Here is a 53,903-nt window from a genome sequence, read left to right on the forward strand (position 1 = left end):
CCTGTCACCCGAGGAGTACGAGGAGGCGTACTACCGCACACTCCAAGATCAACCCGACACGGCTACCACCCAACCCGACCCCGTCCGAGCCAGGTAACCGGAGTTCCGGGAAAACGGGGGAACCTCAGTACAGGGAGTGCTCCGGCTTCTGGTGCGCTTGGCGGACGTTCCGGTACCGGGCCAGGAGTACAGGGCGCCGGACCAGGCCGGGCCGGCGGCATGGCACCCATGATGCCGATGGGGAGCGGCGCTGGTAGGAGCGACCAGGAAAGGGAGCGCACGACCTGGCTCAATGAAGACGAGGATATCTGGGGTGACGACGGAGATACGGTCCCGCCGGTGATCGGCTGAGTCGGTGGATGCGACCACGGCGAAAGGCGGGGAACGATGAGGCGGCTCTTTCGTTGGGCCAGTGCCACGCTGGCGGGCGCCGCTCTCCTGGCGACGACCGGAACGCCGGCGTTAGCCCTACCATCACCACGAGAGGAACAGTGGTGGTTTGGCGCCTGGCAAATCCATACGAAGGTGTGGAAGATCAGTCAGGGGCAGGGCGTCACCGTTGCGCTGATCGACACAGGCATTCAGGCCAGGGTGCCTGATCTGCGCGGTGTGGTGCTAAAGGGCATCCACTTCGGCCCTCAGGGCGGTGACGGCCGTACTGACGGCGACCCTGACGGGGACGGGCACGGCACGGGCATGGCGGCCCTGATCGCGGCGCAGGGACGGGGCACTGGGATGCTGGGGGTGGCACCCAAGGTTCGACTGCTTCCCGTGGGGGCGACGGGAACTGATCTCGAAAGATCTCTCAAGTACGCGGCTGACCACGGTGCGGATGTCATCAATATTTCCGCAGGGTGGGATGGCATAGAGTGCCCTGAAGAAACCCAGCAGATGGTCGCATACGCTATCCGGCGTGGTGCTGTGATCGTTGCATCGGCGAGTAATAAAAGCGATTGGGGAGAATCGACTATATACCCTGCGAGCTGTGCCGGAGTGCTTGCTGTAGGAGCGCTCCGCCACGACCTGCAGATCTGGGAGTTATCGACGCCGGGTTGGTATGTGTCGGCGGCAGCTCCCGGTATGGGAGTCGCTTCGATCGGTCTAGCAGGAACTTTCGGTGGTAAAGGCAATGGCACCAGCCAGGCTGCTGCGCTGACATCCGGTGCCGCCGCTCTGGTGCGGGCCAGATACCCGGAGCTGTCCAACCGCCAGGTAGTGCAACGCCTTCTCTACACCACGCGAGATGTGGGCCCGAAGGGCTGGGACAAGTACACCGGCTACGGCGCCATCATCCCCTACCGCGCCCTGACCGAGAAGGTGCCGGCCAACGCACCTAACCCCACCTTCGCCCGCCTCGACCAGTGGGAGGCCAAGCAGAAGCGACAGACAGGTTCCAGTTCGCCGAAGGCTGCGTCCGGTGGGAAGAATCCAGCAGGTAATGCTAAAGGTTCGTCGAACAGCGTGCTCAAGCTAGCATCCTTGGTCGCTGGGATATCGATAATAATTGTGTTCTTTGGTCTTCTTCGTCGCCGTTTCAATATATACATCAGGTACGAGAATCGAGGGCGTGGGTAGCAAATTATTTCTTTTTCTGGCTGGTTTGATCGACTGCCTGAGATGAGGTTCCGCATGGGAGATAATCGGGTCTGGGTGAGAGATATCGAGCTTCTTCGAAAGCTTGGTAGGCACGGGTTCGGTGACCTAGCAAATGATTTGAGTGGGTCGAAGGCGAAAATTAGCGTACTTGATCTGAACCCGGCGGCCTTCGGCGAGAACCCCATACGTGTTGAGATGGAGAAGGCATACGAAAATGCTCGTGCGCAATTTGGTAAGCAGTTGAGTTTTGCCTTTGAGGGGCTGAAGGATTCTGGGGAGGCCATTGTCAAGGCGGCCGATCACTATCGCGCGATTGAAGACAAGCTGTCCAGTTGACTCTCTCGTTCGCTACGTGGAGTATTCATGGGTATTGACCAGTTCGAAAAATTGCTCAGCCTCAGCGGCCTTGAACTGCTGGATGCGGGAGCGCGCTTGGTAGGAAAGCCAGAACCGTCACGGGTCGCAAAACCATTGACTTCGGTAAATCCAAATCTTATCAAGCCGACTCAGGATGAATGGTGGCGCGCTGCAGACCAGTTGATCGCTCATCTAGAGGGGTTCCGCACTCAGCGAGCGGTTGTGATGGCTAACTGGGATGTTCCTAAAGGCTTCCCCGAATACATGGATGATATGGCCACCAAACTAGAGGAACTCCAACGAGCTATGCATGGCGTCAGCTGGCAGCTCGACGGAATCAGTAAAACGCTGTCCGATGCCAAAGAAGGAGCCGAGCTGCGTATCAAGGACGCTGGGTTCGCCGTGGCCATGGGTATCGTCGCTACTTTGATCGGAGCGGCCGCCGGTGGCGCCGGTGGTGCGGTGGCGGCCGGTATCGTTACGGCGATCATCGTGGCTCTCATCACCTGGCTCTATCAGCGTAGTAACTCATTGGATAAGAAGCTGAGAGATCAGAACGGTCAACTGGAGGCGCTCAAGGCACTGGTAAGTCAGACGAACCTCAAGAAAGTAACTTTGCCCAGCCCGCCTGATCTGAGTAACGTGAAGGGATTTTCATCCATTCACGAGCCTCGTGGAGTTTGACCTTTACTCGAAGGAGTTGGTATGGAAGATTCGACTGTAGCGCAAGGACTTGATCAACTCTACCGCCTGAAAGAGGCAATTAAGGATATTGCTAAAAATCCCTACGTTGCGACGTCAAGTGATGGTCTGATAAAGGTCAGTGCGGTTGCCTCGGGGCAGGTCGTGGATATAAATATCAATCCACGAGTTTACCGTAACCCAGACAGTGTTGGGCTTGCTTCGACTATCCTCCAAACACTCAATCAGGCCATTGCGGGTGCTACCGCAATGCAGCTAGAAAGCCTCGAACGAGCCTCTGGTGGTTTGGCGGGTTCGTTTCAGGAGCTCCTCCAAAGCGCCGCTGCGGTGGCCGAAGAGCTCATGGACGAGGCCGATGACATGTGGCGCCAGGAATAACTTTATTTTCACTGGATCGTTGAGTTGTAGCTGAGTATGGGCGTACGAGGTTGTTAGGGATGTCTGAGTGAAGCATTTGGGTGGAGTTATGAAACTGTCCACTGCTCCGGGACGGCTGGGTTGGTTTTTCTGGGGCTTCAATCTACTGACTGCTATCGCTGTCCTGATATTCGCCTTAGTGGCGAACGAGGCACTGCGAGAGGGCGGGGATGATTTGTTTGCCACCATGTTGCTCTTGCTTGCCATTTCTTTCTTTATCGTAATTGCGACTTATGTGTTGGCCGCCTATCGTCGTTATTTTTGGTTGGAGGGTACCGTGGCGTGGCGGCGCGGTATATTGAGCAACCAGAATTACGACCTTGCTGTGGCAGAAATAAGCGTGGGGAGCGGACGGATCGGGCTTGCCGTGCCGCCAATACCCCGGCTAGTCATCCGGCAGGACGGGCGCCGGCCAGCCAGGCTTTGGTTGCGTAACCGTGATCGTGGCTTGGCCTGGCTCCCTGCTGGCGAACTGGAGGCACTGGCCACCGCTATCTCCTACGGCCGAGAGAATGATCCACAGGTCATAACAGTGGTGGATGCTCTACGGCGTGCAGCAACTGACCCTTTTCTGCACCGCCTGAGCTAGGGCTATGCGGCGGATAGGGCGCGGGGAGTTCTGAGGGCGGTTTGTTTGCCACAACGGAGCAGGCTTGGTAGCGAGGTGGTGTAACAACTCCTCGGGCGCACGGCAGTTGACTTCTGTGACAGTGGTGGTGCCTTCTCAACGGGTTTGGCACGAGAGCCCCGGATGAGCGGGACGGAGGACACCGCTCATCCGGGGAGTTCCACTTTCGCCGACTCTGCTCGATCACGGCTTCTCCTCACTGGCCGGTTCGCTGTGTAGCAGGCGTTCCACTTCCGGGCGGGGGTAGCGGCGGTGGCCGCCGAGGGTGAGGACGAAGCTCAGCCGTCCCTCGGTGGCCCACCGAGCCACGGTCTTGGGGTCGACGCGGAACATGTGGGCGACTTCGGCGGGGGTGAGCAGATCAGGAGGTGGGTGCATCGGTTCTCGTGCCTTGGGGAGGGTGCGGGGTCCACTGGTGGTGGATCTGGGCCCAGGTGACCTTGCCGGTGGCCTTCGCGCCCGGCGGGATCTGTCCGGGGGTGACGTCGGGGCGGGGCTCGGGCCACTGCATTCCGTCGGTGAGCGGGCGTGCGGGCCAGTACCAGCCCCACCGGGTCGTCACCGCTTCCACCAGCAGTAATCCCCGGCCGTGTTCCTCGCCCGCACCAGGCGATCGCCGTATCGGTGGGGAGGGGACCTGGTCCCACGTCTCCACCGTCACCAGCGAGCCGTCCGGGGCGGGGGCGGCGGTGAGGCGGAGCCGCACCACCGGTGTCTGCGGGCTCATCTCCTGAGCAACCTTCTCCAGCGCATTCACGCTGTTGGTGACCAGCTCGCTGACCACCAGCCGCATCGTGTCGCACGCACAGGTCAGCCCCCAACCGGTCAGCGTCTCCACCACCAGCCGCCGGGCCCATCCCGGGGCGCTCGGAGTGGCGGCCAGAGACCTGTACTCCACTAGCCGTGTGTCGTTCACTGTCATGGCCCCTCCCAGCGCGGCACGCATGTCACGCCTCTGGCTCGTTTGGGCACCGTCCGTGGCTGCGAGCTGACATGCTCTTTGCTTGCAGGTGTCCTGTATAACAGAAAAATGCAGGGCTGCACATGGCGGACCTGTAAATCGTTAGGCTGTGTAGCTGGAGAGGCAGGTCAGTATGGCCGCTGGAGAGAGCCCCACCGTTCGCAGGCGGCAGCTCATCAACGAGCTCAAGCGACTGCGCGAGAGCGCGGGCCTGACTCAGGACCAGGTCGCAGAGCAGATGGACTGGCACCCGACCAAGGTCTTCCGTATCGAGACCGGTCGCACCGGACCGCACCCCAACGACGTTCGCGGCCTGCTCGACATCTACGGAGTGACCGGCACCACCCAGCGTGCGGCTCTGATCCAGTTGGCCAAAGACGCCCGCAAACGCGGGTGGTGGTACTCCTACCGGGACGTCCTCCCCAGCCGTTACGAGTTCTACATCGGCATGGAGTCCGAAGCGTCATCCGTCCGCACCTTCGAACTGGCCGTGATCCCCGGCCTGCTCCAGACCGAGGACTACGCCCGCGCCCTGGTGAGCGGCGGCCCCATGGAACTCGACACCGACGAGATCCAGCGGCGCGTCGAAGTCCGCATGGCCCGCCAACAGGTACTCGACCGCACCGACCGACCTCAGCTATGGGCGATCATCGACGAAGCCGCCATCCGCCGCCCCATCGGTGGACCGAAGGTCATGGCCGCCCAGCTACGTCATCTCATCGAGGCGTCCGAACAGGGCAAGACGACCGTGCAGGTCATCCCCTACCGCGTCGGCGCCCATTCGGGCACTGGGGGCCCGTTCATCATCTTGGGCTTCCCCACCGCCACAGATGTGGACGTGGTTTACATGGAGACCATCGGCGGCAACCTGTGGGTCGACCAATACGAGGAAGTACAGCTCTACAGCACGGCCTTCGATCACCTCCGAGCCGTCGCCCTCAGTCCCGACGACACGCGCGCTATGCTCGATAAAGCCCGACAAGAGGTCCAATGACTGTAAGAGGAGGCACGGGAATGCTCACCCAGAACCTGTCCGGTGCAGGGTGGCGCAAGAGCACTCGCAGCCAGCAGAACGGCGCCTGCGTCGAGCTCGCCACCCCTTCCTCGCACCGCGTCTTGGTCCGAGACAGCACTGATCCCCATGGCTCCACGCTGTCCTTCGACCAAGCCACTTGGCGGATCTTTAGCCAGGCCGTGAAAACCGGAACCTACGACCTCTAGTCTCGTCCGCTCTTGTGCTCCTTGCCGAGCCGCCCAACCGCTCTCGTTATGGGTGCTCCTGCCCGATCGTTTCGGGCTTGGCGAGGGCTCAGTCCGGGGAGCGGAGGTGCTGGAGGAGGCGCTGGTAGCGCTGCCAGGAGTCGGTGGCGGGGCCCAGTTCGAACCAGGTGAGGTCGCCGGCCCGCTGGGACGGGACGTCCGCGGGGCCCGTGCGGGCGCCGGGCATCGCCAGGCCGAGCGGGCTGGGCGCGCCCGTCCAGCGGGGTTCGAAGGTGAGGTCGGCGCGGCCAGGGTTGATCATCGCGAGCAGGGAGGTCAGGGGGGATGCGGCCGCCGCGGCGGCGGCCAGTTCCGGTAGGGCGGCCGGTTGCGGCGGGTCCTCGGGCGGGAAGCCCGCCACCAGCGAGGTGGATTCGACGGGGCCCGGCCCGAACTCCATGACCGCGACGCAGGCGCGCCGCCCTCCGCCGACCGCCAGCACCCGGGACGGGCGCTCTGCGACGGCGGCGGCCAGGTCCTCGCGCCGCCACGGGTTCTCGATCGGCTCGACCGGCCCCCAGCCGGCGGGGGCGTACCCGGTCAGAAGGGCGAACAGCCGCTCGACCGCCGCGCCGGGGGCGGAGCCGGGCGCGGTGCGGAAGGTCAGCGCGAGGTGGGTGCCGGACGGCGGGCCGGACCCGTTGACGTAGGCCGGCGCGTACCCGTCGCCGGCGTGGACGAAGGCGGCGCCGTCCCAGCGCAGCGGGCGCCCGGTCAGGCCCTCGTAGTAGGAGCCGTCGTCGGCGCGGACCACCCAGCGGGACGGTGGCCGGCCGAACACCGTCCGCAGCGCCAGGGAGAGCCGGGAGGTGGGCGGCGTGACGACCTGGAGGGCCCGGCCGTCGGCCAACCGCTGCGCGTCGTTCAGCCAGGGGCCGGCCGACACCAGCGGACGGTCCTGGAGGACGACTACGGCCTGCGCGGTGAGCGCGTCGACGCCGCTCATGCGGCCGGCCAGACGGAGCCGCCGTACCGCCGGACCAGCAGGTCCGCCAGCCCGCGAGCCTGGTGCCGGGCGTCGGGCAGGTCGCCCGCGGCGCGCAGTTCCACCCACCAGACGGGGACGTTGACGGGCACACCCAGCAGGCGCTCGGCCTCGCCCGGCACCCGGACATAGCGGGGGGCCGCCGCCGCGACCAGCAGGCGGCCCGACGCGTCGAGTACCTGGACGGCACCGTCCAGGGTGGCGGCGGGCAGCCGGAGTTCGGCGACGGCCGCCACGACGTCGGGGCGCCGGGGGGTCAGCGTGACGAGGTCGCGGCTCATGCGGTCTCCAGGGATCGGCTGAACGCCTCCACCGCGATCCGGGCGGCGGCGGTCCGGGTGGTGCCGGCGGTCCGCCCCTCCTCGATGGCCGCGCCGACGGCCAGGTGCCGGTCGTAGGGCAGGTGCTGGACGGGCAGCCCGCCCTCGGCCAGCAACCGCCGGGCCCCGTCGAGGTCGGCGTCGATGTGCGGGGTGTGGGTGACGAGCACGACGACGGTGCGCCCCAGCAGCGGGCCGAGCCCGTTGCGGCCGAACCAGTCGAGCGCGCCGCGCGCGCTGAGGGCGCCGTCGACCGTGCCCGGCGTCACCAGGATCTGGGCGTGCGCGTCGGCCAGGATGCCGCGCTGCAACCGGGCGTTGACCCCGGCCGCGCAGTCGATCATGGCGATCGAGGCGTAGCGGCTCAGCAGCCCGGCGGCGGTCTGGAAGGTGCCGAGGTCCAGTTCGTCGCCGAGCCGCCCGCCGGCGCCGGCGGCCAGCACCCAGGGGCCGTTCGGCGACCGGGCGAGGTACCCGGCGGCCTCCTCCCAGGCGCGGGGTTGCGCACCGGCCAGGTCGTGGACGGACCGCTCGGCGGCCACCCCCAGCCGCAGCGGCAGCGACCCGAGCCCCGAGTCGGCGTCCAGGCCGAGGACGCGGTCGTCGCGATGCCCGGCGAGCACCGACGCGACGAGCGCCGTCACGGTCGACTTGCCCGCCCCGCCGCGGATGCTCGTCACCGCGATGCGCCGGCACGACGGGACGGCCCGCCGCAGCCGCTCGGCGACCTCACCGAGTTCGCGCACGTCCGCAGCACCGGAGGTGCCGACCGCCCGCTTCACGCTCCGGCCGACCCGCCGCATCAGCGGGTCGCCGTAGGGGGTCCGGGCGGCGGGTTCCCCGCCCGGCGCCGGGGGCTGCACGGGCGCCGGGAGCGGGCCGGGCCCGGCCTGTGCGCCGGGATGCGGCGGGCCGGGCGCCGCCGGCGCCTGCCCGGCCTGCGGGTAGAACTGCGCGGCCGGCGCCCGCTCGGTCGGGTCGACGACCGTCTGCTCGGCGGGCGGAGGCTGCTCGGCCGGGCCGGGGGGCGAGTCCTGGACGGGGGTGTGACCGGCGTGCCAGTCCGTCAGAGGATGAACGGCCGGCTCGGCGGGCGCGTACCAGGAGGTCGCATGGTCATGCGGGCCGGCCGGGGCCTGCGCGGCCGTCCCGGGGGAGGTCGGCCGGGGCGGGAGCGGGAGGTCGAGCCGGGTCTGGGCGGCGGGGTCGGCCATGCGGGGGAGGGTGGGGCCGGTCAGCCCCTGCTCGGGTACGCCGAGTTCGCGCAGTACGTCGTACTGCCAGTCCCCCTGAGGCACCGCTCCCCTTCCAACGGTGGACGGACCCGCCGAATCCTGGACGAGTTTAGCGACGTCCGGTGACCGCCCGGCGGCTGAGCGGATCTTCCCGGCGGTCATGGGCCGGTGGTGGAATCCCCGCTGTGCTGCGGAAACGCTCGTCGTTTCGCCGGTAACGAAGGGTTTCGGCGTCACCGAAACGGGTCGAAGCCGGCCACTCTACGCTTGCGGTCAACATACCGGTGCAGGCCGTGGCTCTCCCCGGCCGGCCACAGCGCACTTGCTCCCAGTCTGGACTACTAGTGAGATGGATGACCGAATTGCCGGACTAAGGAGTGAAAGGGGTCAGTGTTCCGTTGAACCGTACGCGAATTCACGGCAACCTTCTTAGTCTGTACGAGTATTACCGACGACCGGTGCAATCCGCCCCCGCCGAACCCCCAGGGGTCTGACGTGACCGACGTGACGAGCGGGTCCGCGACGACGCGGCTGATCCAGCCGGGCCGCGTCTACGTGGGCTGGCGTTACGCGCACGCGCATCCGGAGCCGGGGGACCCGCCGCGCCGCCCGCAGCCGCCCGAGGCCGAGCAACTCGACCCCGCCTGGCTGGTCGCCAAGCGCCGCGAGAAGAACACCTTCGACCTGCCGATGAAGATCGCCGCCGGTGGTGCGGCGGTGGTCGCCCTGATCTTCCTCCTGGCGGCCGTGGCCGGCGTGCTGCCCTGGGCGTTTGCCGGGGTCGGCCTGCTGGCCTGCGCGATCGTGCTGGGCATCGCCGGCGGCTCGATCTGGGCGGGCGAGCGCCGGCTGCGCGCCCGGATCGACCGGGAGCGCGCCCGGCTGGCCGAGTCGCACGAGGTCCGCCGGCGGGCGCTGAACGCCGCGCACGAGGAGCACGCCGCCGCCTACCGCGAGTGGGAGCGCCGCCGCCGCGCCTACGAGACCCAGCGCGAGTGGTACCCGGTGGCCGTCCCGCCGGGGGTGGACCGGGTGGACGTGGTCGGCGGTACCCTCGCCGGCTGGTCGGCCACGGTGACGATGATGGGCGCGGCCCGGCTGGCCGTGGGCGCCCAGGTGACCGTGGTGGACCTGTCCGAGGGCGCGGTGGCGCAGGAACTCGTCCGGCTGGCCGCCGACCGCAGCGACGACCCGCTGGTGTGGGTGCTCCCGGCCGACCTGCCCCGGCTCGACCTCACGCAGGGGCTGGACCGGGAGGCGCTGGCGGACGTGCTGTCCCTGGTGGTCAGCGCCAGCGAGCAGCAGAGCACCACCCGCGACCTGTCCTTCGACAACGCCATCCTGGAACGCATCATCGCGGTGTTCGGCGGCACCGCCACGATCCCGCAGATCACCGCCGCGCTGCGCGCCCTGGCCCAGGTCGGCGACCCGCGCGACGACCTGCGGCGCGGGCTGATCACCGATGAGCAGCTGATGCGGGTGACCACGCTGTTCGGCCGGGACGCCACCGACCGCATCGTGATCCGGCGGGCCTGGGCGCTGGAGACCCAGCTGCGCAAGCTGGAGGAACTCGGCGCGGACCCCGTCCGGCTGCCGCCGTCCCGGCTGCACGTGGTGTCGATGGACCGGCGGGCCGGGGTGCTCACCAACCGGGTGCTCGGCACCTACGTCGCCACCGCGCTGACCCACCGGATCCGCGCGGCGATGGCGCAGCGGCCCTGGGACCACACGCTGTTCCTGTGCGGGGCGGAGAAGCTGCGCGGCGACGTCCTCGACCGACTGATCGACGCCTGCGAGGCCACCGGCACCGGGCTGGTGCTGATGTACCGGTCGATCCCGCAGCACGTGCGCGCCCGGCTCGGCCGCCGCGGGCACGCCGCGGTCGGCTTCATGCGCCTGGGCAACTCCGAGGACGCCCGGGTGGCCGCCGAGCACATCGGCTCGGCCCGGCCGTTGCAGGTCGCCGAGTTCACCGACTCCGGCGCGGCCGACGTCGGCGACCTGAAGGGCGAGACGTACGCGAGCACGGTCGCCTACGCGCGGATCCGCGGCGAGGAGCCGCTGACCGACCCGGTGTGGTCCCCGCTGCCCGGCCCGGCCGACGACGAGGCGTTCGCGGCGGGCATCACCTCGTCCACAGCCTGGGGACGCAGCGCCGCCGCCGACCGGCGGACCGGCCCGCAGCGGTCCCGCGAGCTGCTGGTCGAGCCGCACCAGCTCCAGGAACTGCCGCCCACCGCAATGATCTTCACGCATGCCACGCCCGCCGGGCGGCGCGTCCTGCTGGTGGACGCCAACCCCGGCATCATCGGCCTGCCCGCCACGCACTCGCTGGAGTACGAGGAGTTCCTGCGCGAACAGCAGGTCGAGGAGAAGCCGCCGCCCAACCTGGGACCCCCGCCCGAGCGCCTCGACTTCCGCAGGGAGAAGTGACGCGCCCCGGCGAGCCGAACGCGCGCCGGCCCGGCCTCGGGGGCCCCGAGCCACCTGGGCGCGTGCCGGCCCGGCTCCCGGGGGAACGGTGCCGCGCCCCCAGACCATGTGACTTACGACATACCGCACCGGCCTGGGCGTGCTGGATCCCCAGGACGGGTGGCCGTGGACGAGCGGGGTTGATAGGGATGCTGCCGTGAGCGCCTACCCCGGCCCGCCCCCCGATCCGCGCCCCCGGCCCGGCGTCGAGCCAGGCCCCCCGCCGCCCGGCTTCGCCCGGCCCGGGCCCGAGCCCGCCCGGCGGCCGTCGCTGCCCGGACCCTGGTACCGCATCCAGGCGATCCCCACCCCCGAACGGGCCTCCTCCGCCGAGTGGGACTTCGTCACCGTGCTCCCGGCGGTGCTGTCGGCCGCCCAGCAGCGCCGGCCCTTCGTGGTGGCCTGGCTGTCGCGCGGGCACGGCGCGCCACTGGAGCTGATCACCAACGCCGGGCCGCCCGACCCGGCCGGCGGTGACGTCCAGGGCCTGCTGTTCCCCAACGGCGCCCGGGGCGTCGCCGTGGACGACGGCTGGCTGCGCCAGGCCGAGCGGATGGCGTGGACCCGCTGCCCCGGCCGGCTCGCCCCGCAGGTGCCCCGGTCGCAGCCGCCCACCGGGCCGAGCCTGTTCGAGTCCACGCTGGTCACCCTGATGGAACGGCCGTTCGGCTGGCTGGTGATCGCCGAACCGGGTGAGGAGCGGCTGGTCGACCAGGAGATCGTCGAGATCCACCACGAGCTGCGAATGCTGCGCCGGGGCGAGGACGAGCAGGCCCGGCTGTCGGTGGCCCGCGCCGACCAGCGGCTGGCCGAGCTGGACGCGTTCCGCGAGGCCGGGCTGTGGCGGGTCCGGGTGCTGGCCGGGGCCGCCACCCCCCAGGACCTCGGGCAGATCGCCCCGGTGCTGGTCGGCTCGATGGAGATGAGCCACCACCCCTACCGGCTGCGCTCGGGCCAGGGCGCCGGGAAGTTCGCCGAGATGCTGGAGAACACCGTCCCGCAGACCCGGCAGACCGTGCTGGCCCGGCCGCTGCCCGACGCCGGGGAGCTGCGGTACCCGTTCGTCGCGACGGCCGGCACGCTCGCCGCGCTCGCCGGCCTCCCCCGCCGGGAGGTGCCCGGCCTGCGGGTGCTCGACTCCGGCTACTTCGACGTCACCTCCGAGACCGACGACCTGGCCGCCGCGCCCGGGAACCCGCACGTCGAGCTCGGCCACATCCTCGACGGGCAGGACCGGCGGGTCGGCACGTTCACCGTCCCCCGCGAGACCCTCAACCGGCACGTCTTCGTCACCGGGGCCACCGGCGCGGGCAAGTCGCAGACCGTGCGCCACCTGCTCGAACAGCTCACCCGGGGCGGCATCCCGTGGCTGGCGATCGAGCCCGCCAAGTCCGAGTACGCGGCGATGGCCGGGCGGCTCGGCGACGCCGTCACGGTGATCAACCCCTCCGACCCGGAGGCCGTCCCGGTCTCGGTCAATCCGCTGGCGCCCGAGCCGGGCTACCCCGTCCAGGCGCACATCGACATGGTGCGGGCGCTGTTCGCGGCCTCCTTCGACGCCGAGGAGCCATTCCCGCAGATCATGGCGCAGGCCCTGCAACGGGTCTACGAGGTCAACGGCTGGGACGTCGTCACCGGCGCCGCGGTGCCCGGCTCGCTGGTCGCGCCCGCCGTCCCCACCCTCGAACAGCTCCAGCGGGCCGCGCTGGACGTGATCGGCGAGGTGGGCTACGGCCGGGAGCTGATGGCCGACGTCAAGGGCTTCGTGGACGTCCGGCTGCGCTCGCTGCGGATCGGGTCGGCGGGCCGGTTCTTCGAGGGCGGGCACCCGGCCGACATCGGCGGGCTGCTCCGCGACAACGTGGTACTGGCGATCGAGGACGTCGCCAACGACGAGGACAAGGCGTTCCTGATGGGCACGCTGATCATCCGGATCGTCGAGCACCTGCGGATGCGCGCCCGGCAGGCCGGGGACGACGGCCGGTCCGGGCTGCGCCACGTGATCGTGATCGAGGAGGCGCACCGGCTGCTGCGCAACCGCGGCTCGGAGCGGGCCAGCGCGCACGCCGTCGAGCTGTTCGCCGGGCTGCTGGCCGAAATCCGCGCCTACGGTGAGGGCATCATCGTCGCCGAGCAGATCCCCACCAAGCTCGTCCCGGACGTCATCAAGAACACCGCGCTCAAGGTGGTGCACCGGCTGCCCGCCCACGACGACCGGCACCAGGTCGGCGCCGCCATGAACCTGGACGAGGACCAGTCGCGCGAGGTCGTCTCGCTGCAGCCCGGGGTCGCCGCGGTCTTCGCCGACGGCATGGACCGGCCACTGCGGGTGCGGATCCCCTACGGCGAGGGGCGGGAGCGGACCCGGACCGGACCGCCGCCGCCGCTGGACGGCCGCCGGTCGGCCGCCTGCGGCTGCGAGTGCCGTTCCGGCCGGGCCTGCACGCTGTTCGAACTACGCGAGGCCGACCTGAACGCCGGCCGCGAGGACTGGGCGTGGCTGCGGCTGTGGGGCGAGTGCCTGGTGCTCGCCCACGTGGTCAACCGGCCGCTGCCCGGGGTGCCGTCCCCGCTGGGCCGGATGTGGTCGCGGCTGGCGCCCCGGCTGCGCGAGTGCATGCTCGCCACCGTGATCGAGCGCGCGGTGGGGCGGCGGGCCGCGGCGCTCCGCTCGGCGTACGCACCGGACGAGCTCACCGCGGAGGTCGCCGGCGTGGCCCAGCGGCTGCTCGGCGGCTCCGGGACCTCCGGCGAGCCGCCCGGGACGACCTGGGTGATCCCGCAGCTGCGCTGGCTGCACGAGATGGACCGGCTGCTCCCCGGCGAGGGGCCGCCGTTCGACAAGCACGCGCCCGCCCCGCCGCTGGACTACCCGCTGCACGGCCTCCGGCAGACCCCCGACACCCTGCTGGGGCACCGGATGCGCGGCCTGCGCCGGCACCCGCTCTCGATGGAGCTGGCGCACAACCGTTCGGTCGCGCTGACCGCCCTCACCGGTGCGGACGGGCACGCCGGGTTCGAGGACGACCTCGCCATCACCGCGGTCGGGGTCGATCCGGACGACCGGCTGGAGTACGCGGCCGAGGCGATGCGCGTGGAGCACTGGCTGGAACCGGTGCTGAGCTGGCCGGAGCGGTTCATCCACAGCTTCGAGGAGGAAGCTCTGCAGGAGGAGGCGTCCTTCCCCGAGCCCTGACGGTCAGATCTGGTCCTCGTTCCGGGGCGGCTGGCCCTGCTCCCGGGCGATCGGCGCCCACAGCTCCAGGAACTCCCGCTTGGCCGGAGTGGCCTCGCCGGTGGAGAGCCGGCCGCCGCGCGCCAGATGGGCGTTGGCCGGGGTGGCGCCCGTGCAGCCCCGCTCGGCCTCGGCCCACCGGACGTACGCCCGGTCGGCGTCCAGGGAGGCGCGCAGCGAGCGGGTCAGCGCGGACTTGAGCCGCTCGCCCTCGGCCAGCGCGCCGACCGCCAGGCCCTCGGCCTCGCCGAGCTGGCGCTCACGATCCTCCACCACCTTCTGCAGGGTCGGGATCGCGCCCTCCAACCCGGAGCACCGCTGCGCGTCGGTCATCGCACGGGCCAGCTCCGAGCGGCTGCCGGCCATGTCGTCCAGCAGGGTGTTGATCGCCTCGGCCTGGGTCCTGGAGTCGTCGGCGGCACTGGCCCCGGCGGACGGCGCGACGCCCGTCGCCGGGTCGGTGGCGGGCGGGGTCTCCGAGCCACTCGGCCACAGCACGATGGCCGCGGCGATCGCGAACAGCAGGACGACGCCCACCGCTCCGGCGATGGCGTAACCGTTGCCGCCGCCTCGCCGGCCGCGGTGGCGGTGCCGGGTGGGCGGGGGCGGCCGCCACATCTCCGGCTCGGGCTGCTCCCACGGGCTGGGGGACAGCGCGGTGGTCCGCTCGGCGGGAGGTTCCATCCCGCCCGGCCCCCATGGGCCGGGGGACAGCGCGGTGGTCCGTTCCGCGGGAGGTTCCATCCCGCCCGGCCCCCATGGGCCGGGCGGCGGTGCGGCGGCCCGCTCGGCGGGGGGTTCCGCTCCGCCCGGCTCCCACGGGGCGGGCGGCGCCGCGGCGGCCCGCTCGGGAGGAGGCTCTGCCCTATCTGGTTCCCACGGGGCGGGCGGCTCCCTCCTCGGCTCCCACGGGCTGGGCGGCTGGGCGGTCCGCTCGGGAGGAGGCTCTGCCCTGCCTGGCTCCCATGGGCCGGGTGGCGGTGCGGCGGCCCGCTCGGCGGGAGGTTCCGCTCCGCCCGGTTCCCACGGGGCGGGCGGCACCGCTCTGCCCGGCTCCCACTGGCCGGGTGGCGGTGCGGCGGGGGGTCCCTCCCGGGGAGCGGTCGGCCCGGGTGGCTCCTGCCGGCCGGGAGCGGACGGACCGGCGCGCCCTCCGGGCGGTTCCCACGAGGTGGGGGACGGCGGGACGGCGCGTTCTCGGGGGTTTCGTTCCCATGGCCCGCCGGGGTGTTCGTCCGGTCCGGCGGTGGGGCGAGGAGTGGGGGGCAGGCGGTCGCCGAGCGGGTCCTCGGCGGGAGAGGGCGGGTCGGGCTGCCAGGGGGCGGGCGGCCACTGCTCGTCGATCGGGCCTTCGGAAGGCGAGGGTTCGGGCCGCCATGGAGCGGGCGGCCACTGCTCGCTGATCGGGCCTTCGGAGGGTGGGGGTTCGGGCCGCCAGGGGGCGGGCGGCCACTGCTCGCTGATCGGGCCTTCGGAGGGTGGGGGTTCGGGTTGCCAGGGGGCGGGGGGCCACTGCTCGCCGAGTGGGTCCTCGGGGTCCCGGCGGGTGGTGTCGCCGGTGCCGGGTTCCGGCGGGCCGGGCGGCGGGGGCCGCCACGGGTCCTCGGGGTCCGGGCGGGTGCCGTCGGTGGGCGGTGGGGTGAACGGGCCCGGCCCGCCGAGCGGTGCCGACCACGGCTGTTGTTCGGGCAGGGTGCCGTCGGGGGACTCCGGGAGGCCGTCCAGCGGCGCGTTGCACCGCTCGCATCGCGGCAGCGCCGGAGACGTATCGCTCTGACATACCGGACACCGCATGAGAGTCCTCTGTGGTCGGGGCGCTGCGTCCCCAACATACTGTGCCGGCGCCCGCCGCTCCGGGCTCTGCGGGAACCCGGAGCGGGATCAGAAGTGGTTCGCGGTCCGGACGGGGAACCCGGTCTTCGAGGCGACCGGGTTCCACAGCGTGACGAACTGGTTCTTGGCGACGGTGGTCTGGGCGGAAACCTGCTGGCCGCGCCGGTAGTTGGCGTCGGGTTTCGGCTGCTTGCGGCAGCGCCGGTTCCGCTCCGCCCACTTGAGGAAGTGCAGGTCCGTCTGCAGGGACAGCTCGAAGGAGCGGGCGAGGGAGGAACGCAGCCGGGTGCCGTTGGCCAGGGCGCTCACCTCGAGCGTCCGGGCCTTGTTCATCTGCTGCCGCCGCTGCTGGGCGACGCGCTGGAAGCCGGCCAGCGCGGCGGGCATGGTCTTGCACTTGCGCGCCGTGGCCAGTGCCCGGCCGAGTTCGGCACGGCTGGCCCCGCCGGCCCGCAGCAGCGCGTCGAACGCCGCGGCCTGGCGCCGGGCGGCGCTGTTGTTGGCCGCGGGTTCGGGTGTCGCCGTCGCCTGGTTGGCCGCGGGCGAGGTCGAGTCGGCCTTGGCCGAGCCTTCGCCGTCCGGCCACAGCACGATGATGACGGAGAGCATGGCCACCGCGACGAGCGCGGCCACGGCGATGACGAGCGGTTTGCTGGCCCGCCCCTGGGGTCCGGGGGCGGGGTACGGCGGGGGAGCGCCCATAGGCGGGCCCATGGGCGGGCCGAATCCGGGGTCCATGCCGGGCGGGCCGGCGTTCAGCACCGCCGTGCGGTTCTGCGGGAGGCCGTCCTGCGGGGGCTGCGGCGCCCAGGGCTGCCCGGGGTCGCGGTCCGCCCAGGGCTGCCCGGGGTTCCCGGGATCGCGGTCCGGCCAGGGCTGCTGGGGAGCCGGCTGGGGGGTCCACTGCTGGGTGCTCGCGGCCCCCGGGTCCCGGGGCTCGGCGAACCAGGAGTCGGGCACGATCGACTCGCCCGGCGGCCGGGGGGCGGGGGCCGGTTCCGGCGGCAGCGGGAGGGGTTTCGGCGGGGTGGGCTGGAGTTCCTGCTCCATCGACCATGTCTGGGTCGACTCGGAGTCGTTCTCCCATGCCTGCGGTCCCGGCGCGTCCGCGGGGGGCAGCTCAGGCCGGGCCGGGGAGTCCTGGGCCCAGGCGGGGGCGGCCGGAGCCGCCGGCGCGGGGGGAGCGCCCAGCGGCTCGCGGGGCGGCGGGGCGGACCACCTCTCACCGGCCGCCCAGCCGGGGGACGGGGCGGGGGGTGCGGAGTCGGCGGGGGAACCGCCGCCCGGCGACCAGGAACTGGACGGGGACCAGGTCAGGGTGGCTTCGGCCGCGTCTTCGGCGGCGGCCGGGCGGTCGGGGGCGTCCTGTGGCGGCGCGGGGGCGTACGACTCGGGAGCCGGGGCTCCCAGGGGGCCGGGGGAGTCGTACAGTCCGGCGGCCGGCTCCGGGGACGGCGGTACGGCACCTTCTCCAATGGGCGCGTCGCAGCGCACGCATCGGTTCAGCGTCCCAGGCGTGTTTTTGCCGCACGTCGGACACTGCATACTCTCAGCCCTCGCTTGTCGCTGGTTTCCGGACAAAGTTACTGGGTGATGGGGCGGAGAGGATGCCGATCCCGTCAGTGAAATCAGTCGGTTATGTCACCATGAGTGACATTTGGCCGGTAGAACGCCCTGTGGACCGCCCCGGAAATGTCCGAGCCGAGTGTCACCCTGCCGGATGTGAAAGCCGTCGTACCGCTGGTCATCGCCCTCTCCGCCCTGATCTGGTCCCTCTGCCACACCCGTGCCGGGCCCGCGCCGCCGGGGGCGGGCACGCCCCCCGCCCGGGCGGCGCCGCCGCCCGGGGCCGTTCCGGTCCGGGTGGTGCGGGTGGTCGACGGCGACACGCTCGTCGTGCGCTGGCCGGGCGGCCGGGCCGGGCCGGTGCGCCTGATCGGAGTGGACGCCCCCGAACCCGTCCCCGCGGGCGGTGCGGCCCGCCGGGCGCTGGCCGCGCTCGCCCCGCCCGGCGCAGGTCTCGTGCTGGCCGCGGACCGGGAGCCCCGTGACGCCTACGGCCGGGACCTGCGGTACGCCTGGACCGCCGGAGGGCGGTTCGTCAACGCCGAACTGGTCCGTGCCGGGCACGCCCGGGCCATGGTCGTCCCGCCCAACGAGCGCCATGCCGCGCTTCTCCGGCATGCCGAAGCCACGGCGTCCAGCCGTTTCATGGGCAATGGCGGGGAGATGACGGAGAGGTGAAACATCCCTGATCGCGATGATTAACGCGAAGGCGGGCAGGGAGCGACTAGGCTCGCCCTGAACACCGTCCCAGCGTTGTTCTCGGCAGTCCCCAGCCGGTCCGGACGAGCCAGTCCGCGAGACCGACACAGAACACGGAGACCAGTGTGCACAACCGTTCCGCGATTCCGCCCCGCCGTGCGGGGCGGGGTTCCCACGCTGTAGGTGTTCGGTGAGCGAGCTTCCGCTGCGGTCACAACTGGCGGTCGCGCTCGGCCGTACCGCCGCGAGGATGTCCAGGCTCGCCGGCCGCGGCGACGGTTCGGTGATCGGCGGCAAGATCGGCCTGAAGCTCGACCCCGAGCTGCTCACCCGGCTGGCGCGTGACCGCAAGCTCGTCCTCGTCAGCGCCACCAACGGCAAGACGACGACCACCCGGCTGATCACCTCGGCGATGACGCCGCTCGGCGAGGTCGCCACCAACGCCTTCGGCGCCAACATGCCCACCGGGCACGTCTCCGCGCTGGCCGCGGCGCGGGAGGCCCGGTACGGCGTGCTGGAGTGCGACGAGAAGTACGTGCCGATGGTGCTCAAGGAGACCGGCGCCAACGTGGTCGCGCTGATGAACCTGAGCCGCGACCAGATGGACCGCGCCGCGGAGATCTGGCTGCTGGCGGGCAAGTGGCGCAAGGCGCTGGAGGCCGCCGACACGCATGTCATCGCCAACTGCGACGACCCGCTGGTCACCTGGGGTGCGTCCACCGCCAAGAGCGTGACCTGGGTGGCGGCCGGCCAGCACTGGCGTGAGGACTCCTGGTGCTGCCCCGAGTGCGGCGGCCCGCTCGACCGCGAGGGCGCCAACTGGGCGTGCCGGGAGTGCTCCTTCGCCCGGCCCAAGCCCGACTGGATCCTGCACGGCCAGCGGGTGACCGCGCCCGGCGGGCGCACGTTCGAGCTGTCCGAGCTCCAACTCCCCGGCCGGGCCAACCGGTCCAACGCGGTGATCGCGCTGGCCGTGGTCGCCCAGTTCGGGGTGCAGCCCGAGGTGGGGCTGCCGCTGCTCGGCGAGGTCAAGTCGGTGGCCGGCCGTTACACCACGGTGGAGTTCCAGGGCCGGCAGATCCGGCTGCTGCTGTCGAAGAACCCGGCCGGCTGGCTGGAGGCCTTCGACGTGCTGGAGCCCGCCCCCGGCCCGGTCGCGCTGTCGATCAACGCCCAGGGCCCGGACGGCCGCGACACCTCCTGGCTGTGGGACGTCGACTACCGGATCCTGCGGGGCCGCCCGGTCTGGGCCACCGGCGAGCGCCGGCTGGACCTCGCCGCCCGGCTGGAGGCCGCCGACGTCGACTTCACCGTGGTCGACGACATCGAGCAGGCGGTGCTGGCCGTGCCGCCGGGCAAGCTCGACGTGATCGCCAACTACACCGCCTTCCAGAACATCCGGACGAGGTACGGCCGTGTCGTTTGAATCTTCCGCCAGCGACCGAATGGGGTGCCGCCGTGTCCGTTAGCAGCGACAGCATCAAGATCGTTTGGATCTACCCCGACCTGCTCAGCACCTACGGTGACCAGGGCAACTGCATCGTGCTGGAGCGGCGGGCCGCCCGGCGCGGCATCTCGACCCGCACCGTGCACGTGCGCTCGGACGAGTCGGTCCCCGTCGACGGTGACATCTACCTGCTCGGTGGCGGCGAGGACCGGCCGCAGATCCTGGCCGCCCAGCGGCTGCGCGCCGACGGCGGCCTGCACAAGGCCGCCGAGTTCGGCGCGGCGATCTTCGCGGTCTGCGCGGGCTACCAGTTGCTGGGCAGCGAGTTCGGCGGCGAGGAGGGCCAGCCCGTGCCGGGCATCGGGCTGCTCGACATCCGCAGCGGCCGGGGCGAGAAGCGGGCCGTGGGAGAAATCGTCGGCGACGTCGCCCCGGAACTGAACGTCCCCCGCATCACCGGGTTCGAGAACCACCAGGGCGTGACCCACCTGGGCCCGGGGGTCAAGCCGCTGGCCAAAACGGTGGTCGGCGTCGGCAACGGCGACGGGTTCGAGGGCGCCTACCGCGACCACATCCTCGGGACGTACATGCACGGCCCGGCGCTGGTCCGCAACCCCGGGCTCGCCGACCTGCTGCTGCGCTGGGCCGTCGGCCACGAGATCCAGCCGATCGACGACTCCTGGGCCGGCCGGCTCCGGGAGGAACGCCTCAAGGCCGTGGCCTCCTGAGCGTTGCCGGCGCGGTCTGTACCGGATCCCAGAGGTCACGGCGCCCTGCGGCCGTGACCCCCTGAGTTCCGCCGCGGCCCCGCCGGTACGGTGGGTGCCGCGGCCGCTCCACGGCGGGGTGGCGTCCCCCGCGTGATCGGAGCAGCCACATGATCGACTCAGCGGCCCTGCTGGGCCTCGCCGCGGTGGCGCTCGGCCTGGTGCTGACACCCGGCCCCAACATGATCTACCTGGTGTCGAGGTCGGTGACCCAGGGCCGCCGGGCCGGCCTGATCTCGCTGGCCGGGGTCGCGGTCGGTTTCCTGGTGTACCTGGCGGCTGCGGTCGCGGGCCTCGCCGCAGTGTTCACTCTGGTGCCCGCGCTCTACACCGCCGTCAAGCTGGCCGGGGCCGCGTACCTGCTGTGGCTGGCCTGGCAGGCGGTCCGGCCCGGCGGTGCGGCGGTCTTCGCGCCCCGGGCGCTGCCCGAGGACCCGCCCCGGCGGCTCTTCACCATGGGACTGGTCACCAACCTGCTCAACCCCAAGATCGCGATCCTCTACGTGTCGCTGCTGCCGCAGTTCGTCGACCCCGGACGCGGCCATGTCGCGGCGCAGAGCCTCGTGCTGGGGCTCGTCCAGATCACCATCGCACTGGCGGTCAACGCGCTGATCGTGCTGACCGCCGGGTCCGTCGCCGCCTTCCTGGGCGGCCGCCCGGCCTGGCTGCGGGTGCAGCGCTACGTGATGGGCACCGCGCTCGCCGGGCTGGCGATCAAGATCGCCGGGGATCGTTCGCGGGTGGCCGCGGCCGCTCCCTGACCGGCGGGTTCGACCGAACGAAACACGATCAGGTCGCGAATAGGGCTGTGGTCGATAATCGAGTGCACGGCTGTAGGGCTTTCGCTAGAGTTTGCCGACTTTATTGCGACTAGTCCCAAGAGGTGCATCGATGAATATCGATTTCGGTGCTGACTCCACGTTCTCGTGGTACGTCGTGCTGCTCATGCTCAGCGGCGTCGTCATGCTGGCCCTCGCGGCCATCGGCGGTGGTCAGAGCGCCGTCGAGCGGTTGCTCAACGCCGCTTTCGGCGTGGGCTTCCTCGGTTACGGCGTTTACCTCGGATTCATTTTCGAGGGCGGCGAGTACATGATGTTCTTCTACGCGTTCATCCTGCCGGTCTTGATGCTCGTCAAGTTCGTGCAGAGCGCGTTCGGTAAGCGCCAGGCCGCCTGAGAACCGGCCGTATCACCGGGATCACCGGGTTCGTGCGCGCCGCCGCGAAATGCGGCGGCGCGCACGCATGTCCGGGGCCGGTTCAGTGCGTGGTCGAGGGAGCCTCGTCCTCGTCCGCCTGGGGCTGCCGGCGGCGCAGGGAGACCCGGCCCGCCTTGGCCTTGTCCTCCGGGTGCTTGCGGACGTGCAGCAGGCTGGCGACGGTGGTGGCGGCCAGGACCAGCAGGATGACGCCGAGCGAGAGCGGCGTCGGGATCTCCGGCACGGACTTCGAGATGTCCTCGTGCAGGAACACCAGGATCAGCTTGACGCCGATGAAGGCGAGGATCACCGACAGCCCGATCGACAGGTAGACCAGCCGCTCCAGCAGGCCCTCGATCAGGAAGAACAGCGCCCGCAGGCCGAGCAGCGCGAAGGCGTTGGCCGCGAACACCAGGAACGGGTCCCGGGTGACGCCGAAGACCGCGGGGATCGAGTCCAGCGCGAACAGCAGGTCGGTGCTGCCGATGGCGATGAACGCCAGCAGCACGGGTGTCATGACCCGCTGCCCGTTCTCGTGGGCGAACAGCTTCCCGCCGTGGAAGTCCGTGCTGACCGGCATCAGCTTGCGGGCGCTCCGCACCAGGAAGTTGTCCTCGATGTCGGGGTCCTCGTTGCGGTGCCGGATCAGCTGGAGGGCCGTCCACAGCAGGACCAGGCCGAACAGCAGGAAGGTGAAGGAGAACAGGCTGATGGCCGCGGCCCCGATGGCGATGAAGATCGCCCGGAGGACCAGCGCGGCGGCGATGCCGAACAGCAGGATCTCGTGCTGGTACTGGGGCGGCACGCTGAACCGGGCCATGATGATCACGAAGACGAAGAGGTTGTCGACCGACAGGCTCTTCTCGACCACCCAGCCGGCGAAGTACTCGGTTCCGGCGGTCGGGCCGGCCAGCCACCACACCACGAGGCCGAAGCCGATCGCGATGGCGATGTAGAAGACCGACCAGAACGTGGCCTCCCGCAACCCCACGGCATGGGGTTTCCGCACGGCCACGAAGAAGTCGAAGACGAGCAGGAAGACGACCAGGCCGATCGTCGCGTACCACGCCCACATCGGTATATCGATCATGCCGATAGTCTCCCTGCCCCAGGCAAACCCCTATATAGGGCCCGTCGGGTTCGATATCTGTTCAAAAGCGGATGATCCAAACCGAGGGGGTCAGTAGACCAGGGCCTGGGCGTCCGGAGCGGAGATCTCCTCCACGAACGTGGGCGCACCGGCGATGCGGATGCCGGGGATGACGTCGTCCGGCCCGATGTCACGGCGGGCCGCGCACTGGGTGCACACCGTCACCCGGCCGCTCGCGAGCACGATGCCGAGCAGGTCGTCGAGCGGGGTCGCGTGCGGCAACGCGAACTCCGCAGCCCGGCCGGGCAGCCCGTACCAGGCCGACTCGCCGGTCAGCCACAGGGAGACGTCCAGCCCGGCGGCCACCGCGGCCGCGGCCACCGTGAACGCCTGGTTGCACCGCTCCGCGGCATCGGCTCCCGACGTCGCCTTGATCACCAATGATCTCGCCATAGCCGCACAGTAGCCGCTACCGGCCGGTGCACGGCCCCGGGCATAGACTTCCGGCCCATGGGCGGCATGGTGAACGCGGGGATGCTGGTGCTGGTACTGGCCGTGCTGGCGGCGCTGGCGGTCCTGCTCGTGGTCGGGCTGTCCCGGATCAAGTGATGCGCACTTCGCCGCCCCGGCGCGACGCGACTACCCTCGGCTGACATGCAGCCTGAGCCTCATCCAGACATCGAACCCCTGGCCTTCCTGCTGGGCGAGTGGGAGGGCGCCGGAGTCGGCGGCTACCCCACCATCGAGAGCTTCCGCTTCGGCCAGGAGATCTCCTTCACCCAGAACGGCAAGCCGTTCCTGATCTATCGCAGCGTCACCTGGCGGATCGACGACGAGGGTCACCTCGGCGCCCCGCTGGGCACCGAGACGGGGTACTGGCGCCCGCAGCCCGGCGGCGGGGTGGAGGTGGTGCTGGCGCACCCCACCGGCGTCGCGGAGATCTACGTCGGCGAGGTCACCGGAACCCGGGTGGAACTGCACACCGACGTCGTGGCGCGGACGCAGACCGCCAAGGAGGTCACCGCCGGGCACCGCCTGTACGGCCTGATCGGCGAGGATCTGGGCTGGGCGTACGACCTGGCCGCGATGGGGCAGCCCCTCACCTCACACCTGTCCGCGCAGCTCAAGCGTGTGAGCTAGGCCGGCTCTCGCGCAGCTTCCGGACGGCGAAGCGGACCACCGCCAGGACCAGCAGGGCGAGCACTCCCCAGGTCAGCCAGTTCGCGAACTTCTCGGCCTGCTGCCACTTCTCCCCGAGCACGTAGCCGATGGTCACGAACAGGGTGTTCCACACCGCGCTGCCCACCACCGTGTACAGGCAGAACCGGCCCAGCGGCATCCGTTCGGTCCCCGCCGGGATCGAGATGAAGCTGCGCACCACCGGGATCAGCCGGCCGAACAGCACCGCCTTGCGGCCGTGGTCCTCGAACCAGGCGGTGGCGCGTTCGAGGTCCCTGGGATCGACCAGCGGAACGCGGTCGGCCCAGCGGATCGCCCGGTCGTGCCCGAGGGCGGCGCCCAGCCAGTAGAGCAGCAGCGCCCCCGCGAGCGAGCCGGCGGTGGCGGCGACGATGACTGCGATGACGTTGACCTGCCCCTGGGAGGCGGTGAACCCGGCGAGCGGCAGGATCAGCTCGCTGGGCACCGGGGGGAACAGGTTCTCCAGGGCGATCAGCAGGCCCACGCCGAAGGCGCCCATCGTCTCGATCACGCTGGCCGCCCAGCCGGCGATTCCGGAGAGGTCTTGCTGGGAGGTCTGTCCGGAGGCGATCATGCGTCCGGGTCTTCCCGGCGGGGGGACGTTCATGCCGCGGAAAATGAACGGCCCCCGGACCTCCCGCCGTCGGCGGGGCGGTGGGCTGGACTAAGCCCACCCGTCCGGGGACCGGGTGTCTGCCTGGTAATCGCCGGTCGCCGTCGCGACCGGTGCGTTGCCGCCGGAGCGGCTGACCGAGGCGGGACGGCGACTAGCGGACAGCCACCTCGCGAGTCCGTTTGCCATACATGCTGGTGGACCACCTCCTTTCGCGCGTGCTTCGCACGTTATGCGAGGTCCCAGGGGGAGGCAAGTGATATTTTCCACCGCCCCCGCGTACCGCCCCGGGGAACATAGACTCGGAACATGTCGGAGACCTGGCAGGAGGAACTGCGGTCCCGGGGGTACCGGGTCACCCCCCAGCGGCAGCTCGTGCTCGAAGCCGTCAGCGTGCTGGAGCACGGCACTCCCGAGGAGATCTGCACCGAGGTGCAGCGCACCGCGCACGGGGTCAACATCTCCACGGTCTACCGCACCCTCGAACTCCTCGAAGACCTCGGGCTGGTCAAGCACACCCACCTCGGGCACGGCCCGCCCACCTATCACCTGGCCACGCACGCCGACCACGTCCACCTGGTCTGCCGGGGCTGCGGCAAGGTCACCGACGTCAGCCCCAGGGTCGCCGACGGCCTCATCACCGTCCTGCGCGCCGAGTACGGCTTCGAGACCGATGTCCACCACCTCACGGTCTACGGGGAATGCTGCGAGAACAGCCCGAGCGTGGGCTGACGGGCGGGGCTCGACGGCGGATGCCCGCGCGGACCGATGGAAACAGTCCGCGCATAGGCTGAAGGGCATGAAGAGCCCGCTGTTGCAGACGCCCGGAGCCGTGGCCGCCGAACCGCCGGACGAAGGGGTGGCGGCGCACTACGGCGAGCCGTTCCACGAGCAGCGCGCCCTGCTCGCCGGGACGGCGTTCGTCGACCGGAGCGACCGGGGCGTCGTCCGGATCTCCGGCCCCGACCGGCTGAGCTGGCTGCACAGCCTGCTCAGCCAGCACCTGGAGCGGCTGGAGCCGGGCCGTCCCACCGAGGCGCTGCTGCTCAGCCCGCACGGCCACATCGAGCACCACCTGTACCTGGTGGACGACGGTACGGCGGTCTGGGCGCACGTCGAGCCCGGCACCGCCCCCGACCTGGTCGCCTTCCTCGACCGGATGCGTTTCATGCTGCGCGTCGAGGTCGCCGACCTGACCGGCGAGTACGCGGTGGTCACCGGCGCCGTCGAGGGGGCCGGGCCCGACTTCCCGGACGTGGCCGGGACGACCCGCATCATCGAGCGCGCCCGGCTCGCCGAGCAGCCCGCACGGCCGGCCGGCCTGTGGGCGTACGAGGCGCTGCGCATCGCCGCCCACCGTCCCCGGCTCGGTCTGGACACCGACCACCGCACCATCCCGCACGAGATCGGCCTGATCGGCACCGCGGTCCACCTGGAGAAGGGCTGCTACCGGGGGCAGGAGACCGTCGCCCGGGTGCACAACCTGGGCCGGCCGCCGCGCCGCCTGGTCTTCCTGCATCTGGACGGCAGCGCCGACCGCCTGCCCGCCCACGGCGCCCCGGTGGAACTGGGCGGGCGGCAGGTCGGGTTCGTCGGCTCGGCCGCCCGGCACCACGAACTCGGCCCGATCGCGCTGGCTTTGGTCAAGCGCAGCACCCCGGTGGAGGCCGAATTGTCAGCCGATGGGGTGGCCGCGGCCCAGGAGATCGTCGTCTCCCCGGATACCGGCGCCAATGCGAAGATCGAATTTCGACAGCGGGCGGCGCGTCGCGGATAAAAACCCGTGCGGGGTGGGCAGGACTCCTACGTCTCAGAGTTGTCCGTCCCGGGCCGCGCAAAGGAGATCGGGCGAGGCCCTTCGAATGAGAAGGTGGTTCCTACGCAATGGTGGCGAACCAGGACAGGCGGGAACCGCCTCCTCTCACGAAGAAGGGGACGATGGGGCGACGACGGCGGCCCGGACGTGAGCACCCGTTCGTGTGGTGGATCGGTTTCGCCGTGCTCGGCATCGCGGCGCTGGCGCTGCGGTCGTGGCGACTCGCCCTGATCACCCTGCTCCTGTGGTGCCTGTACGAGTTTGCGCTGGTGCCCACGGTGTGCCGGGTGCGGACGCGCAAGGGCCAGTTCTGCCCGGAGCCCGCCCGCGGCCGGCTGTTCGCCTGCGGCACGTCCCACCAGCGGGTGAAGACCGACGCGCTGCGCCGCCTGGCCCGGCTGCCCGGAAAGCGGCGGTCCGCACCACCGGCCGACCCCAACCGCGACACCGGGGTGGTCGTCTACTCGGCGGAGGTGCGCGGCCGGCTGTCGCAGGAGGACCGTGCCTTCCTCGCGCTCGCCGCCGCCGGCACCGTGGTCACCGTGGTCGGCATGCTCTACGGCCTGACCTGAGCTCAGACGTCGATCACCAGGGTGATCGGGCCGTCGTTGACCAGCGCGACCCGCATGTCCGCACCGAACTCGCCGGTCTCCACCTTGGCGCCCAGCGCGCGCAGTTCCGCCACCACGGCGGCGACCAGCGGCTCGGCCACCGGGCCGGGCGCGGCGTCGATCCAGGACGGGCGGCGGCCCTTGCGGGTGTCGCCGTACAGCGTGAACTGACTGATCACCAGCAGCGGGGCGCCCAGATCCGAGCACGACCGCTCGCCGTCCAGGACGCGCAGCCCCCAGAGCTTGCCGGCCAGCCGGCGGGCCCGCTCGGGGGTGTCGTCGTGGGTGACACCGACCAGGACCAGCAACCCCGGGCCGTCGATCGCCCCCACCACCCGGTCGCCGACCGCGACGTTCGCCTGGCTGACTCGCTGGACTACGGCTCGCATGGAAAGGCATTCTGCCGGTATGGGAGCAACGACGCTCATCACCGTGGCGCCGACCGGCGCCGAGTCGGCCAAGGCCGACGCGCCGGCGCTGCCGGTCACCCTCGACGAACTGGTCGGCACGGCCCGCGAGTGCGAGGCGGCGGGCGCCGGAGTGATCCACGTCCACGTCAGGGACGAGCGGGCCCGGCCCACGCTGGACCCCGTGCGGTTGCGCGACACCGTCCAGGCGTTGCGCGAGGCCACCGGCCTGGTGATCCAGCTCTCCACCGGGGGCGCGGTCACCGACTCCTACGCGGACCGGCTGCGGGTGCTGGACGCCGCGCCCGACGGCTGCTCGCTGACCTGCGGGACGGTCAACTTCGGCGACGACGTCTTCATGAACCCCTGGCCGTTCATGGTCGAGCTCTACGAGCGCACCCGGGAACTGGAGATCGTGCCGGAGTTCGAGCTGTTCGACCTCGGCCAGGTGGCGGCACTGCACCGGCTGCTGGCCGAGTGCGGCCCACCGTACGGCGGGCGGGTGCACTGCGACCTGGTGCTGGGCGTGCCGGGCGGGATGCCGGGTGACGCGCGCAGCCTGGTGGCGGCGGTGCAGGCCCTGCCCGCCGGCGCCACCTGGTCGGCGACCGGGGTGGGGCGGACGAGCGTGCCGGTGCTGTTCGCGGCCCTGTCGGCCGGCGGGCACCTGCGGGTCGGCATGGAGGACACGCTGACGTTCGCCCGGGGGCGCCCGGTGCGGTCCAACGCGGAACTGGTGGAGCGGGCGGCGGCGCTGGCCGGACTGGCCCAGCGCCCGCCGATGCCGCCCGCCGAGGCCCGGGAGTTCCTGGGCGTCCGGAAGGGCTAGCTAGCCCTCCCTGCGCGAATCCTCCCGGCGGGCGGCCTCCTCCTCTTCCGGGTTGATCTCGTCGACGCGGTTGCGCTGCCCGGGGTCGCCCTCGATGATCCCGCCCGAGACGACCCCGCGGTGCGCGGCCTCCCCGCGGGAGTGGGTGTAGTCGGGTTTGCGCCGGGCGACGCGCATCAGGATGAACACCCAGGTGATGAGCCCCAGGACCACGATCAGCGGCCCCAGGAACAGCCAGTAGTTGTCCCCGATCGGGGATGGCTGGGCAAGGAACATGGACGGTACCTCCTCCTGCCCGGCCCTTACCCGGCAGGAGGGGTTGAACCTCCAGGTCAGAGGGCGCGGAACTGCCGCGACTGCGAGATCGCTCCGGAGACGGCGAGGGTGAAGGCGCGCATCGACTCGGCGAACTGGGACAGATCCCACTCGGCGGGTCCCTCGTACCAGTAGAGGTTGTCGGCGCCCTCGGCCCGCACCCCGGCGTCCTCGACCGTCTTGGCCCAGGGGCCGACCATGTCGAAGACCACGGCGTACGGCAGGTAACGGGAGAACAGCGCGATCCGCTGCTCGGACGCGACCCCCTCGGGCGCCTGCCCCCGGGAGAGGTAGGAGCGGAAGCCGATCGTGTGGGCGAGCACCGTGGAGCCGCGGGCCGTCTTGGCCGGCATGTACGGGCCGCCGAAGGTCAGCGCCGCGCCGCCGATGATGACCGCCAACCCGACCAGCGCCAGGTCGGTGAAGAGCGCGAGCCCCACGGTGCCGACCACGCCGAGCCCGGCCAGCACCATTCCGGCGGTGGTCCACCGGGTGCGCACCGAGTCGGGGCGCCGGGCGAACCAGCCCTGGGTGACGACGTCCTCGTACATCGCGCCGCGCACCCGGGCCAGCTGCCGGGCGAACGTGCCGCCGAGTTCCGCCAGCCGGACGGCGTCGCGGCCCTCGAACAGCGCGTCGAGCAGCGTCTGCTCGTAGGGCAGCAGGTCGTTGTGGCGCCGGTCGAGCTTGCGCAGCGTCCAGTCGAGCCGCTTGGTGGTGGCGCGGTCCTCCTCCTCGATCAGCAGGTAGCCGCGGACGGCGAGGTCGACGACCGTCGCGGTGACGTCGATGACGTCGGCCTGCTCGTCGATCAGCGTGCCGATCTGGCCCGGCCGGACGCCGTCCGGCGGTTCGAAGCCGGACTCGCCCGCGGGCCGGTCGCCCTCGGCGGCCTTCTTGCCGACCACCCGGGCGTCCCGGCCGCGCAGCAGGTACAGCACCCCGAACCCGCCGACCAGCAGGACGAGGAGGGCGAGCAGCGCGCCGCCGGTGACGGGGTTCACGCTGAACGCGGTGCTCAGCGTGCGCCGCTGCTCGTACAGCGGGCCCGCCCCGGTCATGCCGGCCGGGAAGCCGGCGGCGATGGTGAAGTGGTCGCCCGGCAGCATGTTCTGCTGGGTGAACTCGCCCTGGATGCGGGTGTGGTTGGTGAAGGACTGGCTGCACCCGATCAGGGTGCCGGGCATCCCCGCGAAGCAGTTGACGTTGCGGATCGCCGCGCTGCCCTGGACGGTGGCGCGGGCGCCCAGCACCGGCACGGACCAGTCGCCGACCACGGTCCAGCGCAGTTCCTCGGTCGAGCCCATCGGGGAGATGACGCCGCGCACGTCGTACTCCAGGACGACCGTGCGCGAGCCGTTCAGCGGGCGGGGGCCGGTCAGCCGGACCAGCGTCCGGTCGCCGTCGATCTCGGTGGTGACCGCGGTGGGCCCGCCGTCCTGGCTGGACGCGCGGACGTTCTCGACCCGGAACACCCGGTCCTGGGTGTCGCTGTGCCGGATCCGGGTCTGGAAGGCGCGGGTGAAGCCGCGCCCACCGTGGAACTCGTAGACGATGGTCTCCCGGGCGTGCGTCACGCCGTCGGGGCGGACGGTGAGCGCCACGTCGTCCTTGAGTACCCGGTCCTCGGCGGCGACCTGTTTCCGTTCGGTCTCCGGTGCCGCTGCGGACGCCGCCGGAACGGCGCCCGGCAGCAACCCGGCCAGTAGCAATGTGATGCATCCGGCGCGCACACCATGACCCCGCAAACGACCCCACATAGGGCCGAAGAGTAGCGGGCGGGCGGGCCCGGGCGGCCGCTAACGGCCCCTAGCCGGTCTGTCCATATCAGGACTCCACTCTGATGTGGGAGGATTCGAGCCCATGGCCGGTCATGTCCAACCACCGCGATCGGGTGGTGCCGTGGCGTCCCGGGAACCGGCCGGCTACACGCTGCCGCCCCGGCGGCGGCCCCGGACGACCCCCGGCGGCGGGGTGGTGGCCGGTCTGGGCATCGCCGCGCTGATCTTCGTCGGGGCGGCGCTGGGCATGGCCGTGTTCAGCGGGCTGGACCGCGGCCCGGCCGGCTTCGGCCCGAGCTCGGCCGAGCGGGTCGATCGGGAGATCGCCACCGGCAACCGGCTCTACCGCAGCGGCGAGCTCACCCCGATCGGCTGCCGGGCGCCGCGCATCGTCCCCGGCGACAACGCCTCGATGCGGCACTTCATGGAGACGCTGACGAAGTGCCTGGACGAGTCGTGGAGCCGCCAGTTCGACAAGGCGGACGTCGACTTCGCCCCGCCGCAGCGGATCTTCTGGACGGGCTCCGGGCGCAGCCCCTGCGGCTCGTACCCCAACCCCGGGGCCGCCGCCTTCTACTGCCCGGCCAACCGCACGATGTACGTGGGCGTCGAGCACATCATCGCCGCGTCGGGCGACGAGCCGGTGGGCAACTACGCGGTGTACGCGCGGGTGCTGGCCCACGAGTACGGCCACCACGTGCAGGACCGGGCCGGCATCCTGGCGTACGGCCACCAGGAGATGGAGCGCCCGGACGCGCAGGCGCGCAACGACGCCAGCCGCCGGATCGAACTCCAGGCCCAGTGTTTCGCGGGTGTGTTCCTCGGCGCGGAACGCGGCACGCTGCCGATGACCACCGCGCAGTACCAGGCGCTGATGGTCGACGTCCAGGGGCGGGGCGACGACAGCCTGCCGCCGGAGCGGCGCGACCACGGTTCGGGCCGCAACTACGCGGGCTGGGTCGACGCGGGTTTCCGCGAGCGCACCCTGGCCGTCTGCAACACCTGGACGGCCCCCGCCACGGACGTCGACTGAGCCGGGCGCGGAGCGGGCGGCCGAGGAGGTTCTTCCGGGCCGGACCGGGAGCTGAGTTGGCCGGGAGCTAGCACCCGGCGGTGGCCGGCCGGGTGGTCCGAGCCGCATAGTGTCCGGTATGACCAGGTCGCTGACCTGCTGGAAGATCATGAAAGCCCCGGCCCGGAGGGTGTGAGGGGGCTCACGGTAAAGTGCTAGCTGTTGTGCTTGCAATTGCAAGCATTTCGACGCAAGGTGGACATATGGCGAGTTCCAAGGTCGGCTCCGTCGGGGAGTACATCCGGGAGCACCGGCAGCGGGCGAAGATTTCGCTGCGGCAGTTGGCCGAGGTGTCGGGCATCTCGAACCCCTACCTCAGCCAGATCGAGCGTGGCCTCCGCAAGCCGAGTGCCGAGATCCTCCAGCAGATCGCCAAGGGTTTGCGGATCTCGGCCGAGGCCATGTACGTCCAGGCGGGGATCCTCGAGGATCGCGAGGCCGACAGCGACGTGCAGACCGCGATCCGGACCGACCTTCACCTGACGGAACGGCAGAAACAGGTTCTGCTCGACATCTACGAGTCGTTCCGCAAGGAGAACGGAGCCGAGCCCGCCACCGAAACAGCCTCAGTAGGGAAGGAAGCAGACGAATGACCACCATCACCGACCGGCTACGCGACAACAAGGCCGTCCACACCGTCGCCGGCGCCGGCGACCTCGCGGTGGAGAAGATCCGCGAGATGCCCGACCAGGTGACGAAGATCCGCGAGACCGTCGACCGCTACCAGGGCGAGGTCCGGGGGAACGTCGTCAAGATCCGGGGCGAGGTGCGCGACAACGTCACCAAGCTGCAGAGCCGGGTCGACGCCAGCGACCTGCCGGGTGCGGCGGTCGCGTACGTGACCCACTTCGGCGCCCGCACCGTCGAGGTGATCGACGACCTGGCCGAGCGGGGCAAGAAGGTCATGACCCGGGTGGAGCGCCAGGCCGCCACGCAGCAGCTGGAGGAGAGCGCCAAGCGCACCAAGTCCCGGGCCAAGGCCACGACCACCGAAGCCAAGAAGACCGCCAGGGCCGCCCAGCGCGCCACCGGCGACGCCGCCAAGAAGGTCGGCGACTGATCGCCCCCTCGACGGGGCGTCGCGAAAAGCCCGGCCGGAACCGTCCGGCCGGGCTTTGCACTTGAATAGGCTGAAACCCCTGGCGGCGGTGACGCCCCCTACGCGGCGAAAGTGGTGGTCATCGGTGGTGGACGGGCTCGTCTACTTCTTCTGGTTCCTGGCGATCGTGGCCTTCGTCTTCGAGGTCTGGGCCCTGATCGACGCCCTGACGGTGCCCGCGGGCGCCTATGCGGCGACCGACAAACAGAGCAAGAAACTCTGGTCGATCCTGCTCGTGGTGGCGAACGTGGTGGGGCTCGGCGGCGCGGTCGGGTTCCTGCCGTTGCTGTCGATCCTGCCGATCGCGGCGTTCATCATCGCGGCGATCTACCTCGCGGACGTGCGGCCGGCGGTCAAGCCGTACCGCAAGCGGGGCGGCCCGTCCAGTTCGAGCGGGCCGTACGGCGGCTGGTGATCACGGTGCCGCGGCGTTGACCGGCGGCGCGACCGGCGGCACTCCCCGCCGGGGCCGGTCGAGGCCGAGGGCGCGCAGGTCGGCGCCGAGCCGCCGGGCCAGGTAACGGTTGCCCGCCCGGGTGGGGTGGATGCCGTCGGGGAGCGTGTAGCGGGCGGCGTTGCCGGTGCCGAGCCGCACCGATCCGGTGATCCACCGCTCCCGTAGCGGGTCGATGAACGGCACGCCCAGCGAGGTCGCGACCTCGCGCAGGCCGTCGTGCAGGGCGTGCGCGCGCAGCGGCGGGTCACCGCCCCACAGCGGGCCCAGCAGCACGACGTGGGTGCGGGGCCAGTGCGCCTTGACGGCCGCCAGCAGCCGGCGGGCGGCGGCCGAGACCAGGGCCGGATCCTTGGTCCAGTCGTTGTGCCCCCCGGAGATCACGATCATGTCGGGGGCGGGACGCCAGGCCAGCTGGTCCCGGAACATCGCGGCGAAGTTCTTGTCGATCTGGCCTCGGGCCAGGTAGCCGGTGCCGCGCCAGCCGGCGATGACCACCTGCCAGCCCAGCGTGCGCGCGGTGTCGGCGGCGTAGGTCTGTTCGGGCGGGACGTCGCTGAGCCCGGCGGTGTAGCTGTCGCCGAGCACGAACACCACGGGTGGCTCCGGCGGTGCGGGCGGGGTCCGCGGGGCCGCCACCGGCGGCGCGGTGACCGCCCGGTCGGCTCGGGGGACGGGCGAGGCCGACGCGGCACAGCCGCACAGCACGAGGAACGCCGTCAGGGTGAAGGAGATCAGTCGGCGCAACGCGGCAGGACCTCTCTTGCTGAGCAGCCTGGCGGGGAGAGCCCGCGGCACGCGCGGTCTTCTGGGGAGATGCCAGATTTTATCCCGATGCGGGGGTGGTGGTGGCGACTTCGGGGGGTGCTGAAGGCGATAGATCCTTGAACTTTCAACCTTCTTCGTATGATGGCCCCATGACCGAACCGCGCTGGCTGAACGAGGAGGAGCAGCGGACCTGGCGGGCCTTCCTGTGGGCCTCCCAGCTCCTGCACGACTCGCTGGACCGCCAGTTGCAGCGCGACGCCGGGATCCCGCACGCCTACTACGTGATCCTGGCGATGCTGTCGGAGGCGTCCGACCGCTCCCTGACCATGAGCCAGGTGGCCGAAATCGCCCGGCTGTCGCCGAGCCGGCTGTCGCACGCCGCCGCCCGGCTGGAGGACAAGGGCTGGGTCGCCCGGCGGCGCAACCCCGAGGACGGCCGCCAGATCATCGCCACCCTCACCGACGCGGGCCTCGCCGTCGTGACGGGCGCCGCCCCCGGCCATGTCGCGCAGGTCCGCGGCGCCCTCTTCGACGCGCTCACCCCCGACCAGATCCGCCAACTCGGCGAGATCTTCGGAACCCTCCTGGAGCACCTCGACCCCGACGGCGAGCTCACGCCCGAGCCCTGACCCGCTCGGGCGTGCACCGGGGAACCGGGCCGGTCAGGCCCGGGCGGGGCCACGCTGGAAGAGGACGTAGAGCCAGGCGAGAGAGGGCACGAGGATCACCGCACCCGCGCCCAGCGCGATGAAGACGATCCGCAGCACGGCGTCGTGGGCCGCCGCGTCGTGCAGGCCGAGGTCGGCCAGGCCGGCCGCGCCCCACAGCACGGCCCCGACGGCGAGGCCCGCGGTGACCCGGACCGCCAGGTAACGGCGCCCGGCGAGCAGCACCAGCGAGGTCAGGCCGGCGGCCGCCGACAGCAGGATCAACGGCGAGCCCACCCCGAACAGCGCCGCCCCCGGCAGCGCGAGGACGCCCACGGCGACGCCCGCCGCCAGCGCCCGGGCCCGGAACCACCCGACGCTTCCGGGTGAGAGGCGGCGGGCGTCCCAGACGAGGTAGACGGCCGCGAGGTAGCCGCACAGCGCCGTCGTGAGCAGGCCGCCGTACAGCCCGGTGGGGCTCAGCCAGTCCGACCGGCCGGTGGCCAGGGCCGCGGCGACCGCCCCCATGCAGTACGGGGTCACCACCGAGGAGACCCCGAAGGTCCAGGCGTACCAGCGGCGTTCGGGTACCGCCTTGCTGAACACGAAGGTGCTGCCCCGGGCCACGATGCCCAGCGCCGCCAGCGAGAGCGGCACCCAGTGCGCGGTCATCACCGCGGCGAAGACGGGCGGGAAGGCCGTCCAGGTCATGACCATCACGAAGATCAGCCAGACGTGGTTGGCCTCCCAGAGCGGCCCCATCGCGTGTTCGATCACCGCGCGCTCGGCCGGCCGGCGGCGGGCCAGCAGGTGCCAGAGGCCGGCCCCGAAGTCGGCCCCGCCGAACAGCAGGTAGGCCGACAGCCCCAGCAGGATCAGTCCCAGCGCCGCGTCCGCGTAGCTCATCCGGCGAGTTCCTTCCGCTCGGCGGGGGCCGGGCGGCGCATCCGCCGCAGCACGCTGATCGTGGCCGCGCCCAGGACCGCGTAGACGGCGAGCACGACGTAGAGCCCGAAGCGCAGCCCCTCGGACGGGTTGACGGCCTCCTCGGTGCGCATCACGCCGTACACGATCCAGGGCTGCCGGCCGACCTCGGTGACCGTCCACCCGGCCTCCATCGCGATCGCCGCGAGCACGCCGGCGGTGGCGGCGGCGCGCAGGAACCACGGGTGCCAGGGCAGCGACTCCCGCCGCCGCCACCAGGCGAACGCCCACCAGGCGGCCAGCGCCAGCAGCGCCATCCCGATCACGATCATGATTTCGAAGGCGAAGCGCACCACCTCGGCGGGCGGGTGCACGTCGGCGGGGAAGGAGTCCAGCCCGCGCAGCGTGGCGCCCGCGTCGAAACGCAGCAGCAGCGACAGCGCGTTCGGGATCTCGAAGACCGCGAACTTGAACGGCACCCCGGCCTGGGTGTGCTCCACACCTTCCATCGCGGCGAACTTGATCGGCTGGTTGTCGGCGACGAACCGGACGGCCCAGTCGCCGACCAGCACCTGCAGCGGCGCGCAGACCGCGCCCAGTGTGAAGGGGATCGCGAAGCCGAGCCGGTGGTAGCGGTCGTCCCGGCCCGCCCGCCGGTCGCGCAGCAGGGCCACCGCGTACACCGAGGCGACGACGAACCCGCAGACCATGAGCGAGGCCAGCAGCAGGTGCACCGCCTGCACCGGGGTGGCCGGGTTGAACATCGCGGCCAGCGGGTCGACGTCGGTGACCTCGCCGTCCACCAGCCGGAAGCCGCGCGGCTGGTTCATCCAGGAGTTCACGGTGACCACGAAGGTGGCCGACAGCAGGCCCGCGATCACCACGGGGATGCCGGTGACGAAGTGCGCGACGGGCGACAGCCGGTCCCAGCCGTACAGGTAGACGCCCATGAAGACGGCCTCGATGAAGAAGGCGATGCCCTCCAGCGCGAAGGCGGTGCCGAACACCTGGCCGTAGGTGTCCATGAAGCCGGGCCAGAGGGTGCCCATCTCGAAGGACAGCACGGTGCCGGAGACGGCGCCGACCGCGAAGAGCACCCCGGCGGCCTTCATCCAGCGCCGGGCCAGTTCCCGGTAGACGGGGTCCCCGGTGCGCAGGGAGCGCCATTCGGCGAGGAGGGTGATCGCGGGCAGCCCGATGCCGATGCTGGCCAGGATGATGTGGAACCCGAGCGTGAACGCCATCTGGGTGCGCGCGGCGGCGAAGTCGGCCGGAGTGGCCGCCTCGGCGAGGAACTGGAGGGAGTCCATACCGCCCACCGTAGTACTACGACGCGTAGTACTACTAGTCGTAGTACTACCCGCCGTGGTGTGCTCTGGTCACTGGGCTACCCTTGGCTCCGTGAAAGGTCTGGGAGAGCTGGAACGCACCGTCATGGAGGTCCTCTGGGCCCGGCAGGACGCGGGTATCGAGGCCGCGACCGCCCGCGACGTCAGCCGTGCCCTGGCCGGTGACCGGGACCTGGCCCACACCACGGTCATGACTGTGCTCGACCGGCTGGCCAAAAAGAATTTTCTGCAGCGCGAGCGCGACGGCCGCGCCTGGCGCTACCGTCCGGTGGCGAGCCGGGAGGGCTACGTCGCTGAACTGATGCTCGGCGCCCTCAACGAGACCGGAGACCGTGACGCCGCCCTCGCACATTTCGTACGCTCGGTGTCGGACGGTGAGGTCGAGGTGCTGAGGCAGGCCCTCGACGCCATCACCCGAGATCAGCCAGACTGACCAGCGGGGAGGGGACATGACGGGAGCGCTGTTGCTGGGGGCCATCTCCGCGAGCACCGTGGCGGGCGCGGAAGTGCTGTCCCATGCCCGCTGGACCTGGCGCACGCCGCGCGTCGCGATCGCGCTGTGGCAGGCGCTCGGCCTGGCCTGGGGCGTCGCCACCATCGGCACGCTGCTCGCCTTCGCCCTGGCGCCCTACGGGCGGGGCATCGCCGGGGGGCTGCTGCTGCTCGGCGGCGACACCAGCCCGCTGGGCCCCCTGCACCTCGCCGCCCTGTGCACCGGGGTGGGGCTGGCCGCGGTGCTGCTGGGCATGCTGGGTTACGCGGTGTTCCGGGTCGCCCGGGCCCGCCGCCGGCACCGCGAACTGCTGGCCCTGATCTCCCACCGTGACTCCGCCGTGCCCGGCACCCTCGTGGTCGACCACCCGGGTGCCGCGGCGTACTGCGTGCCCGGCGTGCGCTCCGCCAAGGTCGTGGTGAGCGCCGGCACGCTGGCCCTGCTGGACCCCGCCGAGCTGGCCGCCGTGCTCGCGCACGAGCGGGCGCACGCCCGGGAGCGGCACGATCTGGTGCTGCTCCCGTTCGCCTCGTTGCGCCAGGTCTTCCCGCAGATCGGGCTGGTCGGACGCTGCCTCGACTCGGTCGAACTGCTGATCGAGATGCGGGCCGACGACCGCGCCCGCCGGCACCGCCCGGGCCGGGAACTGGCCACCGCGCTGCTGCGGTTCGCCGCGGCCCGGCCGGCGGTCGCCCCGTCCGGGACGCTCGCCATGGGCTCGGCCGAGGCGCAGCCGATCCTCGCCCGGGTGGGCCGGCTGATGGAGCCCGCCCCGGCGCACCCGGCGATCCGGGCCGCCGGCCTGGCCGCCGCCGTGCTGATCGCCGTGGTGCCGCCGCTGCTCTACGCGCTGCCGCACTGACGGTCACTCGTCGTCCGGCTCGGGCTCGTCCCGGGCGGTGAACGCCGCCGTCCACAGCGGCAGCAGCCAGTGCGCCATCAGCACCACGACCATGAGCCCGACCACCGGACCGGCAGACGGGTTTGCCGCGCTCTGCAGGTGGACACCGCTGATCGCCAGCGCGGCCAGCTGCAGGCCGAGGGAGGCGCGGTGGGCGAGGGTGCAGACCCGGCCGCGCTCGGCGAGCTGCCGCTCGTCCAGCACCCGGGCGCGCAGCTCCAGCAGGCCCCGGGTGGCGGCGTTCAGCATGCCGGTCACCACGCACCAGGCCGGCAGCAGGACCGCCAGCGCCAGCAGGAGCAGCACGGGCCCGCGGGCCAGGACGAATATCGCCAGGGTGGCCACGCTCAGCAGGACGCTCACGAGCACCAGCGACCGGCGCCGGGCCCGGGTGGCGATCGGGGCGCGTGCCCGCGGGTCATTCATGATCTTGAGCATGCGCTGGTCGTAGGCGGAGGGGCGCGTGGTGTTCATGCTCTTCCCTTCCCGGCTGACTGCTGCCGGTAGTCCTCGTCGGTGAGCGGCCGGAACGGCTCCAGGGAGAACAGCGCCTCCACCGGCAGGCCGAAGAACTCGGCGATCCGCAGCGCCATGTGCAGGCTGGGGTTGTACTCGCCCCGCTCGATGTAGCCGATCGTCTGGTAGTGGGCGCCGACGGCCGCGGCGAGATCCCGCCGGGACACCTTTCGCTCGGCGCGCACCATCGCCAGCCTGTTGTGCACCTGCTCGCTCATGTATAAGAAGTACTACATTCTGGGGGATAGTGACAACGGCCGGCCTCCGAAATGTCGTACGGGTGGTGGAGGATGGCCCCGGCGAAGGGAGCGGGCGTGGCGATGGTGCTGGACCGCAGGGCGCTGAACCGGGCGCTGCTGGAGCGGCAACTGCTGCTGGAGCGCCGGCACCTGCCGGCGCTGGAGGCGATCAGGCATCTGGTGGGGTTGCAGTCGCAGGCGCCCGGCCCGCCCTACGTCGGGCTGTGGAGCCGGCTGGCCGACTTCTCCTTCGACGAGCTCGCCGAACTGATCACCGACCGGAAGGCCGTCCGCGTCGCGCTGCTACGCGGCACGATCTTCCTGGTGGACGGGGACGACTGCCTCCGGCTGCGCCCGCTGATGAACGACTTCCTCGTCCGCAACCTGTGGGCCACCCACGGCACCGCCGGCCTGACCGGAGCCGACCTGGCCGAGGTCGCCGCGGCCGGCCGCGCCGCCGTGGAGGCCGAACCGCTGACCTTCAAGCGGCTGGGCGAGGCGCTGGCCGGGCGCTGGCCGGACAGCGACCCCCGCGCGCTGGTCCTGGCGGTACGGGCCACGGTGCCGCTGGTGCAGGTGCCGCCGCGCGGCCTCTGGGGCCGGTCCGGGCAGTCCGCGCACACCTCGGCCGAGTCCTGGCTGGGCCGCCCGCTGTCCGGCGAGGGGACGCGGGCCGAACTGGTCCGCCGCTACCTGGCCGCCTTCGGCCCGGCGACCGTCAAGGACGTGCAGACGTGGTCCAGCCTGACCGGGCTGGGCGAGGTCGTCGAGCGGTTGCGGCCCGAACTGCGCACCTACCGCGACGAGCACGGCCGCGAACTGTTCGACGTGCCGGACGGCCCGCTGCCCGACCCCACCGTCCCCGCCCCGGTGCGCCTGGTAGCGGGCTTCGACAACATGCTGCTCTCGCACGCCGACCGGGCCCGGGTGATCAGCGAGGCCGACCGCGGGCGGGTCTTCACGGTGAACGGGATCATCCGTCCCACCGTCCTGGTCGACGGGTTCGTGCACGGCAAGTGGGACATGAAGGCCGCCCGCGGCACGGCCACCCTGACCGTCGACCTCTTCCGGCCCGTCACCGAGGCGGACCGCGCGGCGATCCACGCCGAGGCCACCGCGCTGCTCGCCGCCGCGCACCCCGGCGCCGAGCCCACCGTGCTGGTCAGCGCAGGTCGATGACCCGGTTGGGGCACGCGGCCGCGGCGCGCTCCACGGCGGGACGCGCCGTGTCCGGGGGCTCCGCGAGCAGGAGCACCACCAGGCCGGTGTCCTCGTCCTGGTCGAAGACCTCGGGGGCGGTGAAGGCGCACTGGCCCGCGCCGCGGCACCGCTCGGGGTCGATGCGGACACGCATCACCAGGTCACCGGTAGCGCGCCCACCCCGTAGACGACCGACTCGTACCTGAAGGGGATCTCCTCGACGTCGCAGGCCAGGGCGAGCCCGGGAAACCGCTCCAGCATGGCGGTGAAGGCGATCTCCATCTCCACCCGGGCCAGGGTCTGCCCGATGCACTGGTGGGCGCCGAAGCCGAAGGCGATGTGATGCCGGTCCCCCCGCCCGATGTCGAACGTGTCGGGGTCGGCGAACCGCCGCTCGTCCCGGTTGGCCGACGGGATGTTGATGATGACCGCGTCGCCGGCCGGGATGGTCACACCACCGAGCACGACCTCCTCGGTCGCCACCCGCGACAACCCCTCGTGGACAATCGACGTGTGGCGCAGCAGTTCCTCCACGGCTGGCCGGACCAGCGACGGGTCGGCCCGGAGCGCGGCGAGCTGGTCGGGGTGCCGGAGCAGCAGGAGGGTGCCCAGACCCAGCATGTTCGCCGTTGTCTCGTGACCCGCGAGGAGCAGCAGCCGGGCCATCGAGACGAGCTCGTCGTGGTCGAGCCGGCCGGTGGCGACCTGCGCCGCGGCGACCCGGCTGAGCAGGTCGTCGCCCGGGTTGCGTTCCTTCTCGGCGGTGAGCCTGTCCATGTACTCGGCCAGCGCGCCCATCGCCTCCCCCGCCCGCTCCGGGGTGACCGCCGTGGAGATGGCGTCGTGGCTGTTGACCTGGAAGAAGTCGTGGTCCTCGTACGGCACGCCGAGCAACTGGCAGATGACCAGCGAGGGCAGCGGCAGCGCGAACCGCTCGATCAGGTCGGCCGGGGGACCGTGCTCGGCCAGTTCGTCCAGCAGCCGGTCGGTGATCTGCTGGATGCCGGGCCGCATGGCGTTGACCCGGCGGACGGTGAACTCCGAGGTGAGCATCCGGCGCTGCCGGTTGTGCTCGGGGTCGTCCATCCGCAGGAAGGACAGCATGCCGGGCGGGGTGGGCAGCGGGAGCAGCCGGGCGTAGTTCGGGTGCTGGTCGTCGGCGCTGAAGGACGGGCCGGCGAGCACCTCGCGCACGTCTTCGTAGCGCGACACCAGCCAGTGGGACGCGCCGCCGGCCAGGGTGACCCGGACGGGCGGCCCCTGCCGTAACGCCGCGTACTCGGCCGGGGGGTGAAAGGGGGTTCGCCTGGTCGGATAGGGAATGAAGTCCATCGCCCCGCTCCTCAGCCGTAGTGTGTCGGCAAAAGCACTTTATTTGGCGGGAGCCGAGGCGGCGAGGCAGATGAATATCTTCCCCAGGTGGTTAATCTCTGGCTCAATCGGTTATTGAGCTGGTGTTTTAGTTCCTGTAGGTGGGAGTGCATCGCGGTCGCAGGAATGGCTGAATCGTTGGTCGAGTGCCGGTTCCGGAACCGTTTCGATGGTACGGGAAACCCGGTGGAAAGGTACTCCTCCCCACCGGGCTTTCCGGTCAGGCGATGCTGTTGCCGCCTTCATTTTGCTCGTTCGGCTCAGGCTGTGCTGGTTGGCGCCTTCACCTCGCTCGTTCGCTGCGCGGACCGCTCGTCCCTCACGGCCCACTCCGCTCACTCCCTCGGCTCAGGCGGTGCTTGCCACCGCCTTCGCCTCGCTCGTTCGCCGCGCGGACCTGGCCCGGAGCGCGAGGAGGGCCAGCGGTATGGCCGCGCCGACCAGGGCCGCGCCGACGCCGAACGCGAGCCGGTAGCCGCCGGTCAGCGCCGCCGCCTCGGTGGTGCCCCCGGCCAGCAGCCCGTCCGTGCGGGTGGCGGCCAGCGTGGACAGGACCGCCAGGCCGAGCGCGCCGCCCACCGTCTGGGCGGTGTTGCACAGCCCGGAGACGAGCCCGGAGTCCGCCTGGGTGGCGTCCGACATGGCGAGCGCGGTCAGCGCCGGGATCGCCAGGCCGAAGCCGCTGCCCAGCAGCAGCGTCGGCAGCAGGTCGACCAGGTAGCTGCCCGACACCGGCAGCCGGGTCAGGTGGGCCAGCCCCAGCGCCAGCAGCGCCAGCCCGGCCAGCACCACGGCCCGCTCCCCGAACCGGGCGTTCAGCCGGGCCGAGAGCAGCAGCGTGACGGCGCCGATGACCAGTGCGGCGGGCAGCAGCGCCAGCCCGGCCTTGTTCGCGTCGTAGCCCAGTACCCGCTGCATGTAGAGGACGACCAGGAACTGGAACGAGAACATCGCGCCCACCATCAGGATCTGCACCAGGTTGGCCCCCGAGACGTTGCGCGAGGCGAACATCCGCAGTGGCAGCAGCGGCCGGGGCGCGGTCGCCTGCCGGGCGACGAACCCGGCCAGCAGCGCCAGCGACAGCGCGCCGAAGCCCAGCGTGTGCCCCGTGCTCCGCCCGCCCGACTCGATGATCGTGTAGACGGCCAGCATCAGCCCTGCGGTGACCAGCGCCCCGCCGAGCACGTCGGCGCCGGCGCCGAGGCCGAGCCCGCGGTCGGCCGGCAGCAGGCGCAGCGCCCCGACCACGGCCGCGATCCCGATCGGCAGGTTGATGAGGAAGATCGAATGCCAGCCGAAGGACTCGGTGAGCACCCCGCCGAGCACCGAGCCGATCGAGGCTCCGGCGGCGCCGACGAAGCTGAAGGCGCCGAGCGCCCGCGCCCGCTCCCAAGGGTCGGTGAACAGCGTGACGATCATGCCCAGGCTGACCGCGGAGGCCATCGCCCCGCCGGCTCCCTGGACGAACCGGGCGGCGATCAGCAGTTCCGGCCCGGACGCCAGCCCGCACAGCAGCGAGGCCCCGGTGAACACCGCCAGCCCGGCCAGCAGCATCCGCCGGCGCCCGAGCAGGTCACCCAGCCGGCCCGCCAGCAACAGCAGCCCGCCGAACGGGATCATGTACGCGTTGACGGTCCAGGCGAGGCCGGCGGGGGAGAAGCCGAGGTCGTGCTGGATGACCGGCAGCGCGACGGAGACGATGTTGCCGTCCAGGATGATCATCAGCATGCCGGCGCAGAGGACGGTGAGTGCCGCCCAGCGCGAGCGGCCAGGCGATAGGTCGGACATGGTCGCTCCCGAAATCCATGGTGCACGATTTGTTACGGGAGCCATGATTTGTTCCTGAGCAGGTCGAGCGGAAGAAGGCACTTTTCTGTCTCAGCGGAACATCCGTGTGACGGTCCAGCTCAACCGGGTCGAGCCCGTAAAAAGACCGGGTGTGCGGGCATCCCGGAGCATAGGTTGAGGGAATGCGCATCGTGCTGGTCGAGGGCGACATCACCGAGGAGCGGGTGGACGCCGTGGTGAACGCGGCCAACTCGTCGCTGCTGGGCGGCGGCGGGGTGGACGGGGCCATCCACCGGCGCGGCGGCCCGGAGATCCTCGACGAGTGCCGGCGGCTGCGCGCCTCCCACTACGGCGGCGGGCTGCCGACGGGCAAGGCGGTGGCGACCACGGCCGGTCTGCTGCCCGCCCGCTGGGTGATCCACACGGTCGGCCCGGTGTATTCGGAGTTCGAAGACCGCTCGGAACTGCTGGCCTCCTGCTACCGCGAGTCGCTGCGGGTGGCCGACGACCTCGGCGCGCGCACGGTGTCCTTCCCCGCGGTGTCCGCCGGGATCTACGGCTGGCCGCTGGACGACGCGGCGCGCATCGCCGTCCGCACGGTGGCGGCGACGCAGACACAGGTCGCCGCGGTCAGGTTCGTCCTGTTCTCCCCGGACGTCTACACGGCCTTCGATCAGGCCCTGGCCACCGTCCGCTGACCCTCCCCGTGGAGGCGCCCCGGATGCTGAAGGATCAGCTGGTGGGAGCGCTCAGCAGGGCGGATGCGGGAGGATTCGTCCCGTGGCCCGAGTGCGCAGACCCGAGGGGGAGATCACCCGCGGTACCACGGCGCCGAACCGGCTGCGCCGGGTCGACCGCTGGATCGCCGACGTGCACGGGCACCGGCTGCGCTCCGCCGCCCGCCCGCTGGTGGTCGATCTCGGTTACGGCGCCTCCCCGATCACCACCGTCGAGCTGCACACCCGGCTGCGCGCCGTCCACTCCGGCATCGAGGTCGTGGGGCTGGAGATCGACCCGGCCCGGGTCGCCGCCGCCCGCGCCGCGGCCCGGCCGGGGCTGTCGTTCGCGCCGGGCGGGTTCGAGCTCCCGGTGGACCGGGCGCCGGTGCTGGTGCGGGCGTTCAACGTGCTGCGGCAGTACGACGAGGCGGCGGCCTGGCGGGCCTGGGCGGGCCTGTGCGGCCGGCTGGCGCCCGACGGGGCGCTGGTCGAGGGCACCTGCGACGAGATCGGCCGCCGGGCCTGCTGGGTGACGCTCGGCCCCGAGGGGCCGCGGACGATCACCTTCGCCGCCCACCTCGCCTCGCTGGCGCGCCCCTCGGACCTGGCGGAGCGGCTGCCCAAGACGCTGATCCACCGGAACGTGCCCGGGGAGCGGGTGCACGCGCTGCTGGCCGCCCTCGACCGCTGCTGGGCGACCGCCGCCCCGCACTCGGTCTTCGGCGCCCGCGCCCGCTGGATCGAGACGGTGGCCCTCCTGGCGGCCGACCACCCCGTCCGGACCCCCCGCCGCAGGCGCCGCCTGGGCGAGCTCACCCTGCCCTGGTCCGCGGTCGCCCCGTAAAGCGCCCGCCCCGGCCGGTGGAGCCGCCGCTCAGCGGGGCGGCTCTTTGTGGATCTTGTAGGGGGCCGCCTGCACCCGGGGCTGGACGTCGATCCGGTCGATGTTCACGTGCGGCGGCCGGGTGACCGCCCAGGCGACGCAGTCGGCGACGTCCTCGGCGACCAGCGGCTCGGGCACCCCCGCGTAGACCGCCTCGGCCCGCGCCGCGTCGCCGTGGAACCGCACCAGCGAGAACTCCTCGGTCTTCACCAGCCCGGGCGCGACCTCGGTGATCCGCACCGGCCGGTCGACCAGTTCCAGGCGCATCACCTCGTTGACCGCCGCGGCGGCGTGCTTGGCCGCGTTGTATCCCGCGCCGCCCTCGTACGGGACGTGGGCCGCCAGCGACGTGATGTTGACCACATGGCCGGCCCCGCTTTCGACCAGCCGGGGCAGCAGGGCCTTGGTGACCCGGAGCAGGCCGAGCACGTTGGTGTCGTACATCGCCTGCCACTCGGCGGGGTCCGCCTCCGCCACCGGATCCAGACCGAACGCGCCGCCCGCGTTGTTGACCAGCACGTGGCAGCCGCCGACCGCCGCGGCCATCTCGTCCACCGACTTCTGGGAGGTCACGTCGAGGGGGACGACGGCCACGCCGTTGCGCCGGCCGGCCGGATCGGACCGTTCGATCTCCGCCGCCAGCGCGTCCAGCCGGTCCCTGCGGCGGGCCGCCAGCACCACGTTGAACCCCTCGGCGGCCAACCGGCGGGCCGTTGCCGCGCCGATGCCGCTGCTCGCTCCTGTGACCAACGCCGTCTTACGCACCCCTCCATTCTCACAGGTACCTTCTGCAGGGATGTCCCACATGTACTCGTGTGGTCGGAGATGTCGGGGGAACACGTCGCTCGACCCATAGGTTGCCTTTACCGGAGGTGGTGCCTGTGCCGCGCCAAATCAGGCGGGTCGCCACGATCAGCGTTCACACGTCGCCACTCGACCAGCCGGGAACCGGCGACGCGGGCGGCATGAACGTCTACATCGTCGAGGTCGCCCGGCGGCTCGCCGCCCGCGGGATCGAGGTGGACGTCTTCACCCGGGCCACCTCCGCGAACCAGCCCCCGGTGGCCGAACTCGTCCCCGGCGTCCAGGTGCGGCACGTGCAGGCCGGCCCGTTCGAGGACCTCGACAAGACGGACCTGCCGGCCGAACTGTGCGGGTTCACCTCCGCCGTGCTGCGCGCCGAGGCCGCGCACGACCCCGGGTACTACGACCTGCTGCACACCCACTACTGGCTGTCCGGCCAGGCCGGGCTGTCGGTCAAGCGGCGCTGGGGCGTCCCCCTGGTGCACTCGATGCACACCATGGCCAAGGTGAAGAACGCCGCGCTGGCCGCGGGCGACAGCCCGGAGCCGGCCGGCCGGGTGCTGGGCGAGCAGCAGGTCGTGGAGGCGGCCGACCGGCTGGTGGCCAACACCGCCGAGGAGGCCCGGCAGCTGTCCGACCTGTACGGCGCCGACCCGCGCCGGGTGGCCACGGTCAACCCCGGGGTCGACCTCTCGACGTTCCGGCCGGCCGGCACCGCCGAGGTGCGGCGCCGGCTGCGGCTGCCCGGCGACGCGTACGTGCTGCTGTTCGTCGGCCGGATCCAGCCGCTCAAGGCGCCCGACGTGCTGCTGCGCGCCGCCGCCCGGATGCTCGCCGACCATCCGGAGCTGCGATCACGGCTGGTCGTCGCGGTGGTCGGCGGCCCCAGCGGCGCCGCCCGCTCCCGGCCCGAGGAACTGCAGAAGCTCGCCACCACGCTGGGCGTCGCCGACGTCGTCCGGTTCGAGCCGCCGGCCCCGCAGGCCGCGCTCGCCGACTGGTACCGCGCCGCCGACGTGACCGTGGTCCCCTCCTACAGCGAGTCGTTCGGCCTGGTCGCGGTGGAGTCCCAGGCCTGCGGCACGCCGGTGGTGGCCGCCGCGGTGGGCGGGCTGCGCACCGCCGTCGACCACGGCGGCTCGGGAATCCTGATCCCCGGTCACGATCCGGCCGACTACGCCGCCGTGCTGTACGACCTGGCGGCCCGTCCCGGGCTGCGCGACCGGCTCGCCCGCGGCGCGGTGCGCCATGCCCGCGCGTTCGGCTGGGACACGACCGTCGACCGCCTGCTCGGGGTGTATACCGAAGCGATGGAGCGAATCGAGATCCCCGCATGAGCGGGCCCGAACAGGTCATCCGGGAGACCCTGGACGAGGCGGAGCTGGAGTACGAGTGCCCGCGCCCCGGGGCGTTCTTCGTCAAGCTGCCCGGCAAGCACAAGCTCGCCACGATGACCTGGCTGATCGTGGGCGACCACAGCCTGCACGTGGAGGCGTTCTTCTGCCGGCAGCCGGACGAGAACCACGCGGACTTCTACCGGTTCCTGCTGGAGAAGAACGGCCGGATGTACGGCGTGGCCTTCACCCTCGACCCCACCGGCGACGTCTACCTCGTCGGCCGGGTGGCGCTGGGCTCGATCACCCCCGACGAGGTGGACCGGCTGCTGGGCTGCGTGCTGACCTACTCCGACGAGAACTTCGACCGGGCGCTGGAACTGGGGTTCAAGACGTCCATCCAGCGCGAGTGGGAATGGCGGGTCAAGCGCGGCGAGAGCCTGGCCAACCTGCAAGCGTTCGCCTCCTTCGCGGATCCCGACCGCCGCTGAACCCGGCCGCCCCGGCCGGGTTAAGCTCGTGCGCATGGCGACCCTGGTTTTGCTGCGGCATGGCGAAAGCGTGTGGAACGCGGAGGGCCTGTTCACCGGGTGGGTGGACGTCGATCTCTCCGGCAAGGGCGAGAGCGAGGCGGCGAAGGGCGGCGAACTGCTGCTGGACGCCGACATCACGCCCGACGTCGTGCACACCTCCCTGCTCAAGCGGGCGATCCGCACGGCCAACATCGCGCTGGAGGAGGCCGACCTGCTGTGGCTTCCGGTGCGCCGGTCATGGCGGCTGAACGAGCGGCACTACGGCGCGCTGCAGGGCAAGAACAAGGCCCAGACGCGCGAGAAGTTCGGCGAGGAGCAGTTCAAGGTCTGGCGCCGCTCCTATGACATCCCGCCGCCGCCCATCGCCGACGACGACTCGCTGTCGCAGGTGAACGAGCTGCGTTACGCCGGCCTGCCGTCCGAGCTGATCCCGCGCACCGAGTGCCTGGCCGACGTGGTCGACCGGATGCTGCCCTACTGGTACGACTCGATCGTCCCCGACCTGGCCGCCGACCGCACCGTGCTGATCGTCGCCCACGGCAACTCGCTCCGTGCCCTGGTCAAGCACCTCGACGACATCTCCGACGAGGCGATCGCCGAGCTCAACATCCCCACCGGCATCCCGCTGGTCTACGAGCTCGACGACGACTTCGCCCCGCTCAAGCGCGGCGGCGAGTACCTCGACCCCAAGGCCGCCAAGGCCGCCATCGAGGCCGTCAAGAACCAGGGTGCCGCCAAAAACCAGGGCGCCGGCAAGAAGAGGAAGTAGCCGACGAAAGCGGGGGCCGGGCGTGCGCCCGGCCCCCGCTCCGATCCTGGCTTCCTAGTCCTGGATCTCCTCGGCACGCTGCCCGGTGACCAGGTACACCACGTTCTCCGCCACGTGGACGGCGTGGTCGGCGAAGCGCTCGAAGTAGCGGCCGGCCAGCGAGATGTCCACGGCGGGTTCGACGCCGTACTTCCACTTGGGCGACAGCATGCGGTCGAACAGCTTGCGGTGCAGCCGGTCCATCGCGTCGTCGTCGGCGTCGAGCTCCAGGCCCATGTCGACGTCGCGGGAGGCCACCACGCTGCCCGCCTTGGCGATCATCCGCTCGGCGATCTGGCCCATCTCCAGGACCAGGGCCTGCAGCTCGGGCGGGACGGCCGATTCGGGATGCCGGCGCCGGGCCGTCTTGGCCAGGTGCACGGCGAGGTCGCCCATCCGCTCCAGGTCGCCGCTCATCCGCAGCGAAGTGATCAGCATGCGGAGGTCGCCGGCGACCGGCTGCTGCCGGGCCATGAGGTCGAAGACGGTCTCCTCGATCTCGGCGTCGATCTTGTTGACGTGCTCGTCCCCGCTGATGACCTCTTCGGCGAGGCGGAGATCGGCATCGAGGAGGGCGGTGACGGCCCGGGCCATGGCGGACCGAACAAGCCGGGTCATCTCGACGAGCTTGTCCGAAATACCGTCAAGTTCCTCGTGGTAGGCGTCGCGCAATGGGAGTCCTTCGTTCGCGGCCGGGTGCAACCCGCAGATGTCCAGTGCAGAGTGTGCCGGACAGTTGTGAACCGACCCGGATAAGGAGGTGAACTTTGGACGAACGTGCCAGCTTCTCATGCCGCCTTGGTGCAGTGGCACGCTGACCTCCGCTTACGATCCGTGGTGTGGACGTGGAGGTCGTCGCAGGTCTGGCCGGACTGGTGGGTCTCGCCACCGGCCTGGCAACCGGATTGGCGGTGCGCGTGAGCGAGTGGGCCCAGCAGGCAGAGCGGCCCGCCGCTCCGCAGACCAGCGCGCTCCCGGCCGGAATCGCCTCGGTCCTGAGCGTCCTGCGCTCGTCGGCGGTGGTGGTCGACGCCGAGGACCGGGTGCTGCGCGCCAGTTCGGCCGCGCGCGCCTTCGGAATGGTCAGCGGCGACCGGCTGGTCGTCGACGAACTGCTGGCCATGGCCAGCCTCGTCCGGCGGGACGGCGAGATCCGCGAGATCGAGGTCCAGGTGGGCTCCTCGCGCCGGAGCCGGGCCGAGGGGCGCTGGTTCACCGTCCGGGTCGCCCCGCTCGGCTCGAACGGGCTGGTGCTCGTCCTCGCCGAGGACCTGACCGAAATGCGGCGGGTGGAGGCGATCCGCCGCGACTTCGTGGCCAACGTCAGCCACGAGCTCAAGACCCCCGTCGGCGCGCTGTCGCTACTCGCCGAGACCGTCGAGGGCGCCGCCGACGACCCCGAGGCGGTGCGCAGGTTCGCAGCGCGCATGCAGATGGAGTCCGTCCGGCTGAACAACCTCGTCCAAGACCTGATGACGCTGTCGCGCGTGCAGGGCGCCGAGCCGCTGTCCGAGCCGCGGCCCGTGGCGCTGGACGGGGTGTGCGCCGAGTCGCTGGACCGCTGCCAGATCAAGGCCAGCGCCAAGAACATCGAGCTCACCATCGCGGGCGAGGAAGGGCTTCGGGTACGCGGCGACGAGGAGTTGCTGACCACGGCGCTACGTAACCTGGTCGACAACGCCATCGCCTACAGTCCGGAGAACACCAGGGTCGTGATCATGACCAGCACGACCGATGATGGGTTCGTGGAGATCACCGTCACCGACCAGGGGATCGGTATCCCCGAGTCGGACCTGGAACGCATCTTCGAGCGCTTCTACCGGGTCGATCCGGCCCGTTCCCGCCGGACCGGCGGCACCGGGCTCGGCCTCGCCATCGTCAAACACGTCACCACCAAGCACGGCGGCGAGGTGACGGTGTGGAGCAAGGAAGGATCCGGCTCCACCTTCACCCTGCGCCTTCCGCTGCTCAGTCCCCCATCCCCCCAACCCCAGAGCAGCACAGCATCGGGGAAAGACACCGTACGGGAGGCCACACCGTGACCCGCGTGCTCGTCGTGGAAGACGAGGAGTCGTTCAGCGACGCACTGTCGTACAACCTGCGCAAGGAAGGGTTCGAGGTCGCGGTCGCGGCCACCGGCCCCGACGCGCTGGAGATCTTCGAGCGGAACGGCGCCGACCTGGTGCTGCTCGACCTGATGCTGCCCGGCCTGCCCGGTACCGAGGTCTGCCGCGAACTGCGGGCCAAGTCCAACGTGCCGGTGATCATGCTGACCGCCAAGGACAGCGAGGTGGACAAGGTCGTCGGGCTGGAGCTCGGCGCCGACGACTACGTCACCAAGCCGTTCTCCACCCGCGAGCTGATCGCCCGGATCCGGGCGGTGCTGCGCCGCCAGGGCGAGACCGAGGAACTGGCCCCCGCCATCCTGGAGGCCGGCCCCGTCCGGATGGACGTGGAACGTCACGTGGTCAGCGTGAGCGGCTCGTCGGTCCAGCTTCCGCTCAAGGAGTTCGAGCTGCTGGAGGTGTTGCTGCGCAACGCCGGCCGGGTGCTGACCCGGATGCAGCTCATCGACCGGGTCTGGGGCGCCGACTACGTGGGCGACACCAAGACCCTCGACGTCCACATCAAGCGCCTGCGGGCCAAGATCGAGCCCGCGCCGTCCGCGCCCCGCTACATCGTCACCGTCCGCGGCCTGGGCTACAAGTTCGAGCCCTGATCGCCTGAGCCGGGGCGGCACCCGCCGCCCCGGCCGCGCATCGCGTCAGTGACCGCCGTCGGCCGGCGGCGCACCGGCGCCGGGCGACGCCGGCCCGCTCGGCGTGGCCCCGGGGTCGCTCGGGGCGGCTCCGTGACCGGCCTCGGTTCCGTGACCGGGGGCCGGCGTGGACGGGCTCGGCGCGGCGGAGGCCGACACCCCCGGGACGGGCGAGTAGGTGGTGTACTCCTTCTGCCACGGCACCACCGGGACGAGGACCTTGGTGGACCCGGACTTCTCGAAGCGCAGCGTCAGCTCGATCGAGTCGCCGCCCCGCAGTTCCCCGCTGAGGCCGGTGAGGACCACCTGCGGCCCACCCGCGGCGGCGGCCGGCGGAGCGGGCGCGACCGCACCGGCCGCGCCGGGCGAAGGCGAGGGAGAGGTCGCGCCGGGCGAGGGCGAGCCGGAGGCGTCTGGGACGTTCGTGCGCGGCGAGGCGGCGGACGTGCGGGGGGCGCGCTGCGCGACGGGAGTGCGGGAGGCGCCCTGCTCGGTGGGCGTCGGCGCGGCGCCGGCCTCGGTGCCGCCGGTCAGCTCGACCCGGGTGGCGGGCGGCAGCGCGACCGAGCCGTCGGAGATCCGGAAGCCGGAGAAGGCGGGCGAGGAGACCGAGACCAGCCTGTCGGGCCGCCCCGCGACCTGGTTGATCAGCGAGGCGTAGACCGGCAGGCTGGCGCCCGCGGTGAACGTCTCGCCGGGCCGCGGGCCCAGGACGAACAGGTTCCGCACCGCCATCTGCGCGGGCATCTTGCCCTGGGGCAGCGTGACGTTGACGCCCTCGGTGAGCCGGTCGGGCATGGCGGACTGGGGCGTGTCACCGGCGCCGCAGCCGGAAATCACCGGCGCCATGGCGACGGCGCCCGCGACGGCGAGCACGACCATTCGGCGGCTGTTGCGGATCACGGCGTCGATCTCCTCGGAAACGGGGGCCAGAGCACGCGCGGGCGCGCGGGGATCACCAAAGGTGAAGCGTAGCGAGATCACCGCGCCCCCCGCGCCCGGGGTCCCCGACTCGTCGCGCTCAGGGCCGGCTGGGCCGGGTCAATGAGCGGAGGCGCTCGGTCAGGACGGAGTCCGCGGTCGGGGTGATGACGGCGCCCACCACGGCATCGGTGTGCACGAGGACGGCACTCGGGGCGGCACCGGGAACCGGACGGTACGTCGCGGCCAGCACGTTGCGCTCGTCGCCGACCACGACGACCTGCCCCGGCGGTGTGCGGCCGGCCAGGCCGCGCAGGTCCGCGGCGGCCTTCCCGGCGGGCCAGCCCGATCGCCGGTCGGCCGCCAGCCAGAACTTCAGGTTGAGCCGCCGGGTCTGCCCGGCCAGACCCGCCACCAGGTTCTCGCACCGGCAGTCGGGCGGCACGATCATGATCACTCCGGGTGCGACGTCGCCCACCGGCCGGGCGCGCCCGGCCACCGTGACCTGGGCGGCGGGCAGCGGGCCGCCGATGCCGCCGGGCGGGGCCGTGGGGTCGCGGAGCGTCGAGGTGACGGTGGGCCGGGGCGAGGGGCGCGGGGTGAGCGCGGCGAAGATGGCGCCGCCGGCCACCGCGATCAGCAGCGCGATGGCCAGGGCCGGGGCGGCGAGGCCGAACCGGGCGAACGGGCCGAACACCCGGCGCAGCCGGTCTTGCCGCCGGCGCCGGCGTTCCTCTCTGCGGTAGGCGAGCACCTCGCGGTCGAGTTCGCGGGCATCGTCGGGGATGACCACGTCGACATGGGGCAGCCCGTAGTCGTCGCGCTCCGGGTCGCCGCCGTCAGGCCTCACGCCGCACCTCTCATGCCGGCTCATGCCACATCGCCGCTCGCCGCCGGGCCGCCGGTCCGGCGCCGTCGCGTTCGCGGCGCCCGTCGGCACCCGCCGCGCCGCCCTCGGGGTGTACCCGGACGATGCGACGGTTCACCTCCAGTATGGGCCGGTTCCGGGCCGGTCGGCAGCGGGCACACCAAGGTCGTCGGCCGGATTTCGACGCGCCGCCAACGGAGCTGTTGCAGAACCGTTTCGATCGTGTTTCGTTATCAAGGGAGTGTCCGAAAGGGCATTCGATGCACCGATCGACAACTTTGTCAAGACCCCAATTAGGGGGCTGACCTGCGCATATGTACGGAACGTCGGTGCGGCCACCGTGCGGCGCGTGCTACCCTTGTTTCTAGCGGAAGGGGTACTTGTCACATGACTTTCACGGTCGGCGACACCGTCGTCTACCCCCACCATGGGGCTGCTCGGATCGAAGACATCGAGACTCGCACCATCAAGGGTGAGGAAAAGACCTACCTGGTCTTGAAGGTCGACAAGGGCGACCTGACAGTACGTGTCCCGGTCGAGAACGTCGAGGAAGTCGGCGTCCGCGATGTGGTCGGCCAGGAAGGTCTTGAGAAGGTCTTCGAGGTGCTTCGCGCACCGTACACCGAAGAACCGACCAACTGGTCCCGGCGTTACAAGGCGAACTTGGAGAAGCTCGCCTCCGGTGACGTCAACAAGGTCGCCGAGGTCGTCCGTGACCTTTGGCGTCGCGACAAAGAGCGCGGCCTGTCGGCCGGAGAGAAGCGCATGCTGGCCAAGGCCCGGCAGATACTGGTCAGCGAACTCGCGCTGGCCGAGAAGACCAACGAGGACAAGGCCGAGGCCTTGCTCGACGAGGTTCTGACCGGCTGAAGCGAGTGGACACGAGAATTCCACGGGTGGGCGTCGGAACCGACGTCCACCCGTTCGCTTCCGGTCGCCCGCTCTGGGTGGCCGGTCTGCTCTGGCCCGGCGAGGGCGACGGCCCGGCCGGGCACTCCGACGGCGACGTCGCGGCACACGCGGCCTGCGACGCCCTGCTGTCCGCCGCCGGGCTGGGCGACCTGGGCGCCGTCTTCGGCACCGCCGACCCGCGCTGGTCCGGAGCCTCCGGCACC

At 71.5% G+C, this 53,903-nt stretch carries 61 protein-coding genes (1 of these 61 running past the window's edge); 36 read left to right on the top strand and 25 right to left on the bottom strand.

Annotated features, from left to right (window positions below; genetic code table 11):
* Window positions 1–387: 387 nt before the first annotated feature.
* The 5 genes from DPM19_RS30320 to DPM19_RS35000 all read left to right on the top strand — a co-directional run bounded on the left by DPM19_RS30320 (window position 388) and on the right by DPM19_RS35000 (window position 3,661).
* A complete protein-coding gene (locus DPM19_RS30320) occupies window positions 388–1,575 on the top strand; it encodes a S8 family serine peptidase (protein WP_111871510.1) in 1,188 nt (395 codons plus the stop codon).
* A gap of 42 nt (window positions 1,576–1,617) precedes the next feature.
* The gene (locus DPM19_RS34990; protein WP_146779050.1) at window positions 1,618–1,932 is read left to right on the top strand and encodes a hypothetical protein; all 315 of its coding nucleotides are present in this window, start codon (window positions 1,618–1,620) and stop codon (window positions 1,930–1,932) included.
* Window positions 1,933–1,959: 27 nt separating this feature from the next.
* A complete protein-coding gene (locus DPM19_RS34995; RefSeq protein ID WP_146779051.1) occupies window positions 1,960–2,637 on the top strand; it encodes a hypothetical protein in 678 nt (225 codons plus the stop codon).
* Between the two features lie 21 nt (window positions 2,638–2,658).
* Window positions 2,659–3,033, top strand: a complete 375-nt coding sequence (locus DPM19_RS30325) for a YbaB/EbfC family nucleoid-associated protein (RefSeq protein ID WP_111871511.1) — start codon at window positions 2,659–2,661, stop codon at window positions 3,031–3,033.
* Window positions 3,034–3,121: 88 nt separating this feature from the next.
* Window positions 3,122–3,661 (top strand): hypothetical protein, encoded by a 540-nt coding sequence (locus DPM19_RS35000; RefSeq protein ID WP_146779052.1) that lies wholly within the window; start codon window positions 3,122–3,124, stop codon window positions 3,659–3,661.
* Between the two features lie 222 nt (window positions 3,662–3,883).
* On the opposite strand, the gene DPM19_RS30330 is transcribed toward DPM19_RS35000, so the two are convergent.
* Together DPM19_RS30330 and DPM19_RS30335 are read right to left on the bottom strand one after the other, a co-directional pair.
* Window positions 3,884–4,078: a BldC family transcriptional regulator gene (locus DPM19_RS30330; RefSeq protein WP_111871512.1), complete on the bottom strand. Its 195-nt coding sequence runs from the start codon at window positions 4,076–4,078 to the stop codon at window positions 3,884–3,886.
* Entirely contained in the window at window positions 4,062–4,622 is a 561-nt protein-coding gene (locus DPM19_RS30335) for an ATP-binding protein (RefSeq protein ID WP_146779053.1), read from the bottom strand. The genes DPM19_RS30330 and DPM19_RS30335 overlap by 17 nt, the downstream gene beginning before the upstream one ends.
* 172 nt (window positions 4,623–4,794) lie before the next feature.
* On the opposite strand from DPM19_RS30335, the gene DPM19_RS30340 reads away from it, so the two are divergent.
* The gene (locus tag DPM19_RS30340) at window positions 4,795–5,655 is read left to right on the top strand and encodes a helix-turn-helix domain-containing protein (RefSeq protein ID WP_111871514.1); all 861 of its coding nucleotides are present in this window, start codon (window positions 4,795–4,797) and stop codon (window positions 5,653–5,655) included.
* A 20-nt stretch (window positions 5,656–5,675) separates the two neighbouring features.
* Window positions 5,676–5,882, top strand: coding sequence for a DUF397 domain-containing protein (locus DPM19_RS30345; RefSeq protein ID WP_111871515.1), 207 nt, complete (start codon window positions 5,676–5,678; stop codon window positions 5,880–5,882).
* Window positions 5,883–5,970: 88 nt separating this feature from the next.
* On the opposite strand, the gene DPM19_RS30350 is transcribed toward DPM19_RS30345, so the two are convergent.
* From DPM19_RS30350 to DPM19_RS30360, 3 genes are read right to left on the bottom strand one after another with little or no spacing between them, the layout of a single operon-like run.
* Entirely contained in the window at window positions 5,971–6,867 is an 897-nt protein-coding gene (locus DPM19_RS30350) for a DUF6177 family protein (protein ID WP_111871516.1), read from the bottom strand.
* Window positions 6,864–7,187, bottom strand: coding sequence for a hypothetical protein (locus DPM19_RS30355; protein ID WP_111871517.1), 324 nt, complete (start codon window positions 7,185–7,187; stop codon window positions 6,864–6,866). The genes DPM19_RS30350 and DPM19_RS30355 overlap by 4 nt, the downstream gene beginning before the upstream one ends.
* Window positions 7,184–8,524: a MinD/ParA family ATP-binding protein gene (locus DPM19_RS30360; RefSeq protein WP_111871518.1), complete on the bottom strand. Its 1,341-nt coding sequence runs from the start codon at window positions 8,522–8,524 to the stop codon at window positions 7,184–7,186. Before DPM19_RS30360 ends, DPM19_RS30355 begins: the two co-directional genes overlap by 4 nt.
* Window positions 8,525–8,956: 432 nt before the next feature.
* On the opposite strand from DPM19_RS30360, the gene DPM19_RS30365 reads away from it, so the two are divergent.
* Both DPM19_RS30365 and DPM19_RS30370 read left to right on the top strand, forming a co-directional pair.
* Entirely contained in the window at window positions 8,957–10,894 is a 1,938-nt protein-coding gene (locus DPM19_RS30365; protein WP_233510944.1) for a hypothetical protein, read from the top strand.
* Between the two features lie 196 nt (window positions 10,895–11,090).
* Window positions 11,091–14,129, top strand: a complete 3,039-nt coding sequence (locus DPM19_RS30370; RefSeq protein WP_233510946.1) for an ATP-binding protein — start codon at window positions 11,091–11,093, stop codon at window positions 14,127–14,129.
* A gap of 3 nt (window positions 14,130–14,132) precedes the next feature.
* On the opposite strand, the gene DPM19_RS35005 is transcribed toward DPM19_RS30370, so the two are convergent.
* Window positions 14,133–15,962: a hypothetical protein gene (locus DPM19_RS35005; RefSeq protein WP_146779054.1), complete on the bottom strand. Its 1,830-nt coding sequence runs from the start codon at window positions 15,960–15,962 to the stop codon at window positions 14,133–14,135.
* Window positions 15,963–16,049: 87 nt separating this feature from the next.
* The gene (locus DPM19_RS30380) at window positions 16,050–17,495 is read right to left on the bottom strand and encodes a hypothetical protein (RefSeq protein WP_111871520.1); all 1,446 of its coding nucleotides are present in this window, start codon (window positions 17,493–17,495) and stop codon (window positions 16,050–16,052) included.
* Window positions 17,496–17,723: 228 nt separating this feature from the next.
* On the opposite strand from DPM19_RS30380, the gene DPM19_RS30385 reads away from it, so the two are divergent.
* The 5 genes from DPM19_RS30385 (at window position 17,724) to DPM19_RS30405 (ending at window position 21,656) form a co-directional block, all read left to right on the top strand.
* Complete coding sequence (locus DPM19_RS30385; protein WP_158566947.1) at window positions 17,724–18,245, top strand: thermonuclease family protein; 522 nt, start codon at window positions 17,724–17,726, stop codon at window positions 18,243–18,245.
* A gap of 211 nt (window positions 18,246–18,456) precedes the next feature.
* Window positions 18,457–19,692 (top strand): Mur ligase family protein, encoded by a 1,236-nt coding sequence (locus tag DPM19_RS30390; protein WP_111871522.1) that lies wholly within the window; start codon window positions 18,457–18,459, stop codon window positions 19,690–19,692.
* A 32-nt stretch (window positions 19,693–19,724) separates the two neighbouring features.
* Entirely contained in the window at window positions 19,725–20,441 is a 717-nt protein-coding gene (locus DPM19_RS30395) for a type 1 glutamine amidotransferase (RefSeq protein WP_111871523.1), read from the top strand.
* A 149-nt stretch (window positions 20,442–20,590) separates the two neighbouring features.
* A complete protein-coding gene (locus DPM19_RS30400) occupies window positions 20,591–21,241 on the top strand; it encodes a LysE family translocator (RefSeq protein WP_111871524.1) in 651 nt (216 codons plus the stop codon).
* Between the two features lie 130 nt (window positions 21,242–21,371).
* Entirely contained in the window at window positions 21,372–21,656 is a 285-nt protein-coding gene (locus DPM19_RS30405; RefSeq protein WP_111871525.1) for a hypothetical protein, read from the top strand.
* 82 nt (window positions 21,657–21,738) lie between these two features.
* On the opposite strand, the gene DPM19_RS30410 is transcribed toward DPM19_RS30405, so the two are convergent.
* Together DPM19_RS30410 and DPM19_RS30415 are read right to left on the bottom strand one after the other, a co-directional pair.
* Window positions 21,739–22,767: a TerC family protein gene (locus DPM19_RS30410; RefSeq protein WP_111871526.1), complete on the bottom strand. Its 1,029-nt coding sequence runs from the start codon at window positions 22,765–22,767 to the stop codon at window positions 21,739–21,741.
* Window positions 22,768–22,857: 90 nt separating this feature from the next.
* Window positions 22,858–23,220 (bottom strand): DsrE family protein, encoded by a 363-nt coding sequence (locus tag DPM19_RS30415; RefSeq protein ID WP_111871527.1) that lies wholly within the window; start codon window positions 23,218–23,220, stop codon window positions 22,858–22,860.
* A gap of 201 nt (window positions 23,221–23,421) precedes the next feature.
* Here DPM19_RS30415 and DPM19_RS30420 point away from each other — a divergent pair, with 201 nt between their 5' ends.
* The gene (locus DPM19_RS30420; protein ID WP_111871528.1) at window positions 23,422–23,907 is read left to right on the top strand and encodes an FABP family protein; all 486 of its coding nucleotides are present in this window, start codon (window positions 23,422–23,424) and stop codon (window positions 23,905–23,907) included.
* On the opposite strand, the gene DPM19_RS30425 is transcribed toward DPM19_RS30420, so the two are convergent.
* Window positions 23,891–24,541 (bottom strand): DedA family protein, encoded by a 651-nt coding sequence (locus DPM19_RS30425; protein ID WP_111871529.1) that lies wholly within the window; start codon window positions 24,539–24,541, stop codon window positions 23,891–23,893. The genes DPM19_RS30420 and DPM19_RS30425 overlap by 17 nt on opposite strands.
* A 348-nt stretch (window positions 24,542–24,889) precedes the next feature.
* Here DPM19_RS30425 and DPM19_RS30430 point away from each other — a divergent pair, with 348 nt between their 5' ends.
* The 3 genes from DPM19_RS30430 to DPM19_RS30440 all read left to right on the top strand — a co-directional run bounded on the left by DPM19_RS30430 (window position 24,890) and on the right by DPM19_RS30440 (window position 26,968).
* The gene (locus DPM19_RS30430; protein ID WP_111871530.1) at window positions 24,890–25,312 is read left to right on the top strand and encodes a Fur family transcriptional regulator; all 423 of its coding nucleotides are present in this window, start codon (window positions 24,890–24,892) and stop codon (window positions 25,310–25,312) included.
* Between the two features lie 67 nt (window positions 25,313–25,379).
* Window positions 25,380–26,357 (top strand): CAF17-like 4Fe-4S cluster assembly/insertion protein YgfZ, encoded by a 978-nt coding sequence (gene ygfZ / locus DPM19_RS30435; protein WP_111871531.1) that lies wholly within the window; start codon window positions 25,380–25,382, stop codon window positions 26,355–26,357.
* A gap of 161 nt (window positions 26,358–26,518) precedes the next feature.
* Entirely contained in the window at window positions 26,519–26,968 is a 450-nt protein-coding gene (locus tag DPM19_RS30440; RefSeq protein WP_233510948.1) for a hypothetical protein, read from the top strand.
* Window positions 26,969–26,970: 2 nt separating this feature from the next.
* Here DPM19_RS30440 and dtd read toward each other — a convergent pair whose 3' ends face one another.
* The gene (gene dtd, locus DPM19_RS30445; RefSeq protein ID WP_111871533.1) at window positions 26,971–27,396 is read right to left on the bottom strand and encodes a D-aminoacyl-tRNA deacylase; all 426 of its coding nucleotides are present in this window, start codon (window positions 27,394–27,396) and stop codon (window positions 26,971–26,973) included.
* A gap of 19 nt (window positions 27,397–27,415) precedes the next feature.
* Between dtd and DPM19_RS30450 the strand changes: the two genes are divergently transcribed.
* Window positions 27,416–28,243, top strand: a complete 828-nt coding sequence (locus DPM19_RS30450) for a BKACE family enzyme (RefSeq protein WP_111871534.1) — start codon at window positions 27,416–27,418, stop codon at window positions 28,241–28,243.
* On the opposite strand, the gene DPM19_RS30455 is transcribed toward DPM19_RS30450, so the two are convergent.
* Window positions 28,244–28,519 carry a hypothetical protein gene (locus DPM19_RS30455; RefSeq protein WP_111871535.1) on the bottom strand — a complete coding sequence of 92 codons (276 nt, stop codon included), beginning with the start codon at window positions 28,517–28,519 and terminating at the stop codon, window positions 28,244–28,246. It abuts the gene before it with no gap.
* 56 nt (window positions 28,520–28,575) lie between these two features.
* The gene (locus tag DPM19_RS30460) at window positions 28,576–30,291 is read right to left on the bottom strand and encodes a DUF2207 domain-containing protein (protein ID WP_233510950.1); all 1,716 of its coding nucleotides are present in this window, start codon (window positions 30,289–30,291) and stop codon (window positions 28,576–28,578) included.
* Between the two features lie 130 nt (window positions 30,292–30,421).
* Here DPM19_RS30460 and DPM19_RS30465 point away from each other — a divergent pair, with 130 nt between their 5' ends.
* The 4 genes from DPM19_RS30465 (at window position 30,422) to DPM19_RS30480 (ending at window position 32,925) form a co-directional block, all read left to right on the top strand.
* Entirely contained in the window at window positions 30,422–31,372 is a 951-nt protein-coding gene (locus DPM19_RS30465) for a neutral zinc metallopeptidase (RefSeq protein ID WP_111871537.1), read from the top strand.
* A gap of 242 nt (window positions 31,373–31,614) precedes the next feature.
* The gene (locus tag DPM19_RS30470) at window positions 31,615–32,004 is read left to right on the top strand and encodes a helix-turn-helix domain-containing protein (protein WP_111871538.1); all 390 of its coding nucleotides are present in this window, start codon (window positions 31,615–31,617) and stop codon (window positions 32,002–32,004) included.
* Window positions 32,001–32,471, top strand: coding sequence for a hypothetical protein (locus tag DPM19_RS30475; protein WP_111871539.1), 471 nt, complete (start codon window positions 32,001–32,003; stop codon window positions 32,469–32,471). The genes DPM19_RS30470 and DPM19_RS30475 overlap by 4 nt, the downstream gene beginning before the upstream one ends.
* A 124-nt stretch (window positions 32,472–32,595) precedes the next feature.
* Window positions 32,596–32,925, top strand: a complete 330-nt coding sequence (locus DPM19_RS30480; RefSeq protein ID WP_111871540.1) for a DUF2516 family protein — start codon at window positions 32,596–32,598, stop codon at window positions 32,923–32,925.
* Here DPM19_RS30480 and DPM19_RS30485 read toward each other — a convergent pair whose 3' ends face one another.
* Window positions 32,926–33,711, bottom strand: a complete 786-nt coding sequence (locus DPM19_RS30485) for an SGNH/GDSL hydrolase family protein (protein ID WP_111871541.1) — start codon at window positions 33,709–33,711, stop codon at window positions 32,926–32,928.
* A gap of 170 nt (window positions 33,712–33,881) precedes the next feature.
* On the opposite strand from DPM19_RS30485, the gene DPM19_RS30490 reads away from it, so the two are divergent.
* The gene (locus DPM19_RS30490) at window positions 33,882–34,361 is read left to right on the top strand and encodes a MarR family winged helix-turn-helix transcriptional regulator (protein ID WP_111871542.1); all 480 of its coding nucleotides are present in this window, start codon (window positions 33,882–33,884) and stop codon (window positions 34,359–34,361) included.
* 33 nt (window positions 34,362–34,394) lie between these two features.
* Here the strand turns inward: DPM19_RS30490 and DPM19_RS30495 are convergent, their stop codons facing one another.
* A complete protein-coding gene (locus DPM19_RS30495; protein ID WP_111871543.1) occupies window positions 34,395–35,285 on the bottom strand; it encodes a cytochrome d ubiquinol oxidase subunit II in 891 nt (296 codons plus the stop codon).
* Window positions 35,282–36,613, bottom strand: a complete 1,332-nt coding sequence (locus tag DPM19_RS30500) for a cytochrome ubiquinol oxidase subunit I (RefSeq protein ID WP_111871544.1) — start codon at window positions 36,611–36,613, stop codon at window positions 35,282–35,284. The genes DPM19_RS30495 and DPM19_RS30500 overlap by 4 nt, the downstream gene beginning before the upstream one ends.
* Window positions 36,614–36,704: 91 nt before the next feature.
* Here DPM19_RS30500 and DPM19_RS30505 point away from each other — a divergent pair, with 91 nt between their 5' ends.
* Together DPM19_RS30505 and DPM19_RS30510 are read left to right on the top strand one after the other, a co-directional pair.
* Window positions 36,705–37,085 (top strand): BlaI/MecI/CopY family transcriptional regulator, encoded by a 381-nt coding sequence (locus DPM19_RS30505; RefSeq protein WP_111871545.1) that lies wholly within the window; start codon window positions 36,705–36,707, stop codon window positions 37,083–37,085.
* Window positions 37,086–37,101: 16 nt separating this feature from the next.
* Window positions 37,102–38,007, top strand: coding sequence for a M56 family metallopeptidase (locus DPM19_RS30510; protein ID WP_111871546.1), 906 nt, complete (start codon window positions 37,102–37,104; stop codon window positions 38,005–38,007).
* Window positions 38,008–38,010: 3 nt separating this feature from the next.
* Here DPM19_RS30510 and DPM19_RS30515 read toward each other — a convergent pair whose 3' ends face one another.
* Together DPM19_RS30515 and DPM19_RS30520 are read right to left on the bottom strand one after the other, a co-directional pair.
* The gene (locus DPM19_RS30515) at window positions 38,011–38,520 is read right to left on the bottom strand and encodes a hypothetical protein (protein ID WP_111871547.1); all 510 of its coding nucleotides are present in this window, start codon (window positions 38,518–38,520) and stop codon (window positions 38,011–38,013) included.
* Window positions 38,517–38,780: a helix-turn-helix transcriptional regulator gene (locus DPM19_RS30520; RefSeq protein ID WP_111871548.1), complete on the bottom strand. Its 264-nt coding sequence runs from the start codon at window positions 38,778–38,780 to the stop codon at window positions 38,517–38,519. Before DPM19_RS30520 ends, DPM19_RS30515 begins: the two co-directional genes overlap by 4 nt.
* Window positions 38,781–38,882: 102 nt before the next feature.
* Here DPM19_RS30520 and DPM19_RS30525 point away from each other — a divergent pair, with 102 nt between their 5' ends.
* Window positions 38,883–39,980, top strand: a complete 1,098-nt coding sequence (locus DPM19_RS30525) for a winged helix DNA-binding domain-containing protein (protein ID WP_233510961.1) — start codon at window positions 38,883–38,885, stop codon at window positions 39,978–39,980.
* Here the strand turns inward: DPM19_RS30525 and DPM19_RS30530 are convergent.
* From DPM19_RS30530 to DPM19_RS30540, 3 genes are all read right to left on the bottom strand, one after another.
* On the bottom strand, window positions 39,964–40,155 hold the full coding sequence (locus tag DPM19_RS30530; protein WP_111871550.1) for a ferredoxin: 192 nt from the start codon (window positions 40,153–40,155) through the stop codon (window positions 39,964–39,966). The two genes, DPM19_RS30525 and DPM19_RS30530, sit on opposite strands and share 17 nt — an antisense overlap.
* Complete coding sequence (locus tag DPM19_RS30535) at window positions 40,155–41,333, bottom strand: cytochrome P450 (RefSeq protein WP_111871551.1); 1,179 nt, start codon at window positions 41,331–41,333, stop codon at window positions 40,155–40,157. Before DPM19_RS30535 ends, DPM19_RS30530 begins: the two co-directional genes overlap by 1 nt.
* 387 nt (window positions 41,334–41,720) lie before the next feature.
* On the bottom strand, window positions 41,721–43,160 hold the full coding sequence (locus DPM19_RS30540; protein ID WP_199485365.1) for an MFS transporter: 1,440 nt from the start codon (window positions 43,158–43,160) through the stop codon (window positions 41,721–41,723).
* Between the two features lie 182 nt (window positions 43,161–43,342).
* Between DPM19_RS30540 and DPM19_RS30545 the strand changes: the two genes are divergently transcribed.
* Window positions 43,343–43,858 carry an O-acetyl-ADP-ribose deacetylase gene (locus DPM19_RS30545; RefSeq protein WP_111871553.1) on the top strand — a complete coding sequence of 172 codons (516 nt, stop codon included), beginning with the start codon at window positions 43,343–43,345 and terminating at the stop codon, window positions 43,856–43,858.
* Between the two features lie 91 nt (window positions 43,859–43,949).
* On the top strand, window positions 43,950–44,723 hold the full coding sequence (locus tag DPM19_RS30550; protein ID WP_111871554.1) for a class I SAM-dependent methyltransferase: 774 nt from the start codon (window positions 43,950–43,952) through the stop codon (window positions 44,721–44,723).
* 30 nt (window positions 44,724–44,753) lie between these two features.
* Here the strand turns inward: DPM19_RS30550 and DPM19_RS30555 are convergent, their stop codons facing one another.
* A complete protein-coding gene (locus tag DPM19_RS30555; protein ID WP_199485366.1) occupies window positions 44,754–45,527 on the bottom strand; it encodes an SDR family NAD(P)-dependent oxidoreductase in 774 nt (257 codons plus the stop codon).
* Between the two features lie 116 nt (window positions 45,528–45,643).
* On the opposite strand from DPM19_RS30555, the gene mshA reads away from it, so the two are divergent.
* From mshA to DPM19_RS30570, 3 genes are read left to right on the top strand one after another with little or no spacing between them, the layout of a single operon-like run.
* Complete coding sequence (mshA, locus tag DPM19_RS30560; RefSeq protein WP_111871556.1) at window positions 45,644–46,903, top strand: D-inositol-3-phosphate glycosyltransferase; 1,260 nt, start codon at window positions 45,644–45,646, stop codon at window positions 46,901–46,903.
* On the top strand, window positions 46,900–47,391 hold the full coding sequence (locus DPM19_RS30565; RefSeq protein ID WP_111871557.1) for a type III secretion system chaperone family protein: 492 nt from the start codon (window positions 46,900–46,902) through the stop codon (window positions 47,389–47,391). Before mshA ends, DPM19_RS30565 begins: the two co-directional genes overlap by 4 nt.
* A 34-nt stretch (window positions 47,392–47,425) precedes the next feature.
* Entirely contained in the window at window positions 47,426–48,202 is a 777-nt protein-coding gene (locus DPM19_RS30570) for a phosphoglyceromutase (protein ID WP_111871558.1), read from the top strand.
* Window positions 48,203–48,256: 54 nt separating this feature from the next.
* Here the strand turns inward: DPM19_RS30570 and phoU are convergent, their stop codons facing one another.
* Window positions 48,257–48,913, bottom strand: coding sequence for a phosphate signaling complex protein PhoU (gene phoU / locus DPM19_RS30575; RefSeq protein ID WP_111871559.1), 657 nt, complete (start codon window positions 48,911–48,913; stop codon window positions 48,257–48,259).
* Window positions 48,914–49,080: 167 nt separating this feature from the next.
* Here phoU and DPM19_RS30580 point away from each other — a divergent pair, with 167 nt between their 5' ends.
* Both DPM19_RS30580 and DPM19_RS30585 read left to right on the top strand, forming a co-directional pair.
* Window positions 49,081–50,283 (top strand): sensor histidine kinase, encoded by a 1,203-nt coding sequence (locus tag DPM19_RS30580; protein ID WP_111871560.1) that lies wholly within the window; start codon window positions 49,081–49,083, stop codon window positions 50,281–50,283.
* A complete protein-coding gene (locus DPM19_RS30585) occupies window positions 50,280–50,960 on the top strand; it encodes a response regulator transcription factor (protein WP_111871561.1) in 681 nt (226 codons plus the stop codon). Before DPM19_RS30580 ends, DPM19_RS30585 begins: the two co-directional genes overlap by 4 nt.
* A 45-nt stretch (window positions 50,961–51,005) precedes the next feature.
* Here DPM19_RS30585 and DPM19_RS30590 read toward each other — a convergent pair whose 3' ends face one another.
* Both DPM19_RS30590 and DPM19_RS30595 read right to left on the bottom strand, forming a co-directional pair.
* Window positions 51,006–51,902: a hypothetical protein gene (locus DPM19_RS30590; protein ID WP_146779055.1), complete on the bottom strand. Its 897-nt coding sequence runs from the start codon at window positions 51,900–51,902 to the stop codon at window positions 51,006–51,008.
* Window positions 51,903–52,020: 118 nt separating this feature from the next.
* The gene (locus DPM19_RS30595) at window positions 52,021–52,770 is read right to left on the bottom strand and encodes a hypothetical protein (protein ID WP_111871563.1); all 750 of its coding nucleotides are present in this window, start codon (window positions 52,768–52,770) and stop codon (window positions 52,021–52,023) included.
* 405 nt (window positions 52,771–53,175) lie between these two features.
* Between DPM19_RS30595 and DPM19_RS30600 the strand changes: the two genes are divergently transcribed.
* A complete protein-coding gene (locus tag DPM19_RS30600) occupies window positions 53,176–53,658 on the top strand; it encodes a CarD family transcriptional regulator (protein WP_111871564.1) in 483 nt (160 codons plus the stop codon).
* A gap of 26 nt (window positions 53,659–53,684) precedes the next feature.
* Window positions 53,685–53,903: the beginning of a 2-C-methyl-D-erythritol 2,4-cyclodiphosphate synthase gene (gene ispF, locus DPM19_RS30605; protein WP_199485367.1), read on the top strand. It continues 252 nt past the right edge of the window; the window shows 219 of its 471 coding nt (coding positions 1–219); it begins with the start codon at window positions 53,685–53,687; its stop codon lies off the right edge, out of view.

The sequence above is a fragment of the Actinomadura craniellae genome (genome assembly GCF_003289645.1).
In the GTDB taxonomy this organism is placed as follows: Bacteria; Actinomycetota; Actinomycetes; order Streptosporangiales; family Streptosporangiaceae; genus Actinomadura_D; species Actinomadura_D craniellae.

What these genes read in the sequence shown, in the direction of transcription:
- DPM19_RS30320 (WP_111871510.1), top strand. Translation starts at nt 388, where the DNA reads ATGAGGCGGCTCTTTCGTTGGGCCAGTGCCACGCTGGCGGGCGCCGCT.
- DPM19_RS34990 (WP_146779050.1), top strand. Translation starts at nt 1,618, where the DNA reads ATGAGGTTCCGCATGGGAGATAATCGGGTCTGGGTGAGAGATATCGAG.
- DPM19_RS34995 (WP_146779051.1), top strand. Translation starts at nt 1,960, where the DNA reads ATGGGTATTGACCAGTTCGAAAAATTGCTCAGCCTCAGCGGCCTTGAA.
- DPM19_RS30325 (WP_111871511.1), top strand. Translation starts at nt 2,659, where the DNA reads ATGGAAGATTCGACTGTAGCGCAAGGACTTGATCAACTCTACCGCCTG.
- DPM19_RS35000 (WP_146779052.1), top strand. Translation starts at nt 3,122, where the DNA reads ATGAAACTGTCCACTGCTCCGGGACGGCTGGGTTGGTTTTTCTGGGGC.
- DPM19_RS30330 (WP_111871512.1), bottom strand. Translation starts at nt 4,078, where the DNA reads ATGCACCCACCTCCTGATCTGCTCACCCCCGCCGAAGTCGCCCACATG.
- DPM19_RS30335 (WP_146779053.1), bottom strand. Translation starts at nt 4,622, where the DNA reads ATGACAGTGAACGACACACGGCTAGTGGAGTACAGGTCTCTGGCCGCC.
- DPM19_RS30340 (WP_111871514.1), top strand. Translation starts at nt 4,795, where the DNA reads ATGGCCGCTGGAGAGAGCCCCACCGTTCGCAGGCGGCAGCTCATCAAC.
- DPM19_RS30345 (WP_111871515.1), top strand. Translation starts at nt 5,676, where the DNA reads ATGCTCACCCAGAACCTGTCCGGTGCAGGGTGGCGCAAGAGCACTCGC.
- DPM19_RS30350 (WP_111871516.1), bottom strand. Translation starts at nt 6,867, where the DNA reads ATGAGCGGCGTCGACGCGCTCACCGCGCAGGCCGTAGTCGTCCTCCAG.
- DPM19_RS30355 (WP_111871517.1), bottom strand. Translation starts at nt 7,187, where the DNA reads ATGAGCCGCGACCTCGTCACGCTGACCCCCCGGCGCCCCGACGTCGTG.
- DPM19_RS35005 (WP_146779054.1), bottom strand. Translation starts at nt 15,962, where the DNA reads ATGCGGTGTCCGGTATGTCAGAGCGATACGTCTCCGGCGCTGCCGCGA.
- DPM19_RS30400 (WP_111871524.1), top strand. Translation starts at nt 20,591, where the DNA reads ATGATCGACTCAGCGGCCCTGCTGGGCCTCGCCGCGGTGGCGCTCGGC.
- DPM19_RS30405 (WP_111871525.1), top strand. Translation starts at nt 21,372, where the DNA reads ATGAATATCGATTTCGGTGCTGACTCCACGTTCTCGTGGTACGTCGTG.
- DPM19_RS30410 (WP_111871526.1), bottom strand. Translation starts at nt 22,767, where the DNA reads ATGATCGATATACCGATGTGGGCGTGGTACGCGACGATCGGCCTGGTC.
- DPM19_RS30415 (WP_111871527.1), bottom strand. Translation starts at nt 23,220, where the DNA reads ATGGCGAGATCATTGGTGATCAAGGCGACGTCGGGAGCCGATGCCGCG.
- DPM19_RS30420 (WP_111871528.1), top strand. Translation starts at nt 23,422, where the DNA reads ATGCAGCCTGAGCCTCATCCAGACATCGAACCCCTGGCCTTCCTGCTG.
- DPM19_RS30425 (WP_111871529.1), bottom strand. Translation starts at nt 24,541, where the DNA reads ATGATCGCCTCCGGACAGACCTCCCAGCAAGACCTCTCCGGAATCGCC.
- DPM19_RS30430 (WP_111871530.1), top strand. Translation starts at nt 24,890, where the DNA reads ATGTCGGAGACCTGGCAGGAGGAACTGCGGTCCCGGGGGTACCGGGTC.
- ygfZ (WP_111871531.1), top strand. Translation starts at nt 25,380, where the DNA reads ATGAAGAGCCCGCTGTTGCAGACGCCCGGAGCCGTGGCCGCCGAACCG.
- DPM19_RS30440 (WP_233510948.1), top strand. Translation starts at nt 26,519, where the DNA reads ATGGGGCGACGACGGCGGCCCGGACGTGAGCACCCGTTCGTGTGGTGG.
- dtd (WP_111871533.1), bottom strand. Translation starts at nt 27,396, where the DNA reads ATGCGAGCCGTAGTCCAGCGAGTCAGCCAGGCGAACGTCGCGGTCGGC.
- DPM19_RS30450 (WP_111871534.1), top strand. Translation starts at nt 27,416, where the DNA reads ATGGGAGCAACGACGCTCATCACCGTGGCGCCGACCGGCGCCGAGTCG.
- DPM19_RS30455 (WP_111871535.1), bottom strand. Translation starts at nt 28,519, where the DNA reads ATGTTCCTTGCCCAGCCATCCCCGATCGGGGACAACTACTGGCTGTTC.
- DPM19_RS30465 (WP_111871537.1), top strand. Translation starts at nt 30,422, where the DNA reads ATGGCCGGTCATGTCCAACCACCGCGATCGGGTGGTGCCGTGGCGTCC.
- DPM19_RS30470 (WP_111871538.1), top strand. Translation starts at nt 31,615, where the DNA reads ATGGCGAGTTCCAAGGTCGGCTCCGTCGGGGAGTACATCCGGGAGCAC.
- DPM19_RS30475 (WP_111871539.1), top strand. Translation starts at nt 32,001, where the DNA reads ATGACCACCATCACCGACCGGCTACGCGACAACAAGGCCGTCCACACC.
- DPM19_RS30490 (WP_111871542.1), top strand. Translation starts at nt 33,882, where the DNA reads ATGACCGAACCGCGCTGGCTGAACGAGGAGGAGCAGCGGACCTGGCGG.
- DPM19_RS30495 (WP_111871543.1), bottom strand. Translation starts at nt 35,285, where the DNA reads ATGAGCTACGCGGACGCGGCGCTGGGACTGATCCTGCTGGGGCTGTCG.
- DPM19_RS30500 (WP_111871544.1), bottom strand. Translation starts at nt 36,613, where the DNA reads ATGGACTCCCTCCAGTTCCTCGCCGAGGCGGCCACTCCGGCCGACTTC.
- DPM19_RS30510 (WP_111871546.1), top strand. Translation starts at nt 37,102, where the DNA reads ATGACGGGAGCGCTGTTGCTGGGGGCCATCTCCGCGAGCACCGTGGCG.
- DPM19_RS30515 (WP_111871547.1), bottom strand. Translation starts at nt 38,520, where the DNA reads ATGAACACCACGCGCCCCTCCGCCTACGACCAGCGCATGCTCAAGATC.
- DPM19_RS30520 (WP_111871548.1), bottom strand. Translation starts at nt 38,780, where the DNA reads ATGAGCGAGCAGGTGCACAACAGGCTGGCGATGGTGCGCGCCGAGCGA.
- DPM19_RS30525 (WP_233510961.1), top strand. Translation starts at nt 38,883, where the DNA reads ATGGTGCTGGACCGCAGGGCGCTGAACCGGGCGCTGCTGGAGCGGCAA.
- DPM19_RS30530 (WP_111871550.1), bottom strand. Translation starts at nt 40,155, where the DNA reads ATGCGTGTCCGCATCGACCCCGAGCGGTGCCGCGGCGCGGGCCAGTGC.
- DPM19_RS30535 (WP_111871551.1), bottom strand. Translation starts at nt 41,333, where the DNA reads ATGGACTTCATTCCCTATCCGACCAGGCGAACCCCCTTTCACCCCCCG.
- DPM19_RS30540 (WP_199485365.1), bottom strand. Translation starts at nt 43,160, where the DNA reads ATGTCCGACCTATCGCCTGGCCGCTCGCGCTGGGCGGCACTCACCGTC.
- DPM19_RS30545 (WP_111871553.1), top strand. Translation starts at nt 43,343, where the DNA reads ATGCGCATCGTGCTGGTCGAGGGCGACATCACCGAGGAGCGGGTGGAC.
- DPM19_RS30565 (WP_111871557.1), top strand. Translation starts at nt 46,900, where the DNA reads ATGAGCGGGCCCGAACAGGTCATCCGGGAGACCCTGGACGAGGCGGAG.
- DPM19_RS30570 (WP_111871558.1), top strand. Translation starts at nt 47,426, where the DNA reads ATGGCGACCCTGGTTTTGCTGCGGCATGGCGAAAGCGTGTGGAACGCG.
- DPM19_RS30600 (WP_111871564.1), top strand. Translation starts at nt 53,176, where the DNA reads ATGACTTTCACGGTCGGCGACACCGTCGTCTACCCCCACCATGGGGCT.